The organism is Kitasatospora sp. NPDC048194 (assembly GCF_043202455.1).
Lineage (GTDB): Bacteria > Actinomycetota > Actinomycetes > Streptomycetales > Streptomycetaceae > Kitasatospora.
The window spans coordinates 1-56,327 of sequence record NZ_JBIDAK010000015.1; the positions used below are offsets into that span (position 1 = coordinate 1).

At 73.4% G+C, this 56,327-nt stretch carries 51 protein-coding genes and 2 tRNA genes (1 of these 53 running past the window's edge); 23 read left to right on the forward strand and 30 right to left on the reverse strand.

Annotated features, from left to right (window positions below; translation table 11 throughout):
• Positions 1–159: 159 nt before the first annotated feature.
• The 7 genes from ACGF07_RS19415 to snpA all read right to left on the reverse strand — a co-directional run bounded on the left by ACGF07_RS19415 (position 160) and on the right by snpA (position 6,638).
• Entirely contained in the window at positions 160–639 is a 480-nt protein-coding gene (locus ACGF07_RS19415) for a hypothetical protein (protein ID WP_392900340.1), read from the reverse strand.
• 60 nt (positions 640–699) lie between these two features.
• Entirely contained in the window at positions 700–1,362 is a 663-nt protein-coding gene (locus ACGF07_RS19420; RefSeq protein ID WP_392900343.1) for a hypothetical protein, read from the reverse strand.
• A gap of 11 nt (positions 1,363–1,373) precedes the next feature.
• Entirely contained in the window at positions 1,374–1,694 is a 321-nt protein-coding gene (locus ACGF07_RS19425) for a hypothetical protein (RefSeq protein ID WP_392900346.1), read from the reverse strand.
• 360 nt (positions 1,695–2,054) lie between these two features.
• A complete protein-coding gene (locus ACGF07_RS19430) occupies positions 2,055–2,450 on the reverse strand; it encodes a hypothetical protein (protein WP_392900349.1) in 396 nt (131 codons plus the stop codon).
• 391 nt (positions 2,451–2,841) lie between these two features.
• Positions 2,842–4,920, reverse strand: a complete 2,079-nt coding sequence (locus ACGF07_RS19435) for a phosphocholine-specific phospholipase C (RefSeq protein WP_392900352.1) — start codon at positions 4,918–4,920, stop codon at positions 2,842–2,844.
• A gap of 286 nt (positions 4,921–5,206) precedes the next feature.
• Positions 5,207–5,866, reverse strand: a complete 660-nt coding sequence (locus ACGF07_RS19440; protein WP_392900355.1) for a pentapeptide repeat-containing protein — start codon at positions 5,864–5,866, stop codon at positions 5,207–5,209.
• A gap of 148 nt (positions 5,867–6,014) precedes the next feature.
• Complete coding sequence (gene snpA / locus ACGF07_RS19445) at positions 6,015–6,638, reverse strand: snapalysin (protein ID WP_392900358.1); 624 nt, start codon at positions 6,636–6,638, stop codon at positions 6,015–6,017.
• A 414-nt stretch (positions 6,639–7,052) separates the two neighbouring features.
• Between snpA and ACGF07_RS19450 the strand changes: the two genes are divergently transcribed.
• Positions 7,053–8,069, forward strand: a complete 1,017-nt coding sequence (locus ACGF07_RS19450) for a LysR family transcriptional regulator (RefSeq protein WP_392900359.1) — start codon at positions 7,053–7,055, stop codon at positions 8,067–8,069.
• Positions 8,070–8,075: 6 nt separating this feature from the next.
• Here ACGF07_RS19450 and ACGF07_RS19455 read toward each other — a convergent pair whose 3' ends face one another.
• Positions 8,076–9,275, reverse strand: a complete 1,200-nt coding sequence (locus ACGF07_RS19455) for a low temperature requirement protein A (protein WP_392900361.1) — start codon at positions 9,273–9,275, stop codon at positions 8,076–8,078.
• Positions 9,276–9,943: 668 nt separating this feature from the next.
• Positions 9,944–11,647, reverse strand: coding sequence for an ABC transporter family substrate-binding protein (locus tag ACGF07_RS19460; protein WP_392900363.1), 1,704 nt, complete (start codon positions 11,645–11,647; stop codon positions 9,944–9,946).
• 334 nt (positions 11,648–11,981) lie between these two features.
• On the opposite strand from ACGF07_RS19460, the gene ACGF07_RS19465 reads away from it, so the two are divergent.
• From ACGF07_RS19465 to ACGF07_RS19485, 5 genes are all read left to right on the forward strand, one after another.
• Positions 11,982–12,962, forward strand: coding sequence for an ABC transporter permease (locus ACGF07_RS19465; RefSeq protein WP_392900365.1), 981 nt, complete (start codon positions 11,982–11,984; stop codon positions 12,960–12,962).
• 16 nt (positions 12,963–12,978) lie between these two features.
• Positions 12,979–13,989, forward strand: a complete 1,011-nt coding sequence (locus tag ACGF07_RS19470) for an ABC transporter permease (RefSeq protein WP_392900367.1) — start codon at positions 12,979–12,981, stop codon at positions 13,987–13,989.
• Positions 13,986–16,121, forward strand: coding sequence for a dipeptide ABC transporter ATP-binding protein (locus tag ACGF07_RS19475; protein ID WP_392900369.1), 2,136 nt, complete (start codon positions 13,986–13,988; stop codon positions 16,119–16,121). The genes ACGF07_RS19470 and ACGF07_RS19475 overlap by 4 nt, the downstream gene beginning before the upstream one ends.
• A gap of 73 nt (positions 16,122–16,194) precedes the next feature.
• A tRNA-Lys gene (locus tag ACGF07_RS19480) sits at positions 16,195–16,268 on the forward strand.
• Between the two features lie 72 nt (positions 16,269–16,340).
• Positions 16,341–16,991 carry a GPP34 family phosphoprotein gene (locus ACGF07_RS19485; protein WP_392900371.1) on the forward strand — a complete coding sequence of 217 codons (651 nt, stop codon included), beginning with the start codon at positions 16,341–16,343 and terminating at the stop codon, positions 16,989–16,991.
• Between the two features lie 82 nt (positions 16,992–17,073).
• Here the strand turns inward: ACGF07_RS19485 and ACGF07_RS19490 are convergent, their stop codons facing one another.
• The gene (locus ACGF07_RS19490; protein ID WP_392900372.1) at positions 17,074–17,991 is read right to left on the reverse strand and encodes an alpha/beta fold hydrolase; all 918 of its coding nucleotides are present in this window, start codon (positions 17,989–17,991) and stop codon (positions 17,074–17,076) included.
• Positions 17,992–18,125: 134 nt separating this feature from the next.
• On the opposite strand from ACGF07_RS19490, the gene ACGF07_RS19495 reads away from it, so the two are divergent.
• The 3 genes from ACGF07_RS19495 to ACGF07_RS19505 all read left to right on the forward strand — a co-directional run bounded on the left by ACGF07_RS19495 (position 18,126) and on the right by ACGF07_RS19505 (position 22,042).
• Positions 18,126–18,199: transfer RNA gene (locus ACGF07_RS19495), tRNA-Lys, on the forward strand.
• 222 nt (positions 18,200–18,421) lie between these two features.
• Complete coding sequence (locus ACGF07_RS19500; RefSeq protein WP_392900374.1) at positions 18,422–20,821, forward strand: transglycosylase domain-containing protein; 2,400 nt, start codon at positions 18,422–18,424, stop codon at positions 20,819–20,821.
• Positions 20,822–20,929: 108 nt separating this feature from the next.
• Positions 20,930–22,042, forward strand: a complete 1,113-nt coding sequence (locus tag ACGF07_RS19505; RefSeq protein ID WP_392900376.1) for a DMT family transporter — start codon at positions 20,930–20,932, stop codon at positions 22,040–22,042.
• On the opposite strand, the gene lepB is transcribed toward ACGF07_RS19505, so the two are convergent.
• A complete protein-coding gene (lepB, locus tag ACGF07_RS19510) occupies positions 22,005–22,853 on the reverse strand; it encodes a signal peptidase I (RefSeq protein ID WP_392900378.1) in 849 nt (282 codons plus the stop codon). The two genes, ACGF07_RS19505 and lepB, sit on opposite strands and share 38 nt — an antisense overlap.
• Before the next feature lie 197 nt (positions 22,854–23,050).
• Positions 23,051–23,386 (reverse strand): chorismate mutase, encoded by a 336-nt coding sequence (locus ACGF07_RS19515; RefSeq protein WP_350744242.1) that lies wholly within the window; start codon positions 23,384–23,386, stop codon positions 23,051–23,053.
• Between the two features lie 360 nt (positions 23,387–23,746).
• On the opposite strand from ACGF07_RS19515, the gene ACGF07_RS19520 reads away from it, so the two are divergent.
• Positions 23,747–24,172, forward strand: coding sequence for an OsmC family protein (locus tag ACGF07_RS19520; protein ID WP_392900380.1), 426 nt, complete (start codon positions 23,747–23,749; stop codon positions 24,170–24,172).
• A 493-nt stretch (positions 24,173–24,665) separates the two neighbouring features.
• Positions 24,666–26,744: a putative bifunctional diguanylate cyclase/phosphodiesterase gene (locus tag ACGF07_RS19525; protein ID WP_392900636.1), complete on the forward strand. Its 2,079-nt coding sequence runs from the start codon at positions 24,666–24,668 to the stop codon at positions 26,742–26,744.
• A gap of 103 nt (positions 26,745–26,847) precedes the next feature.
• Here ACGF07_RS19525 and ACGF07_RS19530 read toward each other — a convergent pair whose 3' ends face one another.
• Positions 26,848–27,939, reverse strand: coding sequence for an LLM class flavin-dependent oxidoreductase (locus ACGF07_RS19530; protein ID WP_392900382.1), 1,092 nt, complete (start codon positions 27,937–27,939; stop codon positions 26,848–26,850).
• A 621-nt stretch (positions 27,940–28,560) separates the two neighbouring features.
• Between ACGF07_RS19530 and ACGF07_RS19535 the strand changes: the two genes are divergently transcribed.
• Positions 28,561–29,157, forward strand: coding sequence for a DedA family protein (locus tag ACGF07_RS19535; RefSeq protein ID WP_392900384.1), 597 nt, complete (start codon positions 28,561–28,563; stop codon positions 29,155–29,157).
• Between the two features lie 455 nt (positions 29,158–29,612).
• On the forward strand, positions 29,613–30,890 hold the full coding sequence (locus ACGF07_RS19540; protein WP_392900386.1) for a hypothetical protein: 1,278 nt from the start codon (positions 29,613–29,615) through the stop codon (positions 30,888–30,890).
• A gap of 105 nt (positions 30,891–30,995) precedes the next feature.
• On the opposite strand, the gene ACGF07_RS19545 is transcribed toward ACGF07_RS19540, so the two are convergent.
• On the reverse strand, positions 30,996–31,901 hold the full coding sequence (locus ACGF07_RS19545) for an alpha/beta fold hydrolase (RefSeq protein ID WP_392900388.1): 906 nt from the start codon (positions 31,899–31,901) through the stop codon (positions 30,996–30,998).
• 368 nt (positions 31,902–32,269) lie between these two features.
• On the opposite strand from ACGF07_RS19545, the gene ACGF07_RS19550 reads away from it, so the two are divergent.
• From ACGF07_RS19550 to ACGF07_RS19565, 4 genes are all read left to right on the forward strand, one after another.
• The gene (locus ACGF07_RS19550; RefSeq protein ID WP_392900390.1) at positions 32,270–33,031 is read left to right on the forward strand and encodes a CoA transferase subunit A; all 762 of its coding nucleotides are present in this window, start codon (positions 32,270–32,272) and stop codon (positions 33,029–33,031) included.
• A 4-nt stretch (positions 33,032–33,035) separates the two neighbouring features.
• The gene (locus ACGF07_RS19555; protein ID WP_392900392.1) at positions 33,036–33,698 is read left to right on the forward strand and encodes a 3-oxoacid CoA-transferase subunit B; all 663 of its coding nucleotides are present in this window, start codon (positions 33,036–33,038) and stop codon (positions 33,696–33,698) included.
• 461 nt (positions 33,699–34,159) lie between these two features.
• Positions 34,160–36,379, forward strand: a complete 2,220-nt coding sequence (locus ACGF07_RS19560) for a glycosyltransferase family 2 protein (protein WP_392900394.1) — start codon at positions 34,160–34,162, stop codon at positions 36,377–36,379.
• 101 nt (positions 36,380–36,480) lie between these two features.
• On the forward strand, positions 36,481–38,412 hold the full coding sequence (locus ACGF07_RS19565; RefSeq protein ID WP_392900396.1) for a galactose oxidase-like domain-containing protein: 1,932 nt from the start codon (positions 36,481–36,483) through the stop codon (positions 38,410–38,412).
• A 129-nt stretch (positions 38,413–38,541) separates the two neighbouring features.
• Here ACGF07_RS19565 and ACGF07_RS19570 read toward each other — a convergent pair whose 3' ends face one another.
• From ACGF07_RS19570 to ACGF07_RS19585, 4 genes are all read right to left on the reverse strand, one after another.
• Positions 38,542–39,627 (reverse strand): glycoside hydrolase family 6 protein, encoded by a 1,086-nt coding sequence (locus ACGF07_RS19570; RefSeq protein ID WP_392900399.1) that lies wholly within the window; start codon positions 39,625–39,627, stop codon positions 38,542–38,544.
• A gap of 212 nt (positions 39,628–39,839) precedes the next feature.
• A complete protein-coding gene (locus ACGF07_RS19575; RefSeq protein WP_392900639.1) occupies positions 39,840–40,517 on the reverse strand; it encodes a uracil-DNA glycosylase in 678 nt (225 codons plus the stop codon).
• A 144-nt stretch (positions 40,518–40,661) separates the two neighbouring features.
• Entirely contained in the window at positions 40,662–41,918 is a 1,257-nt protein-coding gene (locus ACGF07_RS19580) for a low temperature requirement protein A (RefSeq protein WP_392900402.1), read from the reverse strand.
• Positions 41,919–42,033: 115 nt separating this feature from the next.
• Complete coding sequence (locus ACGF07_RS19585; protein WP_350746191.1) at positions 42,034–42,813, reverse strand: HAD-IIA family hydrolase; 780 nt, start codon at positions 42,811–42,813, stop codon at positions 42,034–42,036.
• 167 nt (positions 42,814–42,980) lie between these two features.
• On the opposite strand from ACGF07_RS19585, the gene ACGF07_RS19590 reads away from it, so the two are divergent.
• Positions 42,981–44,069: a Gfo/Idh/MocA family oxidoreductase gene (locus ACGF07_RS19590; protein ID WP_350746188.1), complete on the forward strand. Its 1,089-nt coding sequence runs from the start codon at positions 42,981–42,983 to the stop codon at positions 44,067–44,069.
• A 36-nt stretch (positions 44,070–44,105) separates the two neighbouring features.
• Here ACGF07_RS19590 and ACGF07_RS19595 read toward each other — a convergent pair whose 3' ends face one another.
• Positions 44,106–44,528 (reverse strand): type II toxin-antitoxin system VapC family toxin, encoded by a 423-nt coding sequence (locus ACGF07_RS19595; protein WP_350746185.1) that lies wholly within the window; start codon positions 44,526–44,528, stop codon positions 44,106–44,108.
• Entirely contained in the window at positions 44,521–44,805 is a 285-nt protein-coding gene (locus tag ACGF07_RS19600) for a type II toxin-antitoxin system Phd/YefM family antitoxin (RefSeq protein WP_392900407.1), read from the reverse strand. Before ACGF07_RS19600 ends, ACGF07_RS19595 begins: the two co-directional genes overlap by 8 nt.
• 124 nt (positions 44,806–44,929) lie before the next feature.
• Here ACGF07_RS19600 and ACGF07_RS19605 point away from each other — a divergent pair, with 124 nt between their 5' ends.
• Together ACGF07_RS19605 and ACGF07_RS19610 are read left to right on the forward strand one after the other, a co-directional pair.
• Positions 44,930–45,223, forward strand: coding sequence for a DUF6412 domain-containing protein (locus ACGF07_RS19605; RefSeq protein WP_350746179.1), 294 nt, complete (start codon positions 44,930–44,932; stop codon positions 45,221–45,223).
• Positions 45,224–45,365: 142 nt separating this feature from the next.
• Positions 45,366–46,067 carry a YidC/Oxa1 family membrane protein insertase gene (locus ACGF07_RS19610; RefSeq protein WP_392900410.1) on the forward strand — a complete coding sequence of 234 codons (702 nt, stop codon included), beginning with the start codon at positions 45,366–45,368 and terminating at the stop codon, positions 46,065–46,067.
• Between the two features lie 82 nt (positions 46,068–46,149).
• Here the strand turns inward: ACGF07_RS19610 and ACGF07_RS19615 are convergent, their stop codons facing one another.
• Positions 46,150–46,839 (reverse strand): HAD family hydrolase, encoded by a 690-nt coding sequence (locus tag ACGF07_RS19615; RefSeq protein WP_392900413.1) that lies wholly within the window; start codon positions 46,837–46,839, stop codon positions 46,150–46,152.
• A 145-nt stretch (positions 46,840–46,984) separates the two neighbouring features.
• A complete protein-coding gene (locus ACGF07_RS19620; RefSeq protein ID WP_392900416.1) occupies positions 46,985–47,551 on the reverse strand; it encodes an NUDIX hydrolase in 567 nt (188 codons plus the stop codon).
• A gap of 373 nt (positions 47,552–47,924) precedes the next feature.
• Here ACGF07_RS19620 and ACGF07_RS19625 point away from each other — a divergent pair, with 373 nt between their 5' ends.
• The gene (locus tag ACGF07_RS19625; RefSeq protein ID WP_392900419.1) at positions 47,925–48,692 is read left to right on the forward strand and encodes a CDP-alcohol phosphatidyltransferase family protein; all 768 of its coding nucleotides are present in this window, start codon (positions 47,925–47,927) and stop codon (positions 48,690–48,692) included.
• A 23-nt stretch (positions 48,693–48,715) separates the two neighbouring features.
• Here the strand turns inward: ACGF07_RS19625 and ACGF07_RS19630 are convergent, their stop codons facing one another.
• Entirely contained in the window at positions 48,716–49,066 is a 351-nt protein-coding gene (locus ACGF07_RS19630; RefSeq protein ID WP_350746165.1) for a helix-turn-helix domain-containing protein, read from the reverse strand.
• Positions 49,067–49,175: 109 nt separating this feature from the next.
• Here ACGF07_RS19630 and ACGF07_RS19635 point away from each other — a divergent pair, with 109 nt between their 5' ends.
• Both ACGF07_RS19635 and ACGF07_RS19640 read left to right on the forward strand, forming a co-directional pair.
• Positions 49,176–50,165, forward strand: a complete 990-nt coding sequence (locus ACGF07_RS19635) for a zinc-binding alcohol dehydrogenase family protein (protein WP_392900422.1) — start codon at positions 49,176–49,178, stop codon at positions 50,163–50,165.
• Between the two features lie 220 nt (positions 50,166–50,385).
• Entirely contained in the window at positions 50,386–51,222 is an 837-nt protein-coding gene (locus ACGF07_RS19640; RefSeq protein WP_392900425.1) for an NmrA family NAD(P)-binding protein, read from the forward strand.
• A gap of 73 nt (positions 51,223–51,295) precedes the next feature.
• Here the strand turns inward: ACGF07_RS19640 and ACGF07_RS19645 are convergent, their stop codons facing one another.
• The 7 genes from ACGF07_RS19645 to ACGF07_RS19675 form a co-directional block, all read right to left on the reverse strand.
• On the reverse strand, positions 51,296–51,850 hold the full coding sequence (locus ACGF07_RS19645; RefSeq protein ID WP_350746156.1) for a GNAT family N-acetyltransferase: 555 nt from the start codon (positions 51,848–51,850) through the stop codon (positions 51,296–51,298).
• A 362-nt stretch (positions 51,851–52,212) separates the two neighbouring features.
• Entirely contained in the window at positions 52,213–52,722 is a 510-nt protein-coding gene (locus ACGF07_RS19650; protein ID WP_350746153.1) for an N-acetyltransferase, read from the reverse strand.
• A 195-nt stretch (positions 52,723–52,917) separates the two neighbouring features.
• Positions 52,918–53,685, reverse strand: a complete 768-nt coding sequence (locus ACGF07_RS19655) for an ABC transporter permease (protein WP_392900428.1) — start codon at positions 53,683–53,685, stop codon at positions 52,918–52,920.
• The gene (locus ACGF07_RS19660) at positions 53,682–54,608 is read right to left on the reverse strand and encodes an ATP-binding cassette domain-containing protein (protein WP_392900431.1); all 927 of its coding nucleotides are present in this window, start codon (positions 54,606–54,608) and stop codon (positions 53,682–53,684) included. Before ACGF07_RS19660 ends, ACGF07_RS19655 begins: the two co-directional genes overlap by 4 nt.
• Positions 54,608–55,447, reverse strand: a complete 840-nt coding sequence (locus ACGF07_RS19665; RefSeq protein ID WP_392900434.1) for a DUF4097 domain-containing protein — start codon at positions 55,445–55,447, stop codon at positions 54,608–54,610. The genes ACGF07_RS19660 and ACGF07_RS19665 overlap by 1 nt, the downstream gene beginning before the upstream one ends.
• Before the next feature lie 108 nt (positions 55,448–55,555).
• Complete coding sequence (locus ACGF07_RS19670; protein WP_392900437.1) at positions 55,556–56,158, reverse strand: toxin-antitoxin system HicB family antitoxin; 603 nt, start codon at positions 56,156–56,158, stop codon at positions 55,556–55,558.
• 159 nt (positions 56,159–56,317) lie between these two features.
• Positions 56,318–56,327 carry the final stretch of an adenosine deaminase gene (locus tag ACGF07_RS19675; protein WP_392900440.1) on the reverse strand. Its footprint extends 1,067 nt past the window's final position, so only the last 10 of its 1,077 coding nucleotides appear in the window; its start codon lies off the right edge, out of view — the gene reads right to left on this strand; it ends in the stop codon at positions 56,318–56,320.

Below are 56,327 nucleotides of genomic sequence, written 5' to 3' on the forward strand. Positions count from 1 at the left end.
TCGGGGCGGGCGGGGGCCCGGGGGGGGGGGGCCCCCCCCGCGGGGGGCCCCCCCCCCCCCGGGGGGGGCCGCCGCGCCCGGGGGCCCCCCCCCCCCGCGGGGGGGGGGGGGGGGCCTCCGGTCCGCACGGCGGACGCGGTGGTCAGCCGCTGACGCCGTTCAGCGCGACCAGAACGGATCCTCGTAGCGGGGGATGATGTCGAGGCCACCGTTGGGCAGGGTCGGCTCCGGCACGTAGGTGCCGAAGGGGTCGCGATCGCGGATCACGGGGATCGGACCGACGGTGGCCTGGTAGGTGATGTTGCCGGCAGCTCCGAAGAGCATGCACACGCCGTATCCGGTGGGCGTGGTGGCGAACATGGCGGGCTGGCGGGGGTTGACGGAAGTGATCCGGTACCCGTGGGTCAGCCAGCCTCGTTCGGTGACACCCAGCAGCGCGCCGTATTTCGCGGGAGCGACCTTGGTCATGATGTACCGATCGCGGGTGGCAACGGCGTAACCCAAGGAGTGGTCGTCCGGTCCCGCGGTCTGCTCCGTGGAGCGGGGCCAGCCGTTCCAGTACTGCAGCGGCGGGCGCACCGCGGACATCGCCTCGTCGAGGAGTGCGTCGAGCGCCTGAACGGCCTGTTCGGGGGTCATGCGGAGGCTTTCGGAACGGGGAGCGGGGCGGTGGGCCCGGCTCCGAGGACGGCACGGTGATCAAACGGACCAGTACGGGTCCTCGTACCCGGGCGAGCCGTCGGGATTGGCGTCGGGCATGACGGGGTCGGGGGTCGGCGTGCCGAACAGGTCCCGCCCGTCGGGCACCGGAACCGGGCCGACCGTGGCCTCGATGTCGATGGCCCCAGCGGTGCCGATGCTGATTCGAACGCTGAAGCCCTCCTGCGTGGTGGCGTGCACGGCCTGACCGGCGGGACCCGACTCGACGCGGTAGCCCTTGGCTTTCCAGGTGTTGCGCACCGCGTCCAGCAGAGGGGCGGACTTGGCGGGAACAACCTTGGTCATCACGTGACGTGCGCGGGAGGCCTTCGCGTAGCCGAGGGAATGCTCGTTCAGGCCCGAGGAGTACTGCACCTTGGCCTCGGGCCACGCGTCCTGGTACCGCAGTGCCGGCTGTACGCCCGAAATCGCCTCGTCCAGCAAGGCGTTGAGCTTCTGCAGGGCCTGCTCGGGCGGCATGAGCGGTGCCGTCGCCGTCGCGTCCGGTCGGGCGGCGTCGTTGACCTCCGCGGTGACGGCGCTGCACGCCGTCGAAGTCAGCACGAAGGCCAGGGGAATGACAGCGGCCGCGAGTCGTCGCGTCAGCAGTTTGCGGCGCCTCGGAGCGTTCGACGGCACGGCACCCGGGAGTGACGGGCGCATGGGTGGAATGCTCATCGCTGCCCCTGCCGTGTCACGTGGTCGTACTTGCCGGCCACGATCTGACCGATGTTGTTGGCCGAGACCGCAGCGTCGTCCGGTGCCGGGTCCGTCTTCGGCTCGTCCATGTAGTGAGAGTGCGAGTCGAAGGACAGCGGCGCGCCGTCCGGGACGGCGAAACGGTTGGCGCCGAATTCCTTACTGGCCGGGTCCTGCCCGAACCAGAGCTGGCTCTCGGGGGCGTACATCTTGTACAGCTCGTCGCCGAGCGGGCCCATGGCAGGGAAGAGAGCCACGTCGTTGCCGACGCGCAACGCGGGCGGCAGATGACTCACGCGCCGGCCAGGTCACTGTCCCGTCATCGGAGACGGTCAGTCCCAGGTTCCCCGCCTCCCGCAGTGCCTCTTTGAGCTTGGACTGGGCCAGCAGGAAGCAGTCCAAGGCCTCCCGCAGCAGCCCTGAGACCGCCGACATCTCGGTGTGCGCCGCGTCCAGACGCCCGCTGGTCTGCTCCAGCGATGCATTGGCCGCACCGGCGGCGTTGCCCGTCCAGCTCTTGCTGTAGATGTGCCGGACGACTTCGTGATGCATCGTCTGCACGTGCTTGTTGAAGTTGGCGGAGAGGGTGTCGTATGCGGTGGCCGCCGTCCCGAGGCCGGACAGGTCGGTGTCGCGCAGCTGGACCAGGGTGACCATCAGCTGCCCGCCTGCGGAGAGAGTCCTGCTCCGGTGGCCTTGAGGCTGACAGCGCCACCGTGATCGGCGTTGCGGTAGTCGGCCGCCGTCTGGGTCAGCTTCAGGCTGACGTTGTCGACCTCAGTGGCGAGGTTCTTCAGGCACTCCTCCCACGCGGCGGTGCAGTTCTTCAACGACTCGCCGACCCGCCAGCCCGAAAGCGCGGCGACCACTTTGTCCGAAGGCTCATGGATGTTCTTCAGCTCTTTCGGCATCGCCTCGCCGGTGTCCTTTGCGGCCTTGGCCGCCACGTCGAGATCGGCCGGATCGACTCCGAAGACCGACCCGCCCGATGGCCCGGCCGGCGGGACGACGTAGGGCCCGCCTGGCCCGTCCGAGCTTGCGTACGCGTTCATGGGATTCCGACCCCCCTGGCCCTCGTCCTGTCCCCCACGCCGCAGCGGCGGCGAGTGCGCGCGGTCAGCACGAGGAGCGCGTGTGACCGGTCATTCGCGCACGGTGAAAATAGCAGAATCGGTTCACCTATACGGCCCGCACACGATGACTGAGGCTCCTGCGCGGGGGCGATCGGTGATCGAGGGAAGCACCCGGTGCGGTTCCGGTGGACATGGCCGTACTCCCAGGCACCGAGCCACCGCGGCGGCGCGGGGCTCCATGGCGGTCCCGGGGAGTCACAGCGGTGCGACGTGCTCGAAGCGCATCACATGCCGGTCTCATACCGACACGGGACCCCGCCACCCGCGAGGCGGGTGGCGGGGCCTCCGGTCCGCGCGGCGGACGCGGTGGTCAGCCGCTGACGCTGGGGGCGCCCGTCTCCAGGTGGCCGGTGAAGCGCTGGGACCAGCTGCTGTCCGCGTCCACCGTGATGGTGAAGTCGTACCAGCCGTTGGTGTAGGCCACGGCGTTGAAGTAGTCGCTGACGCTGCCGCCCGCCGGGACCTGGTACGTCCAGGGGCCGTCGGTGCGGTAGTTGTTGGAGGCGATGGTGAAGGTCATCGGGGTGCTGCCGGTGTTGGCCAGCTTGAAGTACACCGCCAGCTTGCCGGTTCCCGGTTCGACCGCGTACGAGGCCGTGACCGCCGCGTTCTTGCCCGCCTTGGTGGCGTCGCCCTTGAAGCGGCGCAGGAAGCGGTTGGGGCCGACCACGGACAGGTCGTAGGGGCCGCCGCCGAAGCCGGCGCCGCAGTTGAAGAAGTCGCTGGTGTTGCCGCCCGGGTCGACGGTGTACTGCCAGGGGCCGCCGCTGCGGTAGGCGTTGGCGTAGGCGGCGAAGTGCGCGGACTTCACGGCCGCGGCGCCCGCGTTCTCCATCTTCAGCCAGACCTTCATGACCCCGGACGAGCCGAACTCCAGGTGGTCAAGGTTGGCGTTCGGCTGGTACGGGAGGGCGCGGGCCTGGCGGGTGCCGGGCTCCTGGACGGGCAGCTGGTTGTTCACCGGGGCCGGGTTGGGCAGCGGGCTGCAGGCGGACAGGCCGATGGTCTGCGAGGTGTCGGGCAGCGCGGGCAGGCCGTACACCGGGTTGGCGAAGTCGAACACGCTGGTGAGGTCACCGCAGACCCGGCGGCGCCAGTCGCTGATGTTCACGCACTTGGCGGGCGTGCCGAGGGCGGACGTCCAGACCTCCAGGAAGCGCAGCACCGAGGTGTGGTCGAAGGTCTCGGAGTTGACCCAGCCGCCGCGGGTCCAGGGCGAGACGGCGATCATCGGGACGCGGAAGCCGAGGCCGATGTTGGTGCCGTTGTAGAACTCGCCGGGGGTGCCGGCCGGGGCGACCGGCGGCGGGACGTGGTCGAAGAAGCCGTCGTTCTCGTCGTAGTTGACGAACAGGACGGACGAGTTGAAGACGTTCGGGTCAGCGTTCAGCGCGTCGATGACGTTGTGGACGAAGTGCGCGCCGTCGGCCGGGGTGGCGTACGGGTGCTCGGAGGAGGCCTGGTCGGGGACGATCCAGGAGACCTTCGGGAGGGTGCCGGCCAGCACGTCGGCCTTGATCGCGGCGACGATGTCGTCCGGGGTCCGTCCGGTGACCTTGGGCACCGAGCCCATGCCCTTGGTCGCCAGCGCGCTGCCGGCCGGGGCATTGGCGAACTGCGAGAAGTAGGCCAGCGCGTTGTCGCCGTAGTTGTCGGCGGCGTTCTGGTAGACCTTCCAGCTCACGCCGGCGCCCTCCAGCGCCTCGGCGAAGGTCTGCCAGCGCAGGCCCTTCTCGTCGCCGCCGTCGTAGGCCGGGCCGCCCGCGGTGCCGGCGGGGTCGATCTGGCCGGACCAGTGGTAGGTGCGGTTGGGGCCCGTCGCGCTGAGCACCGAGCAGTGGTAGGCGTCGCAGATGGTCCAGTTCTCGGCCAGGGCGTAGTGGAAGGGGATGTCCTGGCGGGTGAGGAAGCCGAGGGTGCGGACGTTGCCCTTCGCGGCGACCCAGTTGTCCATCTTGCCGCCGTTCCACGCGCTGTGCTGGTCGCTCCAGCCGTGGCTGAGGTCGCCGTTGCACTGGGCGAGGCGCTCGGGGTCGGCGCCGCCGGCCGGCTTGGTCTGGCTGAACTGCCACGGGTACTGGCGGGAGAGCAGGCCGTTGGGCTGGTTGAAGACGCTGTAGCCGCCGGCGATCTGGATGGCGCTGCGGTCGGCGAAGCCGCGCACGCCGCGCAGCATGCCGAAGTAGTGGTCGAAGCTGCGGTTCTCCTGCATCAGGATCACCACGTGCTGCACGTCGGCGATGGTGCCCGTGGTGCTGAGCGTGGTGGTGGAGGCAGTCGCCGCCGCGGCGCCCGGGGCGGCTCCCGCGGCGCCGGTGCCGGCCACCGCGAGACCCGCCGCTGCGGCGCCGGACAGCGTGACGAACTTCCTACGACTCAACTCGGCCATCAGCCCGGCCCGTCCCTTCGCTGGCGATGTTGTGTACACAAGTTGGCTCACCGATCGCGCAGCAGTCTCCACCGCTCCCGAAGCGGGCCACCAGAGGCGTGCAGCAGGATTGTCGGACTGTTCCTCCGGGTGTCACCGAGCAACGCCGGGCTGAACGCGGGACGCCGCTGCGGAAGGACGGGACGGCGCCGCGGAGGGACGAAGCTGCGGAGGGACGGGCCGGCGCCGTCGCGGGGGCGGGAGGACGGGCCGGCGCCGTTGCGGGGAGGGACAGGCTGCGCCGGAGTCAGCGGTCCTTGACCTCGATGCCCAGTGCGTGGGCGAACTGCGGCGCGAGCTCCAGCAGTTGAGCGGAGCTGATGGTCGCCCCGCGCAGCCCCTGGTGGCCGTCCGCCAGCCCGAGCCGGACGGCGCCGCGCAGGTCGGTCTTCTTCAGGACGGCCCCGCGGAGCCGGACCTCCTCCAGCGTCGAGCCGGGGAAGGACACCTCGGTCAGCTTCGCCTCGCCGAAGTCCACGTCGCGCAGCAGGCAGTCCTCGAACACGACGTCCCGCAGCACGGCCGACCGCAGGTTGACCGCCTCCAGCTTGCAGCCGCGGAACACCACCCGGCGCAGCGCGGAGCCGTACCCGGCGATCCCGGCCAGCACCCCGCCGACGAAGGCGCTGTCCTGCCACTCGCTCTCGCTCAGGTCGCAGGCCACCCAGCGGCCGGCCTGCACCCAGACCTCGTTGAACCGGGCCTGGCGCAGCTTGACCCCGCTGAGCGCGACACCGGTGAAGGCGCACTCCAGGAAGACCGCACCGGCCCCCGACTCGTCGGTGCGCTCGCCGCCGTCGAAGTGCGCGGTGTCGTACCGGCCGTCGCTGCGCAGCGGACCGGTGTGGGGGCTCAGCAGTTCCACGTAGGGAAGGTCGGCGAGCCGGTCGGGGACGGAACGGGACATGGCGGCGGCACCTTGCGGTCGGGGGCGGATGGTCCTCGCCCGCATGCTCGCACGCGCCACCGACACGGCCCGGATCGGCCGCACGCGCCACCGACACGGCCCGGGCCGGCCGCACGCCGCTGCGGCCGGCCCGGGACGGTGCAGTCGGTCAGCCGCGCGCCCAGAGCGAGTTGACCCGGCTGCGCTCGGTGGCGTTCGGGTACGGGTTGGTGCAGGACGGACCGGGGCCGCCGCCGGACATCAGCTCGCTGCACGGGCCGGAGTAGTGGTCCGGCAGGCCGAGCACGTGCCCGGTCTCGTGGGCCGTCACCCGGACCGAGTTGTACTGCTGGTTCTGCGCGTAGTCGAGGAATATGTAGCCGCGCCCGTGTCCGTCGGTGCTGGCGTACGAGCCGCGGCTGTCGTTGCCCTCGTAGTAGCGGAAGTCGGCGGCCGAGCCCGACCGCAGCTGCACGTTGCTGACCGAACTGTTCCAGATCTGGGCGGCGTTGGCGATCTGGGTGCGGAAGGACGGGGCCGAGCTGGCGTCGTAGGTGACCACGACGGTGGTCAGGCCGGGGTTGGCGGCCTGCTTGGCCTTGGCGGAGGCCATCACGGCCTGGAAGAACGTCTGGTTGTCCGCGGCCTCGGCGGCCGAACCGGCGTACGTCGAGGCGGTGTAGCCGTGTACGGCCGGGGCGGCCGGGGCGGCGTTGGCCGCGGTGGTGGGCAGCACGGCGAGGCCGGCCGCGAGGGCCAGGCCGAGGGTGGCGGACAGCACGGATCGCTTCATGTGGGGGCTCCGATTCCTGGGGTGCCGTAGCCGGTTGGGGGCCGGCCCTGGGGGACACCTGGCGAACGGGTGATGCCCCAGAGCTTCGGGCAGCCCGGCGGGCGGGCGGATGATGTCAACCGGTGATAGCCCGGTCCAATACCCCTCCGCCCAGGGCGGATTCGAGCCGTCTTTTACTCGTCTTGACCCACTCATGCCCCTGGCATTCCGTTCCGCCCTTGGCTAGGCTCCGGGGCGGGGAAGTACCCACTGCGGTGGGCCGCCCGTTTCCGGCCGGGCGGCCCCCGCGCTCCGGTTCACGGCGGCAGCGCGGCGATGCGGCAGCGCGCAGCGCGGCAATGTGGCGATGCGGCAGCGCGGCGGTTCGCCGGGGCCCGCTCCGCGCGGTCGCGGCCACGCCGTCGGCGAACTGACATGTACTTGGCAAGACGCTCCGGCGCCGTCTATGCTCCCGCCGTGGAGCTCGACGTGAGACACCTCCGGGTGCTGTGCGCGATCGCCGACACCGGCAGCCTCCGCAAGGCCGCGCTCCAACTCGGCATGACCCAGCCCTCCCTCACGACACAGCTGCACCGCATCGAACGGGCCATCGGCGGCACCCTGTTCACCCGTGAGCAGACCGGCAGCCGGCCCACCGCGCTCGGCCACTCGGTGCTCTCCCGGGCCCGGCCGGTGATCGGCGAGCTGGCCGCGCTGGTGGCCGCCGCCCGCCAGGAGGCCAGGGACGCCTCCGGGCCCGGGCGCCGACGGCGGCTGCGCATCGGGAGCGTCGGCGGCCGGACGGTCGCGGCCTGGCTGCGCCGGGTGCACGAGCGGCTGCCGGACACCGACACCACCATCCACGTCGACGTCTCCGCGAGCGCGCTGCTCCGGATGGTCGCCTCCGACCAGCTCGAGGTGGCCTTCGTCCACGAGAGCGAGGGCTTCCCGCTGCGGGTGCCGCCGGGCGCCGAGCACCGGGTGCTGATGGCCCGGGAGCCGCAGTTCGTCGCGCTGTCCGCCGGCCACCCGGCCGCCGCCCGCTCGGTCGTCCACCTGGCCGACCTCGCCGAGGACACCTGGATGGTGGACCCGACCGCCGACCACGAGTACGCGGCCTTGCGCCGGGTGTTCCGCGCGGCCGGGCTCGACCCCCGGGTGGTGCAGGTGCGCGACAACGCCACCGCCGCCGAACTGGTCGCCTCCGGCGAGGCCGTCCGCCCCTGCCAGCCGACCGCGCTGCCCGGCCCCGGCACCGTGGTCCGCCCGGTCCACGGGGACCCGCTGGCCGTCCGACTGCTCTTCACCTGGCGTCCGCGCGCGCTCGGCCCGCCCGCCCTGGACGCGCTCCACGCCGAACTGCGCGCCGCCTACCTGGAATCGGCCGAGGTCAACCCGGCCTACCGGGCCTGGCTGGCGCGGCACGAACCGGGGCTGCTGGGCCGGGCCTGACGGGGCTCAGCGGCTCTCCCGGCTGTGGATCAGCACCCCCACCGCGACCATCAGCGCGCACGCCAGGCCCGCCGCCAGCACGCCGGAGGCGCCGAACGCGGTGCAGGCCAGCACCAGCACGGCCCCGGTCGGCGCCACCGCCTGGGCCGCCGGGCCGCGCTTGGTGTGCCGGGAGTGCAGGAACCACACCGTCCCCAGGTAGACCGCCGTCGGCACGGTGACCGTCGCGGTGGAGGCCGTGTCGGAGATCTCCGCCTTGTGCACGGCCGACTCCACCGCCACCTCCAGCCCGGTGCCGATCGCCGCCGCCGAGCCGAACACCAGGTAGTGCCCGTAACCCCAGGCGAACGCCTGCCGGTTGGACCGCAGGTGCTCGTGGACGGGTCGGGCGAAGTACAGCCACCACGCGGCGAAGCAGATCAGCAGACCGCCGATCGCCACCGGCACCAGCCGGCCCAGCCCCTCGTGCTCGTCCACGGCGGACTGCACCGCCACCGTGGCCGCGGCCACCGCCTCGCCGAGCACGATCAGGGTGAACAGCCCGTACCGCTCGGCGATGTGGTGCGGGTGCCAGGTGGTCTGCATCCGCAGTTCGGCGAGCACCGGCACGGCCAGCTCGCACAGCACGCCGAGCGGGACGGCCACCGGCCGGGCGGCGTCCGGCAGGAGCAGCAGCACCACCCAGCCGACCTGGCAGATCGTGATCCCCAGTGCGTACCGCAGCGCCACCCCGCGCGCCGGGCCCTGCTCGCCGGCGGCCGCCCGCAGCCACTGGGTGACCATCGCCAGCCGCATCACCACGTACCCGGTGATCGCCAGCACCAGGTCCTGGGTGGCGAACAGCCGCGGCACCCCGGCGGCGAGGATCAGCACCCCGGCGATCTGGACCAGCGTGGTGAGCCGGTACGGCACGTCGTCGCAGTCGTACGCGGACGCGAACCAGGTGAAGTTCATCCAGGCCCACCAGATCGCGAAGAACGCGAGGGCGTAGCCGCGCAGTCCCTCCCCGTAGTGCCCCGCCGCGAGGGAGTGGGCGAGTTCTCGGCCGGCCTGGCCGACCGCGACCACGAAGCAGAGGTCGAAGAAGAGTTCCAGCGGGGTGGCGACCCGGTGCGGCTCGTGCCGGTCGCGCGGGACCATCCGCCGCACCGGCGGTGGGTCGACGGGGTACGGACGGGGTGCCGCGGCGGCGGGTTCACTGGCCATCGGTGCTGCTCCGGGGGCGGGACGGGGCGTGGACAGGGGCGGGACCGGGCGGGACCGGACGGACCGGACCAGGCCGGAACGGAGCCGGGTCAGGCCGGTTCGAGCCGGTCAGGCTTGATCAGGCCGGGTCCGATCCGGTCCGATCCGGTTCGAACCGGTCAGGCCCGGTCAGGCCCCGGTCAGGCCCGGGTCGGGAACGGGTCGGAAACGGGTCGGGAACGGGAACGGGGCGGGCCGGGAGGCCCGCCCGTCCCGCGCATCCTGGCAGCGGCCCGGCCCCGGCGCACGCACCGGCGCGCTCCGGCCGTCCCGCCGGAACCGGGGCGCGATGCCCGCGTATGCCCTGTTTGTCCTTACCGTCAGCCCAAGTTGACGCTCCGGTGCGCGAAGTGGGTGACACCGCGGCGGATTTCCTGGCGCGCCCCGCGCGCTGCGCCGCGGGCGGCCCCGGCGCCCGGCTAGATTCTTCCCCGGTTGGAGGCAAGCGCGGGCCCTGCGGGGCCCCACGACACGGGCGGCCTGCGGGCAACGCGGAAGGTCAAGGCCGGTGGCAGGACAGCGGGGGCGGCAGCGCCGACCTACCCCGTGTCCGCACCACCGGCCTCGTGATCACCGCGCTGCTCGCCAGCGCCTGCCGTGCGGCTGCTCCGCCGCGCCGGCGGCCCGGGTCACTTCTCCCAGCCGATCTTGGCGTAGTCCGTCCCCGCCAGGCCGAACGCGCCCTCGTTGGCCAGGCCCTTGCGGGTCGCCACGACGGTCGGCCGCTGGTACAGCTCGACGGTGTGGCCGAGCTCCCAGATCTTCGCGTCCGCCTGGTTGTACAGCTTCGCGGCCTCCACCGGGTCGAGCGTGCCGGCCGCCTTCTTCAGCAGGGCGTCGATCTCGGGCGTGCCGAGCTTGGAGAAGTTGCCGAAGACGTTGTCCCCCACCGGCAGGCGGAAGTTGACGAGCGAGGTGGAGAGCGGGAACGAGTCGGTGTTCCGCCAGCTGGCGATCTCGAACTTGCCGGGGTTCACGTACTTGGTGAAGAAGTCGTTGGACGGCACCTTGTCGAGGTCGACCTTCACCCCGGCCGCCAGCCACATCGCCACCGCGGCCGTGGCCAGGTCCAACTGCGCCTGGGGAGTGGCGTCGTTGACCACCCAGTGCAGTTCCAGCTGCCGGCCGTCCTTGGTGCGCGGCTGGCCGGCGCCCGCGTCCTTCCACCCCGCCTCGTCGAGCAGCTTCTTGGCCGCGGCCAGGTCGAACTTCGCCCACTCGCCGGAGTTGTCCTGGTAGCCCGTCTGGTTCGGCATGATGATGTGGTTGCCGAGCGGCTTGAACTCCACGGGCACGCCGTTGTTCGCGATCTTGATCAACGAGGACCGGTCGAGCGCCTTCCCGAGCGCCTGCCGGACCTTCTGGTCGGCCAGCGCTCCGCCCTGGCCGAACGAGATGTGCACCTCGTCCCACGGGCTCGCGGCCCGGATCACGGCGTCCTTGGCACCCTTGAGCTGCCCGTACGCGGCCGCGGTGCCGGCCGTGGCGAGGTCGATCTCGTTGTTGAGGAACGCCTGCGTCGTCGCCGACTGGGACATCACCCGGAAGGTGATCCGGTCGAGCTTGGGCTTCGTCCCCCACCACGCCGGGTCGGGGACCAGGGTCAGGGTCTGCGCGGTCTTGTCCGCCGTCCCGACCTTCAGGGCCCCCGCGGTGATCGGGATCTTCTCCACCCAGCCCTGGTTGAAGTCGTCCGCCGTGCCGATGCCGGCCGCCGGGATCAGCGGGCGGAACAGGTTCTGCCAGTCGGCGTACGGCTCCGAGAAGGTGACCTTGACCTCGGTCGGGTCCGCGCCCTGCTCGACGGAGGAGATGAGCTCGTAGCCGGAGGAGTCGGCGATGTTGTAGCCGTCCTTCTTGCCGTTGCTGGCCTCCCAGTCCGCCTTGAAGTCCAGGTAGCTCAGCGGCTTGCCGTCCGACCACTTCGCCTTGGGGTTCAGCTTGTAGGTGATCACCTGCGGGGAGGTCGAGGTGATCTTGGCCTCCTGCAGGTAGTCGGCGACGGGCTGGAAGTTCCCGGAGGCGTCCGTGGTGAAGAGGTTCGGCTCCAGCGCGCGCATGATGTCGACGGCGTCGCCGTACCGGCCGTCCACCTGGAAGGGGTTCCACTGGGTGATCCACTGGTACAGCGGCAGGCGCACCTCGCCGCCGTCCTTGACCTGGTCCAACGGCTTGGCGTTGATGTCCTGGGAGTCCTGTCTCGGCGGTTCGCTCTTGGCCACGTCACCGGTCGAGCCGCCGCCGCCCGAGGTGCACGCGGTGACCGCGAGCGCGACGGCGACGGCGAGGGCGGTCGCCCGGCCGAGGCGGCGGGCCGTGGTGGAAGCGTCCATGAGGTCCCCCTGGTGAGGTCTGCGGAGCGGGAGTCCGCGCGCGACAGGCATGACCGGGCTTGAGCATGGGCACTCAATCCGGCATCGAGCCAGAGGAACGTAACAGCGGATCAGATCCGCCACCAGGGGGAGGAGCGCACACCTGATCCAAAAGTCACCGGAGGCAACACGGCCGCAACACCCCTGCCGTGCCCGGCTGTTTGACTCTGACCTGCGCTTTCCCGACCCGCTCTCCCCTCCGACCACCTGACGCCCCGACCGGGCTCCGACCGAAGGCCAGCCACCCGATGCCCACCAGACGCGTCGGCCCCGCCCCCACCCCGGGCAGCCGCTGATGCTCCGCTACCTGACCAAGCGGCTCGGCTACTACGCGATCCTGCTGACAGCCGCCGTCTTCCTGGCGTACGCGATCTCCGCGACCGCCCTCCAGCCCCGCACCTACTTCGACGCCAAGGTCCCCCGCCCGTCCGCCGAATCGGTCGAGCACCAGCTCACCGCGCTCAACCTGAACGACCGCACCCCGGTGGTCGAGCGCTTCGGCCACTGGGCGGGCGGTCTGCTCCACGGCGACCTCGGCCGGACCATCCACGACACCCCGGTCTCCGACGACTTCGGCCGCCGGGTGTGGGTCTCGCTGCGGCTGATGCTGCTCGGCAGCCTGCTCGGCATGCTCCTCGGCGTCGCCGCCGGGGCGTGGAGCGCCGTGCGCCAGTACCGGATCTCCGACCGGCTGCTCACCGTGCTGTCCTTCGTGCTGCTCTCGACCCCGGTCTTCCTGGTCGCGCTGTTCCTGAAGAACGGCGCGATCGCCGCGAAGGACGCGGCCGGCCACGAGGTGATCCCGTTCACCGGCTACGAGACGCCCGGCCTGGCCGGCGGTCTCGGCACCCACCTCGCCGACTGGGCGCTGCACCTGCTGCTGCCCACCCTCTCGCTGGCCCTCGGCGGTCTCGCCACCTACAGCCGCTACCAGCGCGGCACCATGCTCGACGTGCTCGGCTCCGACTACCTGCGCACCGCCGAGGCCAAGGGCCTGACGCGTGGACGGGCCCTGCTGAAGCACGGGCTGCGGACGGCCGTGATCCCGATGTCGACCATGTTCGCCTACAGCTTCCTCGGCATCTTCACCGGTGCGATCTTCACCGAGACGATCTTCGGCTGGCACGGCATGGGCGAGTGGCTGATCCAGTCGATCAACGAACAGGACGTCAACTCGGTCGTCGCGATCAACCTGTTCACCGCCGTCGTCGTGCTCGCCTCCGGCTTCCTGGCCGACACCCTGCACGCCGCCCTCGACCCGCGCGTGCGGTCCTGACCGGAGGTGACGTGAGATGACCACCCTCTCCCTGAAGCCGGCCGAGCCCACCGAGCCCACCGGCCCGCCCGGATCCGCCGGACCCGCCGGGCTGCCCGCACCCGCCACCCGCCGGGGGACCGGCCGCGGCCGGCTCGTCCTCGCCCGGCTGCTCGCCGCACGGGGCGCCGTCGTCGGGGCCGTCGTCGTCCTGCTGCTGTTCGCGCTCGCCTTCGGCGGCCCGTACCTGACGCCCTGGGACTACGCCACCCCCGACTTCACCGCGCTGCACCAACCCCCCTCCGCCACTCACTGGTTCGGCACCAACGGGGTCGGCCAGGACGTGTTCGCGCAGACCGTCCGCGGGCTGCAGAAGTCACTGGTCATCGGGCTGCTGGTGGCGCTGTTCTCCACGGTGCTGGCCTCCGTGGTGGGAGCCTGCGCCGGCTACTTCGGCGGCTGGGCCGACCGGGCGCTGATGTTCCTGGTGGACCTGCTGCTGGTCTTCCCCGCGTTCCTGATCATCACCATCGTCTCGTCGCGGCTGAAGAGCGCCGGCTGGATCGCCTTCGTGCTGCTGCTCGCGCTGTTCAACTGGATGATCACCGCCCGGGTGGTCCGCTCGATGACCCTCTCCCTGCGCGAGCGCGAATTCGTGCGCGCCGCACGGTTCATGGGCGTGCGGCCGCTGCGGATCATCAGCCGGCACATCCTGCCGAACGTCGCCTCCTTCCTCATCATCGACGCCACCATCGCGGTCGGCGGAGCCGTGATGAGCGAGACCGCGCTCTCCTACTTCGGCTTCGGGGTCAAGGCGCCGGACGTGTCGCTCGGCACCCTGCTCGCCGCCGGAACGAGCGAGGCCCCGGTGTTCCCGTGGATGTTCTACTTCGCGGCCGGACTGCTGGTGCTGTTCGTCCTCGCGGTCAACCTGATCGGGGACGGGCTGCGCGACGCGCTCGACCCCACCGCCGGGGCGGCCGGTGGCCGCTCCCGTCGCTCCCGTCCCGTCCTCGACAGCCGTCGTTCCCGTAGGAAGCGCCCGTGACCACCACCGTCGAAACCCCGCTGCTCGCCGTCCGCGACCTGCGGGTGGACTTCACCGGGCCGCACGGCCCGGTGCCGGCCGTGCGCGGCGTGGACCTCACCCTGCGGCGCGGCGAGACGCTCGGCATCGTCGGCGAGTCCGGCTCCGGGAAGTCCGTCACCGCACTGTCCGTGCTGGGCCTGCTGCCGGGGACGGCCCGGGTCAGCGGCTCGGTGCGCCTGGACGGCCGCGAGCTGGTCGGACTGCCCGGGCGGGAGCTCGCCGCGATCCGCGGCCGGCGGGTCGCCATGGTGTTCCAGGACCCGCTGTCCGCGTTCACCCCGGTCTACCGGATCGGCGACCAGATCGCCGAGGCCGTCCGCATCCACCAGGACGTCGACAAGGCCGCCGCCCGCCGACGGGCCGTCGAACTCCTCGACCTGGTCGGCATTCCGGCGCCCGACCGCGCCCTGGACAGCTACCCGCACGAGTTCTCCGGCGGCATGCGCCAGCGCGCGATGATCGCCATGGCCGTCGCCAACGAGCCCGACATCCTGCTCGCGGACGAGCCCACCACCGCCCTGGACGTGACCATCCAGGCCCAGGTGCTGGACGTGCTGCGCACCGCGCAGCGGGAGACCGGCGCAGCGCTGGTCCTGGTCAGCCACGACCTCGGGGTGATCGCCGGGACGGCCGACCGGGTCGCGGTGATGTACGCGGGCCGGGTGGTCGAGACGGCGGAGGTGGACGAGCTGTTCGCGGCCCCGCGCCACCCGTACACCCTCGGCCTGATCGGCGCACTGCCCCGGCTGGACGGGTCCGGCGGCGCGCTGGTGCCGATTCCGGGCGCGCCCGCACCGATGGCCGAACTGCCGCCGGGCTGCCCGTTCGCCGCGCGCTGCCCGCTGGCCGAGGAGCGCTGCACGGCGGCCGAGCCCGCGCTGGAGGGTGCCCCGGAGCCGGCCCGGGAGGGTGCGGCCTCCGCGGGTCTGGCCTCCGAGCGTGCGGCCTCCGCGGGTCCGGGGGAGCACCTGGCCGCCTGCGTCCGGTCGGCGGAGCTGGCCGAGCGGCGGCCCGCGCCGGGTGAGGTGTACCCGGTGCCGGAGCTGCCGACCCCGGTCGCGGGCGGGGACCGCGCCTCGCGGGCGCCGGTGCTGTCGGTGAGCGGACTCGGTAAAACGTTTCCGCTCCTCAAGGGCACGGTGTTCAAGCGCAAGGTCGGCGAGGTCTACGCGGTGGACGGCGTCGACCTGGACCTGCGCGAGGGGGAGACGCTCGGCCTGGTCGGGGAGTCCGGCTCCGGCAAGTCCACCACCCTGTTCGAACTGCTGAAGCTCGGCGCCCCGGAGACCGGCCGGATCGAGCTGCTCGGCCGCGACACCGCCCGGCTCACCCGGGCCGAGGCCCACCGGCTCCGGGCCGGACTGCAGATCGTCTTCCAGGACCCGATGGCCAGCCTCGACCCCCGGATGCCGATCGGCGACATCATCGCCGAGCCGCTGCGCGCCCAGCACGCCCCGCACGAGGAGATCGCCCGCCGGGTCCCCGAACTGCTCCGGCAGGTCGGCCTCGACCCTGAGCACACCGAGCGCTACCCGCACCAGTTCTCCGGCGGGCAGCGCCAGCGCGTCTCGATCGCCCGGGCGCTCGCCGTCCGGCCCAAGCTCCTGGTCCTGGACGAACCGGTCTCCGCCCTCGACGTCTCCATCCAGGCCGGCGTCCTCAACCTGCTGCAGTCGCTCAAGGCCGAGCTCGGACTCTCCTACCTGTTCGTGTCGCACGACCTGTCGGTGATCCGGCACCTCGCCGACCGGGTCAGCGTGATGTATCTGGGGCGGACGGTCGAGCAGGGCGAGGTCTCCGCCGTCTTCGACCGCCCCCGGCACCCCTACACCCGGGCCCTGCTCTCCGCCGTGCCGCTGCCCGACCCCGCCGCCGAACGCGCGCGCGACCGCATCCTGCTCGCCGGGGACCCGCCCTCCCCCACCGAGCGCCGCACCGGCTGCGCGTTCCGCACCCGCTGTCCGCTGTACGCCCGGCTCCCGGAGACCGCCCGGGTGCGCTGCGAACGGGAGCGGCCCGCGCTCGACGCCGACCGGGCGGGAGCGGACCACCAGGCGGCCTGCCACCACCCGGAGGCCGCCGCCAGCTGACCACCCAGCGTCACCACTCGGATACGATTCGGCGGATCGGCCCGGCGGCGTGTACTGTCTTCCACGTCAGCAGGCGCCGCTAGCTCAGTTGGTTAGAGCAGCTGACTCTTAATCAGCGGGTCCGGGGTTCGAGTCCCTGGCGGCGCACATGGCAAGCCCTCAGGCCGCCCACTCCGGTGGGCGGCCTGAGGCGTTCCGGGGGTGGGTAGAGGTGGCTCCGTGATCCCTTCCGACGTCCGCCCCCTCCCCGAGGAACTCCTGCTGCTCTGCGCCGACCCGGCGCGCGGCCGGTTCCGCAGCCCTTCCGCCCACCTCCGCCACGTGGTCGCGGGCGCCGTCCTCGCCGAACTGCTGGTGACCGGCGCGATCACGGTCGAGAAGCAGCAGATCACCGGCTACCGACCCGTCGGCGCGCCGGACGAGGTCGCCGCCGGTGTGCTGGCCCGCCTGGAGGCGAAGGGCAAGAGCCGGTTCCGTCCGCGGCTCACCCAGGCGATCCGCTCGGTGCCCGACCGGCCCGGTTACCGCTTCCACCTCGACCGGCTGGTGGCGCAGGGCTACTACGCCGTCGACGAGAAGCGCTTCCTGGGACTGCCGCGCCGGCGCTACCCCACGACCCGCCCCGACGCCGCCCGGGACATCGCCGCACGCGTCGCGGCGACCCTGTCGGCACCCGACGGCGGAGCCGGCCGGCCGAGCGCGGAGCGGGACCGGCAGCTCGCCGGCCTGATCGACGCGGCCGGGCTGGCACGCCGCCTCTACCCCGGCCGGGAGGGCGCTCCGATCCGGCGCGCCGCCTCGCGGCTGGCCCGGGAGCTGCCCGTTCCCCGGGCCGTGCGGACGGTCATCCGGGAGAAGTCCGGCGAGTGAGCACCGTCCGGGCGCGGGCGCCTCGGCCCCGGGGAGCCGGCCAGTGCGGGGCCGTCGCCGGCACCGTGCGGGCGCGGGCGCCTCAGCAGGTGTCCAGGACGGCGGAGGCCACCGCGTCCGGACGGTCGAACATCACCAGGTGCCCGGCCGGAGCGGCGGTGCGGAACTCGGCGCCGAGCAGGGCGGCGAGTTCCCGCTGCTCGGCCAGCCGGTACCCGGTGCGGGGGTTGCGGCAGCCGTCGTCGGCCGCCAGTACGGTGACCGGCAGGCCCTCGGGCAGCGGCCGGGTGCGCCGCAGTCCGTCCAGCTCGGCGGCCATGTCGAGGTAGCGCCCGTTCTCCCGCAGCAGCGCGCGCAGGGCCCGTCCGGTGCGGTAGCAGTGCCGGACCAGCTGCGGCGGGGCGAGGTCCTCCCGGCGGACGGTGGCCAGCCGGGCGGTGACCCGGCGGGCGGTCGGGCCGAACAGGTACGGGACCGCGAGCGCCCGGGCGGCGCCGGCCAGGGCCCGGGCCGCCAGGTCGCGGGCGGCGGGCGCCGGGTACGGGCGGACCGCCGTCTCGACGCTGCCGTCGACCAGCACCAGCCCGGTGGTCCGCTCGGGGTGCAGCCGGGCGAAGGCCTCCACGTGGAACCCCGCGAGCGAGTGCCCGACCACGGTGCACGGGCCGTCCAGCCCGAGGCCGTCCAGCACCGCCAGGATCCGCCCGGCCTCGCCCGCCACCGTCGGGGCGGGCCGCCCGGTGGCGGGCTCGGCGGCGCTCAGCCCGTAACCGGGCCGGTCGAAGCGGACCACGGTGCGGTAGGGGGTGAGGAACGGGACGACCAGGTCCCAGTCGAACCAGCTGCTGCCGAGGCCGCCGGTGAGCAGGCAGAGCGGGCCGGTGCCCTCGGTGCGGACGTGCAGCGGCGTCCCGTCGACGCGCAGGAACCGCCCCAGCGGGTCGGGCGTGCCCGGGTGGACGGGGCCCAGGTGGGGGTGTCCGGGCTGATGGCGGGGCACCGTTCCACGGTAGTCGCCGGCGAACTCCACCCCAACCGGTAACAAACGGGCATATCGACCGCCCCGGGGAGGGCGGCGGAGGGGGCCGGTTCGAGGCACCCCTCGGGACCGTGTATTGTTTTCCAGGTCAGCAGGCGCCGCTAGCTCAGTTGGTTAGAGCAGCTGACTCTTAATCAGCGGGTCCGGGGTTCGAGTCCCTGGCGGCGCACAGACAGTTGGGGAGTCTCTCGCAACAGCGAGGGGCTCCCCGATTTTTTGGCCCTCGACGTCCGTTTTGCGTGTGATGTCGGTCTCGATTGCCGCTCCGGCGGAGCCATTCGGCCCGCCCGGCTCGTCCTGGGCAGTAAACCGGAATCCGGACGAAGGCCCCCACCGCCGACGTCCCCGTCTGTGCAGGCTGGCCCGGTCCGCCCGCAGGAAAGGCCGCGCTTTGTCCCAGAACACCCAGGGCGGCGGCCGCACGCCGTCGATCGGTCTCCGGCCGGTCAAGCGGTTCAAGCGCTCCACCGGTACGACCGGCGGCGGGAAGCCGCGCCGCCCGAAGCGCACCGGCTGGCGCCGGCTCATACCCACCTGGCGGATGACCCTGCTCGGCCTCGCCTCGGCCCTGCTGCTCGGCGTCGGTCTGTTCGCGCTCGGCATCGCCCTGGTGAAGGTCCCCGACGCCCACGCCGCCGCGACCGCCCAGAGCAACACCTGGCTCTACGCGGACGGCTCGGTGATCACCCGCACCGGCCAGACCAACCGGCAGAACGTCGGCCTGGACAAGGTCTCCCCCGCCGCCCAGCACGCCGCGCTCGCCGCCGAGGACCGCAACTTCTACCACGAGGGCGCGGTCAACGTTCAGGGCCTGGCGCGCGCCGCGCTCAACACCGCCACCGGCGCGGGCACCCAGGGCGGCTCCACGATCACCCAGCAGTACGTGAAGAACACCTACCTGAGCCAGAAGCAGTCGATCACCCGCAAGGTGAAGGAACTCTTCATAGCGATCAAGGTGGACGCCACCGAGAGCAAGGACGACGTCCTCTCCGGCTACCTGAACACCTCCTACTACGGCCGCGGCGCCTACGGCATCCAGGCCGCCGCCCAGGCGTACTTCGGCATCGACGCCTCCGCGCTCGACCCCGCCCAGGGCGCCTACCTGGCCACCCTGCTGAACGCCCCGAGCGCCTACGACGTGGCCACCGCGACCCAGGAGGGCAAGCAGAACGCCGTCAACCGGTGGAACTACGTGCTGGACGGCATGGTCAAGGAGGGCTGGCTCTCCGCCGACGAGCGGGCCAAGGCCGCCTTCCCGGACGTCAAGGACCCGCAGCCCAACCCCGGCCTCTCCGGCCAGTCCGGCTACCTGGTGAACGCGGCCACCCAGTACCTCACCTCGAACGGGGTCATCAGCGAGAGCGAACTGGCCAAGGGCGGCTACACGATCAAGCTGAGCATCGACCCGAACCGCCAGCAGGCGCTCCAGGACGCCGTCCAGGCGCAGCTGCACGACACCCTGAACCCGGACAAGCGGAAGAAGGACGCGGCCGCCCAGGCCGGCGCCGTCTCGGTGGACCCGAAGACCGGCGCGGTCGTCGCCCTGTACGGCGGCGTCGACTACGTCAAGCACTACGTGGACAACGCCACCCGGCGCGACTACCAGGCGGGCTCGACCTTCAAGGCGATCGCCCTGGCCGCCGCCTTCGAGAACGACGCCAAGACCCAGGACGGCCGGACCATCACCCCGCGCACCGTCTACGACGGCACCAGCGGCCGCAAGGTCCGCGGCGGCAAGGGCACCCCGTACGCGCCGCCGAACGAGGGTGACAAGAGCTACGGCCAGATCAGCCTGCAGCAGGCCACCGACTGGTCGGTCAACTCGGCCTTCGCCCAGCTCGCGCAGGACACCGGGCTGCAGAAGGTCAAGGACACCGGCATCGCACTGGGCCTGCCCGGCAACACCCCGGGCCTGGACCCGGTGCCGTCCATCCCCCTGGGTGCGGCCACCCCGAGCGTGATGGACATGGCCGGCGTGTACGCCACGCTGGACAACGGCGGCAAGCAGATCACCCCGTGGCTGGTGCAGTCGGTGGACCGCGGCGGCGAGGCCGTGGCGCTGCCCGCGCACAAGACCACCCAGGCGATCAGCACGGACACCGCGGACAAGGTCACCTCGATGCTCCAGGGCGTGGTGAGCGACCCGGGCGGCACCGGCTGGCGCGCGAAGGCGCTGGGCCGGCCGGCGGCGGGCAAGACCGGCACCACCGACGACCAGAAGTCCGTCTGGTTCGTCGGCTACACCCCCGAGCTGGTCACCTCGGTCGCGCTGTTCGGCCAGGACCCGGGCACCGGCGCCCAGGTCAGCCTGAGCGGCGTCGGCGGGATCGACGGCGCGGCGGGCGGCCAGTACCCGGCGCAGATCTGGACCAGCTACATGAAGGCCGCGCTCAAGGGCCTGCCGGTGAGCGACTTCGCGACCCCGGCGGACGGCGACGACTCCGCCGGCGCGACCGACCTGCCGACCGCTCCGAGCACGCCGACCACCACCCCGTCGACCGGCGCCGCCAGCCCCGGCGCCGGTGCCGGCACGGGCCCCACCCCGGGCGACAACTCCGGCGCAGGCACCTCGGGCGGCAACGGCTCGGGTTCCGGCGGGGCGACGACCGGACCGACCGCCCCGGCGACGGGGCAGCCGACCACCCAGCCCACCTCGCGGCCCACCGGTCGGCCGACCACCCGGCCGACGCCGACCACCGGGCCGACCCAGGCCCCGACCACCCCGCCGACCACCCAGCCCACCGGCGGGGCGGGCGCGCTCACGGGGGCGGGAGCCGCGACCGGGGGCTGACGGCCGGGGCCGGGGTGGGTGAGTGCGCCATTGCGCACAGTGGGCACCAGGACCGAATGACGAAATGGCGCCTTACCGAAGTGCCGGTACGACTGTCACAATGCGTCGGTGCACAGCTCAACGGCCTCGCCCACCCGCCCTCCGGGCAGAACCCTCGGTCTCAGCCTCGCGCTGGTATCCGCATTCGCCTTCGGCGGCTCGGGCACCGCGGCCAAGCCCCTGATCGAGGCCGGGCTCTCACCGCTGCACGTGGTGTGGCTCCGGGTCACCGGCGCCGCCGTGGCCCTCCTCCCGGTCGCCTACCGGCACCGGGACGCCGTCCTGCGCCGCCCCGGCCTGCTGCTCGGCTTCGGGCTGCTCGCCGTGGCCGGCGTCCAGGCCTGCTACTTCGCGGCGATCTCCCGCATCCCGGTCGGCGTCGCGCTGCTCATCGAGTACCTCGGGCCGCCGCTGCTGATCGGCTACGTCAAGTTCGTGCAACGCAAGCCGATCACCCGGGGTGCGGCCGTCGGCGCCGGCGTCGCGGTGGCCGGACTGGCCTGCGTGGTGGAGGTCTGGAACGGCCTGAGCTTCGACGCGCTGGGCGTGCTGTTCGCCCTCGGCGCGGCCTGCTGCCAGGTCGGCTACTTCGTGCTCGCCGACGCCGGCCGCCGGGGCGAGCGCCCCGTCGACCCGCTGGCCGTCAGCGCGTACGGGCTGCTCATCGGCGCCGTCCTGCTCACCGCGCTCACCCGGCCCTGGCAGGCCGACTGGAGCCCGCTCGGCGGATCCGTGGTGATGAACGGGCACACCCTGCCCGCGTTCCTCCCGGCCGCCTGGATGGTGCTGGTCGCCACCGTCCTCGCCTACCTGACCGGCGTGATCTCCGTCGGCTACCTCTCACCGCCGATCGCCGGGGTGGTGGCCAACCTGGAGGCGGTGGTCGCCACCGTGCTCGCCTGGGTGCTGCTCGGCGAGCACCTCGGGGTGCCGCAGGTCGCGGGCGGTCTGCTGGTGCTGGCCGGCGCCTTCGCGGCGCAGCTCAGCAAGCCGGCGGCGGAGGGACGGGCGGACGGCGAGGACGGGGTGACCGAGGTGGTCGCCCCCGCCCCGGACGCCACCGCGGGCGCCGGTGCCGCGGCCTCCCGTGCCGCCGGAACCGCTCAGGACCGCCGGGAGCGGGTGGCCGCCGCCGAGCGCGGGGTCAGCGGCCGGTCCAGCCGAACCAGTCGAGGTGACTGACCGGCCACACGACGCCGGACACCGGGCCCACCACATCGTCCACCGGCACGGCACCGCCGCCCGGGCCCTGCCGGTGGTACCGGGAGTCCGCCGAGTCGCTGCGGTGGTCGCCCTCGACCCAGACGTAGTTCGCGGGCACCTTCACCGGGCCGAAGTCCAGGCCCGCACAGGAGTCGTCACCGGGGTGCAGGTACGGCTCGTCGACCTTCCGGCCGTCGACCGTCAGGGTGCTCCCCGCGCACTGCACGGTCTGGCCGCCGGTCGCTATCACCCGCTTGACCAGGTAGTTGTCGTCCTTGGGCGGAACCAGCCCGACGAAGCTGAGCACCGAGCTCACGGCGTTGGTGAAGGGGTTCGAGTCGACGGGCTGCGGCGGCAGCCACTCCCCCGGGTCCTTGAACACCACCGGCTGCCCGGGCTCCGGCTTCCAGCCGGTCAGCGGCGCGAACTTGTTCACGCCGACGCGGTCGCCCACCCGCAGGGTGTTCTCCATCGAACCGGACGGGATGGTGAAGACCTGGAACAGGCAGGTCTTGATCAGCAACGCGATCACCAGCCCGACCCCCACCATCGCCGGCAGCTCGATCCACCACGGCCGGGGACGGCGCGCCGAGCGGCGGCCCCGGCGGCCGCGGGAACCGCCGGCCCGGCGGCGGGCCTCGGCGCGGCCGCCGGCTGCTCCGGGGGCGCCCGGCACCTGGTGGGCGCCGGGTGCGTCGGAGGCGCCGTCGGTGCGTCCGGTGTCCTCGACGCGCCGCACGGAGGGATCGCCGGGGGCTCCGCCGTGCGTTCCGGGCAGGTTGACCGCCATCGTCGCTGCTCCACCTCTCCGGCTGGGGAAACCTGCACGCTACGCCAACCGGGTGGCCGTACGAAATCCGGCATTTAGCCGCCGCCGACATCGCCGGCCGGGAGGCACCTGCGAGGAGTGGCTCCGGGCCGCGCGGCCGGGACGGGCCCGGGGCGGTCCTGGGCGGCCCTGCCGGTGGTCCGCCGTCCCGGGCCCGCTCAGGTGCGGGCGATGGCCTCGTGGTGGCGGATGACCTCCGCGATGATGAAGGTCAGGAACTTCTCGGCGAAGACCGGGTCGAGCTTGGCCCCGGCGGCGAGTTCCCGCAGGCGCTTGATCTGGTCCCGCTCCCTGGCCGGGTCGGCCGGCGGCAGCTTGTGCTCGGCCTTGAGGCGGCCGACCCGCTGGGTCGCCTTGAAACGCTCGGCCAGCATGTGGACCACTGCGGCGTCGATGTTGTCGATGCTCTCGCGCAGGCTGGTCAGCTCCGCCCGCACCGCGTCGTCGACGCCCTCGGGCAGGCCGGCGTCGGAGGTCGTGGGCTGGTCCGTCATCGGGGCGGCTCCCGGTGTCTGGGGTGGGCGCCCGGCCGTACGGCGGCCGGGCTCGGGCCCGGGCAAATCTAACAGGGCACCCGCACCGGACCCGCACCGTCAGGCGGAACCGTCCCGGCATCCGGACAGCCCGGTGGAATCCGCCGTTCGAGGGGCCCCGGGCCGGTCCCGGGCCGCCCCCGTTGCGCCGGGAGCGGGCAGGCCCGCGCGCGGGGAGACGGCGGCCCCGTGCGCGGGTAGACGGCGGCCCGCCGACGCCACTTCCGGGCATCCGGCCCCGCGGCCGGGTGACCCGTAGTCTGGTGCGTGCATGACCGGAAGTGACGACGCAGCAGTACGTCAACAGTGGAGGAACCGATCGTGGCAACCACCCGCACCGCCCGTACCGCCTGGGAGGGCAACCTCGTCGACGGCAACGGCCTGGTGACCTTCGCCTCCTCCGGGATCGGCGAGTTCCCCGTCTCCTGGCCCGCCCGCGCCGAGGCGCCCAACGGCAAGACCAGCCCCGAGGAGCTCATCGCGGGCGCCCACTCCGCCTGCTTCTCGATGGCGCTGTCGCACGGCCTGACCAACGGCGGCAACCCGCCGGCCCGCCTCGACACCCAGGCCGACGTCACCTTCCAGCCCGGCACCGGCATCACCGGCATCCACCTCACCGTCACGGGCGACGTGCCCGGCATGGACGAGGCCGACTTCGTCAAGGCCGCCCAGGACGCCAAGGCCAACTGCCCGGTGAGCCAGGCCCTGACCGGCACCACCATCACCCTCACCGCCAAGCTGGCCTGACCCGACCCGGCCCCCGGCTCGACCGGGCGCCCGGTCCCGCCCCCGGCGCGCAACCGGCGCCCGGGGGCGCGGCCTCGGCGCACACGCTCCCGGCGCACCTCATGTGATGTGCACGAAGGGCAGCTGCACGTTCCGCCATCCATGGCCCCAAAGAGGGCGAATCACCCTGGCGGCGGTCACCGCGCGTTGCCGCCGCGGCCTATGATCGGCCGAAGCGCCCTGTTCTTCACGCGGGTCCCCGCGCGACAGCGCCCCACGGCGGTCGCCCCCCAGTGGACCGACTCCGAGGACCGTGACAGAGCGCGGAGCCGGCCGCCGGACTCCCGGCCGGCCAGGCGGACCATCGTCAAGCGTCAGCAGCGGACGGGAGCATGCCGTGCCGGGCCAGAACGAGGGGGCCGACGCACACCACCGAGGCGTGCGACACGAGGAACCGCCACACCACCGCCACCTCAGCGCGCCGGTCCTCGATCCGGCCGACTCCGTCACCTCGATGGGCGCGGGCGCCCCGGGGGCCTCGGCCGCTTCTCCCACTCCCTCCGCTCCGGGTGTCACCCCCTCCACTCCGGGTGTCCCGGCCGCTTCCCCCGTACCCGGTGTCCCGGCCGTTCCGGCCGTTCCGGCCGCGGCGTGCGGCACCCTCGAGGACCCCGGGCCGCTGCTCTGCCCCACGTGCTCGGCCCCGTTGACCGACGGCACCCACCTCGGCGCCTCCGACGCCTCCGACCGGCAGGACGGCGGCGACCGGCTGCTGGCTGCCCTGCGGGCCAGCGAGTCCCGCTTCCGGGCGGCGTTCTGCGACGCCGTCATCGGCATGGCACTGATCGACCCCGAGGACCGGATCATCGAGGTCAACCCGGCCTTCGCCGCGCTGATCGGACGGAGCGTCGGCGAACTGGTCCGCACCCACCTGCACGAGATCATCGACCCGGAGGGCATGCCGCACCGGCTCTTCACCGAACTCGTCCACGGTGAGCGGGAACGGTTCCGCGTGGAGAAGCAGCTCAAGCACCGCGCGGGCCACACGGTCTGGAGCAAGGTGACCATCTCGCTGATCCGGGACGGCGCCGGCCGGCCGCTCTACACCCTCGCGCTGGTGGAGGACATCACCGAGCAGCGCCGGCTCGGCGACCGCCTGGAGTACCAAGCCCTCCACGACCCGCTGACCCGGCTGCCCAACCGGACCTACTTCTTCGAACGGCTCGACGCGGCCTGCCTCCCGAGCGTCGCCGAGCCCGTGGGCGGTCGGAGCCCCGGAACGACCGGGACCCACGACCATCCCGAGGCCGCGGCCGGACGCGAACGCCGGGTCGGCGTCTGCTACCTGGACCTCGACGGCTTCGCGGCGATCAACGAGACCCTCGGCCACCACATCGGCGACCAGCTGCTGATCGCCGTCGCCGCCCGCCTGCGGCGCGGGCTCTCCGGGCACGGCGCCCGCCTGGTGGCCCGGATGGGCGGGGACGAGTTCGCCGTCCTGGTCCCCGACAGCCGGGGCAGCGAGCAGCTGACCGCGCTCGCCGGCCGGATCCTGGACGTGCTGGAGCGCCCCTTCGACATCGCCGGACACCGGCTGGCCATCACCGCCAGCGTCGGCGTCGTCGAACGGTCGGTGCACGAGACCACCCCCGCCGACCTGGTGAAGGACGCCGACGCCACGCTCTACTGGTCCAAGGCAGACGGCCGCGCCCGCTGGACCCTCTACGACCCGGCCCGCGGCGCCCACCAACTCACCCGCCAGCTGCTCGCCACGGCACTGCGACCGGCCCTGGAGCGCGGCGAGTTCACCGTCGAGTACCAACCGCTGGTCGGACTGGCCGACGGCGCGGTGCACGGCGCCGAGGCCCTGGTCCGCTGGCGCCACCCGCGCTACGGCACGATCTCCCCGGACCGCTTCATCCCGCTCGCCGAGGAGTCCGGCGCGATCGTGCCGCTCGGCACCTGGGTGCTGGAGGAGTCGTGCCGTCAGGCCAAGCAGTGGCTCACCGAGTTCCCCGACACCGAGACCTTCGTGAGCGTGAACCTGGCGGCGCGCCAGATCTGGGACTCCGACGTGGTGGCCGACGTCGCCCGGGTCCTCGAGCGCACCGGCCTGCCGGCCCGGCTGCTCCAGCTGGAGATCACCGAGAGCGCCCTGCTCGGCCCCGGCGGACGCCCGTTGCAGGCCTTGCAGGCGCTGGCCGACATGGGGGTGCGGATCGCCATCGACGACTTCGGCACCGGCTACTCCAACCTGGCCTACCTCTCCCGGCTGCCGGTGCACGTCCTGAAGCTCGACGGCACCTTCATCGAGGGGTTCCGCGACCCGGCCCCGGCCGACCGGCAGCCCGTGCCCGAGCTCCACTCCCGGCGCAGTGACGCCGACGAGCAGATCGTCGGCGCGATGGTGCAGCTGGCCCACACCCTCGGCCTGACCGTCACCGCCGAGGGCATCGAGAGCGCCGCCCAGGCCGAGCGGCTCCGGATGACCGGCTGCGACACCGCCCAGGGCTGGTACTTCGCCCGGCCGGGCGAGGCCGAGCGGGTCGCGGCGATACTCCGGGAGGGTCGCCCCGCCCCGCACGGCCGGTAGGCACGGGCGGGGCGGGGCGGGGCCTTCGCCGCCGGGGCTGCCGCCGCCGGCCCGTCCGGGTCAACCCGTCGCGGTCAGCCTGTCGCGGGTCAACGCGTCGCGGTCAGGCCGTCGCGGTCAGCCCGTACGCCTCGGCGATCAGGCCGTAGGAGCGGAGCCGGGCCTCGTGGCCGTGGATGTGCGAGGTGACCATCAGCTCGTCCACCCCGGTCCGCTTGCGCAGGGCCTCCAGGCCGTCCGCGACCCGGCCCGGCTCGCCCAGGACCACGTTGTCGAGCCAGCTGTCGATGAAGTCCTCCTCGGCCGGGCTGTACGGGTACGCCTCGGCCTCCTCCGGAGTCGGGATCGGGCCGGGGTTGCCGCGGCGGAGCCGGAGCATGCCGAGCGCCGCGGAGCGGGCGAGACGGCGGGCGGCGGGCTCGTCGTCGGCGGCGACGGCGCTGACGCCGATCAGCGCGTACGGCTCGGAGAGCACTGCGGAGGGGCGGAAGGACGTCCGGTACAGGTCCAGGGCCGGGACGGTGTTGGCGCTGCTGAAGTGGTGGGCGAAGGCGAACGGCAGGCCGAGTCGGCCCGCCAACTGGGCGCTGAAGCCGGAGGAGCCGAGCAGCCAGACGGGCGGGCGGCCCTCGCCCCTGGGGACGGCGGTCAGCCGGGCGTAGGGGTGGCCGGAGGGGAAGTCGCCGTCCAGGAAGTGGGTCAGCTCGGCGAGCTGCTGCGGGAAGTCGTCCGCGCCCTCGCCGAGGCCGCGGCGCAGCGCCCGGGCGGTGGCCGGGTCGGTGCCGGGGGCGCGGCCGAGACCGAGGTCGATCCGGCCGGGGTGCAGCGCCTCCAGCAGGCCGAACTGCTCGGCGATGGCGAGCGGGGCGTGGTTGGGGAGCATGACCCCGCCCGAGCCGAGCCGCAGCGTGGTGGTGTTCGCACCGAGGTGGGCGAGCAGGACGGCCGGGGTCGAGCTGGCGACCCCGGGCATGCCGTGGTGCTCGGCGACCCAGAAGCGGTGGTACCCCCACTGCTCGGCCCGGCGGGCCAGCTCGGTGGTGGCGGCGAGGGCCTCGGCGGGCGTGTGGCCGGCGCCGACGGTCGCCAGGTCGAGGATGGAGAGCGGAGCGGGTGCGGTGCCGCGGGCGGCGCCCCGGATCGCCGCACCGACCGGCGGCTCGGTCCCGTGCTCCTGCTGGTCCTCGGTGGTCATGCCGTCCGCCCTCCTGGCTTGCCTTGATCCGGCTGTTCTGCGAGCCGGCCGTCCTGGGCGCCGCACGGGGCGCGGCGGGCCCGGCGGCCGTCTCCTGCCAGCCGTGGTCAACCACGGCGACGGGCCCCCTGTTCCCGGCGGCCGGGCGCGCTCCGGGTGCCGACCGGCGGTTGCAGGCGGTCGGCCGACCGACCGTTCGGATGACGGAGAGCCAGCGGCCGGTGACGGTTGGCGACTTCACGCCAGGATCGGAAGTCGCCAGCCGCGGGGCTCGCGATCCGCGACCGGCGTCCGGCAGGCTGGTGATCAGGAGCGGCTCCCCTACGGGACCCGCCTTCCGCCGGCAAGATCGTCGGGCTGGACCAGCGCCGACCGATCCCCGCGAGCCCTCGGCGGCGGCACACCGCCCCGGGGGCTCGTGCCGTCTCCGGGCCCCCACCCCTCCCTTCCGGCGGGCCCCGCCCCGCCCCTCCGGCGGGCCCCGTCCCGCCCGCCCGCACGGCGTGACCAGCGGCCGTGATCCGCGGCACACCGGGGTGCTTCATGGCATGAAAAGTCGAGGCGCTAGCGTTGGCCAAGCAGCCACCTGCTCCCCCGGGCGGCGTGGAGGGAGTTGGGGCCTTGGACTTCGTGGCGGCGATCGGATCCTCGTGGATCTGCGCCCTGGCGCTGTTCGCCGTACTCGGCGACGCCCTGCTCCCCTTCATCCCCAGCGGGACGCTGGTCATCCTGGCGGTGCTCAAGACCGAGCAGGTCAGCGGCGCCCCGGTGCTGCTCGGCCTGGGCGTGGCGGTGGCCTCCTTCCTCGGCGACCTCCTGCTGCTCCAGCTCGCCCGGCGCGGCGCACCCGTCCTGCAACGCCGGCTCGCCCGACGACCGAAGCTGGCCGCCAGTGTCGCCAGGGTCCAGCAGTCCCTGATCGGCCGCCGACGCGGAGGGGCCGCCGCGATGGTGGTGATCGCCCGGTTCGTCCCGGCCGGGCGCACCGTCCTGGACCTGGCCATCGGCCACTCCCCCAGCCATCCGCACCGCTTCCTGCACTGGTCGGCGCTGGCCGCGCTGGTCTGGGCCGCCTACATCGTGACGCTGGGCTGGTTGAACAGCCACTGGTTCAACACGGCTTGGCTGAGCCTGGCCGTCTCCTGCGCCGCGGCCACCGCGATCAGCACCGCGATCGCGCGCATGGTGCGCCGCCACCGGCGGCTGGCAGCACTCTGACCGGTCCGGCCCGGCCGGCGGCCGTCCCCGACCGGTGGCCGCCCCCGACCGGTGGCCGTCCCCGACCGGCGGTCGTTTCGGTCGGACAGCGGGCCCGGTCAGTAGCAGAATTCTCCCCAACGGGCGATGGGCCCCACCGGCCGCCGACGAACTCAGGCCGGGCCGGCTGGGGCTGGGTTGGGCCGAGTACGGCGGGGCGGGGGTACCGTACTCCGCCGGCAGAGCTCGACGTCCGGCAGCGCTCGGCGCAAAGCGTCACAGGACCGCAACAGACGACCGAAGTGCGCAGCCCAGCCGGGCGCTTCCGGCGTGTTGACTGTTGTCCGGAGCCCGACGTCCTTGGTGGCCGTCGCGGCGACATGACATGCTAACGGCGGAATGTTCATCAATTGCCCGATTTGACCGGTGCGGCCCACGGCCGCCCTCACCACCGGCATCGGCACCCAGGGGAGACCATGACCAGCATCTCGCGCAGGACGGTGCTCAGTGCTACCGCGGCGACCGCAGCCCTCGGCGCGGTCGCGGCCTGTTCCAGCGGCGGATCCGGTTCGGGACAGAGTCCCACCTCTCCAGCCCCCGGCGGCACCGGTGACGCCACGTCCGGCACCTCCGGCACGCCCCAGGCGGTCGTCCCGAAGGGCACTCCGATCGGCGACGGCTCCAACGCGGACACCGGCCCGCAGCCGAACCAGCCCAAGCCCGAGAAGCTCAAGCCGGGCGAGCGGCCGCCGCAGTTCGTGGTGTTCTCCTGGGACGGCGCGGGCGGCACCGACGACGGCCAGTTCCCCCGCTTCCTCAAGCTGGCGGAGCAGTACAAGGCCACGATGACCTTCTTCCTCTCCGGGATATACGCCCTGCCCAAGGGCAAGTCCGACCTCTACCACCCGCCGAAGCACTCCGTCGGCGCCTCCGACATCCCGTACCTGTCGGACGGCGCGGTGAAGAACACCCTCAAGCTCGTCAGCCAGGCCTGGCTCGCCGGGCACGAGATAGGCACCCACTTCAACGGGCACTTCTGCTCCAGCCGCCCGGACAAGAACGGGGTCAACATGTGGACCCCGGAGGACTGGCAGAGCGAGATAGACCAGGCGATATCCTTCGTCACCCAGTGGCGCACCAACACCGGCTTCACCGACGTCGATCCGCTCCCCTTCGACTACAGGAAGGAGCTCATCGGCGGCCGCACCCCCTGCCTCGAGGGCCAGAAGGCACTGCTGCCGACCATCGCCAAGCTGGGCTGGAAGTACGACGCCAGCTCCCCGGGCGGTCTGCAGATATGGCCGCAGAAGGTGCAGGACGGCAAGATCTGGGACTTCCCGCTGCAGTCGATCCCCTTCCCCGGACACACCTTCCAGGTCCTCTCGATGGACTACAACATCCTGGCCAACCAGTCCGGCGGCAGCACCAGGGGCGACGCGTCCAAGTACGACGAATGGCGCACCCAGGCCACCAACTCCTACGTGGCCGGCTTCGAACGCGCCTACAACGGCAACCGTGCTCCGTTCTTCATCGGCAACCACTTCGAGCAGTGGAACGGCGGCATCTACATGGACGCCGTCGAGGGTGCGCTGAAGGCCATCGCGGGCAAGCCGGAGGTGCGGCTGGTCTCCTTCAAGCAGCTGGTCGAGTGGCTGGAGGTGCAGGACCAGTCCACCCTGCGCAAGCTGCGCACCCTCAACGTGGGCCAGGCGCCGGCCGGTGGCTGGGAGAGCTTCCTGGGGTCGGCCGGCTGACGGCCGCCGTGCCGTCCCGGCCCGACGCCTGACGCGCGGCGCCGGGACGGCCAGCCGGTGGCGGAGCGATCATCCGGCGGCGGACCGACTACCGGCGGCGGGCGGCTACCCGGCGGCGGAGCCGTCCGCGAGCAGGCCGCGGACGATGCGGTCGGCCCCCGCCGGGCTCCAGAGGATCGAGTAGTGGTTGGTGCCCGGGACGAGCGCGGCCGGGACCCTCGCCGTGTCCAACCCCGACGACTCGATCCGCTCGTGGTCGTACAGGCCCTGCGGTTCGTCGAGCAGGCCGCGCTCGGCCCAGAGCAGTTCGGCCGGGCACGGCAGCCGGTGCACGGCGCCGGCCGCCTCCTCGTCCAGCAGCACCTGGGCGCCGTCGGTCCGCACCGCTTCCAGCCGGCAGGAGGAGCGCAGTTCGGGCTCGGCGCCGACCAGGTCGCGCTGGGTGTAGGCGTCGATCCCCTCCGACCAGTCACCGCCGAAGGCCGGGTGGCGGCGCCAGAACTCCCGGTACGCGTCGCGGTCAGGGAAGGTCATCGAGAGCCGGGCCAGCGCGGGCCCGAGCACGGCGGCCAGGGCGTCCTCCGCAGGAACGCCGGCCGGCAGCGGGAAGCTGACGGCGCCGTCCACCAGTAGCACCCGGCGGACGAGTTCGGGGTGCCGCACCGCGGTGAGGGCGGCGACCCAGGCGCCCATCGAATGGCCGACGACCACGGCGGGCCCGGTGCCGAGGGCGGCCGTCACGGCGGCCACGTCGTCGGCGTGCCGGGCCAGCCCGTACGGCTCGGCGACCGCCCGGCTGGCGCTGCGGCCCCGCAGGTCCGGGGCGAGCAGGGTGACCCGTCCGGCGAGCCGGCGAGCGACCTCGTACCAGGCGAGGCCGTTGGCGGTGATGCCGTGCACCGCCACGACCGTCGGCGCCTCCGGACGGTTGGCGGGCCAGCGCAGCACGGCCAGGTCCCCGCCCGGCACGGGGACGGTCGACTCCTCGGGCAGCAGGGGCGGGCGGCTCACGCGGCAGTACCTCCGGCGGGACGGGCGGTCCGGGCGCCCGACGGGGTGCGGACCCAAGGAGAGCGGGACGGGCGGCGGCTGCCGGAACCCTAAGCGCTCGGGAATGGCCGACGACATGTGGCCGTGCGACGCACCGGCCTGCCGCGCTGTGGCTCCGGCCACCATGGGCGCGGCCCGGCCCCGCCGCCGCGGCACCCGGATGTGGCCGGTCGCCACGGTTCGGCGGCCTCCCGTGGCGCCCGCCGCCATGGCTGCGACGGCCTGCGAGCGGTGACGGTGGAGCAGCGGCACCGGCCGGGATCCCGAGCCCTCCCGCCCGCCGCCCACGCACCCTGCCGGCTTCCTCCCCACTCCCACGAGGTGATCCCTTGGACAGGGTCCTGAACTCCCCCGCCGACGCGGTCGGGGACATCCCCGACGGCTCGGTGCTGGCCGTCGGCGGTTTCGGCCTCTGCGGCATCCCGAGCACCCTGATCGGCGCACTGCTGGACGCAGGTACGACCGGGCTGCGGGTGGTGTCGAACAACTGCGGGGTGGACGACTGGGGGCTGGGCCTGCTGCTGCGGGCGGGCCGGATCGCCCGGATGACCTCCTCGTACGTCGGCGAGAACAAGGAGTTCGCCCGGCAGTACCTCTCCGGGGAACTGGAGGTCGAGCTGACCCCGCAGGGCACCTTGGCCGAAAGGCTGCGGGCCGGCGGCGCCGGGATCCCGGCGTTCTTCACCCCGGCCGGGGTGGGCACCCAGGTCGAGGAGGGCGGGCTGCCGTGGCGCTACGCGGCGGACGGCTCGGTCGCCCTGGCCTCGCCGCCGAAGGAGGTGCGGGAGTTCCACGGCCGCCGGTACCTGCTGGAGGAGGCCATCACGGCGGACTTCGCGCTGGTCCGGGCCGAGGCGGCCGACCGGCACGGCAACTGCGTGTTCCACGCGGCCGCCCGCAACTTCAACCCGCTCTGCGCGGCGGCCGGCCGGATCACCCTGGTGGAGGCCGACCGGATCGTCGAACCGGGCGAGCTGGCTCCGGACGCGGTACACCTGCCCGGGGTGTACGTCGACCGCGTGGTCGCCGCCGATCCCGCGGACCGCCGCATCGAACGCCGGACCGTCCGGCCCGCCCTCCAGGAGGCCTGAACCGATGCCCCCCCCGCTCGCCCCACGCGACGCCCTGGCCGCCCGCGCCGCCCGCGAGTTGCGCGACGGGCAGTACGTGAACCTGGGCATCGGACTGCCCACCCTGATCCCCGGCCACCTCCCGCCCGGGGTCCGGGTGGTGCTGCATTCGGAGAACGGCATCCTCGGCGTGGGCCCGTACCCGGTGGCGGGCACCGAGGACGCCGACGTGATCAACGCCGGCAAGGAGACGGTGACGGTCTCACCCGGGGCCTCGTACATCGATTCCGCCGCCTCCTTCGGCATGGTCCGGGCCGGCCGCATCGACGTCTCGGTGCTCGGCGCCATGCAGGTGTCGGCCGCCGGGGACCTCGCGAACTGGATGGTCCCCGGCAAGGTGGTCAAGGGCATGGGCGGTGCGATGGACCTGGTGCACGGCGCCCGCCGGGTGGTCGTCGTGATGGAGCACACCGCTCGGGACGGCTCACCGAAGATCGTCCAGGAGCTCTCGCTCCCCGCCACCGGCCGGGGAGTCGTGGACCGGATCGTCACCGACCTGGCGGTCGTCGACGTGACCCCGCAGGGGCTGCGCGTGGTGGAGACGGCCCCGGGCGTGACCTTCGCCGAGGTGCAGGCCGCCACCGGCGCGGTCCTCCTGCCGCCGCTCTCGGACCAGGAACTCCTTTAGCACCGACGCCGGCCGCCGCGGCCGGGAACGGGGGTCCGTTCACGCTTGCGTGGTGGTGATTCCCCCGATCGGTTGCGATCTCCCTGACGCTCCGGGAGAGTTGAGCATGCCAAGGATCCCGCACCGCCGGAGGGGAAGCCGGAAGGTGCACCGGGATCGCGCGTGCGAGACCCGGCGCGCGGACCCACGACTCGACCGGTCGCACCCGCTCCTGGTGTCGGACCGCACGTGCCGGACGGCCCGGAAAACCGTCGGATGACCGGCGGTTGGCCGGGCCGTGCTCCGTCCGGGCGCAGGCATTCGTCCGTACGGCGTACGGGCGGCGTTCCGTCCGGACGGCATTCGTCCGAGCGGCGTTCCGTCCGGACGGCATTCGTCCGAGCGGCGTTCCGTCCGGGCGGCTTCGGGGCGAGGCGGGCAGGCCGAGCGAAGCAAGGCGCGACACTCCGGGGGGAGCACCCATGACCACGCCGTCCTCACGACGAAGGGGCGCCGGAACGGCCCGCCACGGGCGCGGCCGGAAGGAACGCGACCGGCACGAACACGGCCGGGGCACCGGCCGGTCCGGCCACGGCGGATCCGACGGTCCCGGCACCCCCGGGGAGGCGGGTGACCTCGACGAGGCGGCCCTGCTCGCCGTTCCGGTGCCCGAAGCCCCGTACGACTACGGCCACTTCAGCCGCCTCGCCGGCCCGGCGGTCGATCCGGGCGAGGACCGGGAGCTCGGCGGCGGTGTCTACCGGCCGGAGCCGGGCAGCGCGCCGGAACCCGCCGCGGCGTCGGCCGCTCCCTACCGCGTCCAGTACCGCAGCCTGCTGCGCCACGAGCCGCACCGGATCCGGGCCGCCCTGCTGCTGGTCGCGGCCCCGCTGGTGGAGGCGGTCCTGCTGGTCTGGCTGCTGTTACCGGAGCACTGGCCGGTGCGAGCGGACGAGACCGACACCCTGGTGCTGCTCGGCGACAAGGTGATGATCGCGATCATCGCCGTGGTCGAGGTCTTCCGGCTGGTCAACGTCGTCTCCAACACCCACGCCACGCTGGCCGCCCGCGATCCGATACCGGTGACGCCGGAGTCCGGCACCCGGGTCGCCTTCCTGACCACCTGCGTGCCGGGCAAGGAACCGCCGGAGATGGTCCGGGCCACACTGGTCGCGGCCCGCGCCGTGCGGCACGACGGCCCGTACGACGTCTGGCTGCTGGACGAGGGAAACGATCCTGCCATGCGCGCCCTCTGCACCGAGCTGGGCGTGCGCCACTTCACCCGCTCCGGCCGACCGCACTGGAACCGTCCCAAGGGCCGGTTCCGCGCCAGGAGCAAGCACGGCAACTACAACGCCTGGCTCCAGGCGCACGGCGAGGACTACGACTTCTGGGTGTCCGTCGACACCGACCACGTCCCGCTGCCCGACTTCTGCGAGCGCATGCTCGGCTACTTCCGCGACCCGGACGTCGCGTTCGTGGTCGGCCCCCAGGTGTACGGGAACTACCGCAGTTCGGGTTCGGCCGTCACGAAGTTCAGCGAGAGCCAGCAGTACCTCTTCCACGCCCTCGTCCAACGCGCCGGAAACCGTTACGGGGCACCGATGTTCGTCGGCACCAACAACGCCGTGAGGATCCGCGCCCTCCAGTCGATCGGCGGGTTGTACGACTCGGTCACCGAGGACATGGCGACCGGGCTGGAGTTCCACCGGAGCCGGAATCCGGAGAGCGGCGCACGCTGGAAGTCCGTGTACACCCCGGACGTGCTCGCGGTGGGCGAGGGCCCGTCCTCCTGGACGGACTTCTTCTCCCAGCAACTGCGGTGGAGCCGGGGCAGCTACGAGACCCTGCTCACCCAGTTCTGGCGGGTGATGTGGCGGCTGCCGCCCGGTCGGCTGCTCAACTACTCGCTGATGGTGGGCTTCTACCCGATGGCGGCCCTCACCTGGCTGCTCGGCGGGGTGTCCAGCGTGCTCTACCTCGGCTTCGGAGCCTCCGGCGTCCACGTCTCCTCGGAGATCTGGATGATGCTCTACAGCGATGCCGCCGCGCTCCAACTCCTGCTCTACACCTGGAACCGCAAGCACAACGTGAGCCCGCACGAACCGGCCGGCTCCTCCGGGGTCGCGGGCATGCTGATGTCGGCCCTGTGCGGTCCGGTCTACGCGGCCTCGCTGCTCCAGGCGCTGGTGCGCCGCCGCAGCCGCTTCGTGGTGACTCCCAAGGGCCGGGAGGCCAGCACCGACCGGCTCGGCACCTTCCGCTTCCACCTGTTCTGGGCGCTGGTGTTCGGCGGCGCGGTCATCGCCTCCCACTTCACCGGCTACGACCACGTCGCCATGCGGACCTGGGCCTGCATCGCCCTCGTCCTGACCGTGCTCCCCCCGCTGATCCTGGCGGGCGACGCCGTCCGCCGCCGCCGGGCCAGGCCCACCGCCACGCTCACCGTGACCGGCGACCGGGGGACGGCGCCCGAGGTCGTCCTGGAGAAGCGCCGACCGCGCCACGCCCGAGGCGCCGGCACCGCCCCGGCGGCGGCTCCCGCGCGGACGACGGCAGCGCTCGACAGCCCCACCCTCACGCTGCGCCTCGCCGCACCCGACACCCCGACCCTCGCGCTCCGCCTCCCCGACTCCGGCCCCACCGGCCCCACCAGCCCCCGCCAGGCCGGAGCCGACCACGCCGGAGCCGGCTCCCCCTGACCCGACCACACCGGAGCCGGCTCCCTCTGGGCCGACCACGCCGAATCCGGCCCCCGCCCGCTGAGCCCGGCCCCCGCCCGCCTCCCGAGGGGAGAACCACCGTGAAGATCCGCAAGACCGGCCGCACCAAGCGCCTGGCCCTCGGCAGCACCGTCGCGCTGGCCGTCGCCGGGATGAACGCCCCGGCCGTCCTCGGCTTCGTCGGCGACCGGTACCACGACTACGTGATCAACCGGCCCGAGTACAAGGCGCGGTACGGCCACTGGCAGACCCTGACGCTGCCCGCCGAGTTCCGGGTCAACGCCGTCCACGCCACCCTGCTGCGCACCGGCAAGGTGCTGATCGTGGCCGGCTCCGGCAACGACGAGAAGCAGTTCAACGCAGGCACCTTCAAGAGCCTGCTGTGGGATCCGGCCCGGAACAGCTACAAGCTGGTCCCGACCCCGGCCGACATGTTCTGCGGCGGCCACACCTCCCTCCCGGACGGCCGGGTGCTGGTGGCCGGCGGCACCCAGCGGTACGAGAAGCTGGCCGGCGCGGTGAAGCGGGCGGCCGGGGTGATGCGGGTGCGCAACGAGAGCCCGGAGCGCGCCCGCACCTTCCCCAAGGGCACCGTCTTCGTCGCCCCGAACGGCCGGGAGTACGCCAGCACCGCCCCGGTGACCGTCCCCGCCGCGACCAAGACCGGCTCCGGCAAGCAGACCGTGGTCACCGCCGGCGAGCAGCACGTGTTCGTCGAGGCGGTGGGCGAGGGCCCGGACTACCTGGCCGGCTCCCCCGCCCAGTACCGGATCAAGGGCCTGACCGGCAGCGACGCCCACAACCTGTACGGGCAGAGCGACAAGCTGACCCTGGACAAGCAGGAGTACCAGGGCATCCGCTCCGCCTTCGAGTTCAACCCCGACACCGAGCTCTACGAGCCGGTCACCGACATGGCGCACGCCCGGTGGTACCCGACGCTGACCGGACTGGGCGACGGCCGGGTGGTCACCGTCTCCGGCCTGGACGACACCGGGCAGATCCTCAACGGCAACGACAACGAGGTCTTCGACCCGAGGACCAGGACCTGGGCCAAGGCCCCCGACCGCTACTTCCCCACCTACCCGTCGATCTTCCTGACGGCCTCCGGGAAGCTCTTCTACTCCGGCTCCAACGGCGGTTACGGCCCTGCCGAGAAGGGCCGCGAACCCGGAGTGTGGGACCTGTCGGACAACAGCTTCCAGCCCGTCCCCGGCCTGCGGGACCCGGGCCTGACCGAGACCTCCTCCTCGGTGCTCCTGCCGCCCGCGCAGGCGCAGAAGGTCATGGTGCTCGGCGGCGGAGGGGTCGGCGAGTCACCGCTGTCCACGGCCCGCACCGACATCGCCGACCTCTCGGCCGCCCGACCGGTCTTCCGCCCGGGCCCGGACCTCCCGGCGGGCGGCACCCGCTACCTCAACAGCGTGATCCTCCCGGACGACACCGTGTTCACCACCGGCGGCTCCAGCGGCTACCGCGGCCGGGGCGACAGCGACCTGCTCAAGGCGCAGGTGTACCACCCGGACTCCAGCAGCTTCACCACCGCCGCCGAGCCCGCCGTCGGCCGTGACTACCACTCCGAGGCGCTGCTGCTGCCGGACGGCCGGGTCGCCGTGCTGGGCTCCAACCCGCTCTTCGCGGACAAGGCGGAGACCCAGCCGGGCGGCTTCGAGCAGCGGATCGAGATCTACACCCCGCCGTACCTGTACCGCGGCGACCGCCCCCAGGTGACGGCCGTACCGGAAGCCGCGAAGCTCGGCGGCACCGTCAGGGTCGGCACGTCCCGACCGGAGGCGGTGGCCACCGCGAAGCTGATCCGGCCGAGTTCGGTGACCCACGTGACCGACGTCGAGCAGCGCTCGGTGGCCCTGGACATCACCGGGCGCACCGGCGACGGGGTCTCGCTCACCCTCCCGGGCAATCCGAACCTGCTGCCGCCCGGCTGGTACATGCTGTTCCTGACGGACGCCGCCGGCACTCCGTCGGTCGCGCGGTGGGTCCAGGTCACCGGGTGAGCACACCGGGGCGCCGAGTAGGCGGACCGGGCTGCCAGATGAGCGGACCGGGGCGCCGAGTAGGCAGACCGGCGCGCCAGGTGAGCGGACCGGCCCCCGGAGCGCGTCGGGCCGATCCGGCCGGGTGGCTCAGCGCGCCGCCCGGGCCAGCCCCAGCGCGTACGGGAGCCAGAACTCGCCCGCCCGGGGCTCGCCGCGGCCGCAGTCGCCGTCGGACTCGCCCGGGTTCTTGATCCACAGATAGGCGTCGACGTTCGGGCGCCCGGTCTCGGTGGTCGGCGGCTCGCCGAGCGCCCGGCCGGGCGGGTTGCACCAGGAGTCGGAGCCGCCCAGCGAGCCGTTGCCGCTGCGGCTGGTGTCGATGACGAAGTGCTTTCCGCCGAGCACGGCGGAGAGCCGGTCGCCGTACTCCGCGCTCCGGTCGGTGGGGTGGAAGTTGGCGACGTTCACGGCGAAGCCGTCCGCGGCGGCGATGCCCGACCTGCGGAGCGCGGCGGCCAGTTCGTCCGGGTCCTGGCCCCAGCCGGGGTTGCCCGCGTCCAGGTAGACCCGGACGTTCGGTTGCTTCTTCAACTCCTGGACGGCGAAGGCCAGCAGGCCGTACCGCTCGGCCGCGAGGTCGCCCTTGATCCCGCAGTCGTCCAGGGTGTGCGCGACGGCGTCCGGCTCCAGCACCACCCAGGCCCTGCGGTCGCCGAGGGCCTCGGCCACACCGGTGATCCAGTCCCGGTACGCGGCCGCGTCGGGGGCGCCGCCGGCCGAGTACTGGCCGCAGTCGCGGTGCGGGATGTCGTAGGCGACGAAGACGGGCGTCCGGCCCGCCTCGGCGGCCCGGCGGCTGACCTGTTCGGCGGTCTGCCGGGCGCCCTGTTCGCCCAGCCACTGCGAGGACGGCTGGCGGGCGATCCGCAGCAGGGTGTCGGCCTCCGCCGTGCGGCCCTGGCTGCGCAGGGCGGCGAGCTGCCGGGCGGCGTTGGTCCGGTCGGAGACGTAGAAGGCCTGGCCGGGGAGCTGCTCGAGCCCACCGGCCCCGTCCGGCGCGGCGGTTGCGGTGCCGGACGCCGTCGCGGCCCCGGTCGTCGTCGCGGTGGTGGCCGTACCGGGTGCACCCTGCGCACGGCCCGTGCCGCGGCCCGCGTCACCCGCCGAACCGCCGCAGCCGGAGAGCGCGAGCGTCAGACCCGCCGCCAGCGCGGCCCACCGAACCGCTCCCACCCGTCCCCCGCGCACGTACGGCCCTCCGAGCAGGCTCCGTCCCGGACCGGTCCGGCGACCGGTCGGCACCAGCTAAGCACACCGCGCCCCGGCCGGCGCCCGACTGCCGCGAACGGCAAGTGGCCGCGGACGGACGGCAGTTCGCCCGCCCACCCGCGGCCACCGCGACGTCGGCCGGGCCCCGGGGCGCGCCCCGGCGCCCGGGTCCGGCGTCAGCCCTGGTTCAGGTCCGGCACCCGCCAGTCGATCGGCTCACCGCCGAAGCCTTCCAGTGCCGCGTTGATCTGCGAGAACGGCCGGCTGCCGAAGAACAGCTTGGCGGACAGCGGCGACGGGTGCGCGCCCTGCACCACCACGTGCCTGGAGGTGTCGATCAGCGGCAGCTTCTTCTTGGCATAGTTGCCCCACAGCACGAAGACCACCGGCTCCTCACGCGCGCTCACCGCCTTGATCACCGCGTCGGTGAACTTCTCCCAGCCCTTCGCCTTGTGCGAGTTGGCCTCGTGGGCGCGGACCGTGAGCACCGCGTTGAGCAGCAGCACGCCCTGCTCCGCCCAGTGCATCAGGTAGCCGTTGTCCGGCGTCGGGACGCCGAGGTCGGCGTTCAGCTCCTTGAAGATGTTGCGCAGCGAGGGGGGCGTCCTCGTCCCGGGCAGCACCGAGAAGCTCATCCCGTGCGCCTGGCCGTCGTCGTGGTACGGGTCCTGGCCGAGGACGAGCACCCGGACCTTCTCGTACGGGGTGGCCTCCAGCGCGGCGAACTCCTGGCCGCTCGGCGGGAACACCTGGTGCTGCGCGCGCTCGGCCGCCACGAAGGCCTCCAGCGCCGCGAAGTACGGCTTCTCCGTCTCGGCGCCGAGCACCCCGCGCCATGACTCGGGCAGCTCCAGCCCGCCGCCAGCGCCGGCCTCGACCACGCCCGCCCCGACCGTGTCCGCCTCGACCGTGTCCGTCACGACTTCTACCTCCCACACCGCGGCTGCCGCGCCGCCTGCCCTCTTACACACCGAACGCTACACAGCCCCACTGACAGCTCACTCCACGGAAGCAGCCCGGCCGTCCGGAGCACCCGCCGCAGCGGCGTCCGAGCCCGCGGCCGCCGCGCCGGCCGGACCCTCGGCCGGAACGGCGTCCGGAGCGCCGGCCGGGCCCGCAGCGGGAGCGGTGCGCGGAGCAGCGGCCGCGGCCCGCACCACCCGGGCGTGCTCCACCGCGTTGAGGACCACCAGCAGCCCCGCCAGCGTCCCCAGCACCGCCAGCGCCGGCAGCCGCACCACCGCGGGCAGCAGGCCCAGCACCACCACCGCCGCAGTGATCCGGGTGGTCGAGACCTGACGGAACATCATCCACCGGGTGTAGCCGAAGGTCAGCAGGTAGAGCGCGCAGCCCCCGTACAGCAGCGCCACCGACCCGCCACCGAGCGCCTGCCGGGGCCCGGCGACCGTCTCCGCGAAGCCGACCGCGACCGCGATCACCCCGGCGGCCAGCGCCAGGTGCCCGTACTGGAAGATCCGCCGCACGACGTCCCGCCGCGAGTCGGTCACCTCGACGGCGTGCCGCATCGCGTCGGCCGCGAACACGAAGTACTGCCACCACAGGCCCGCCGAGATGGTGAACGCCGCGGCGACGGAGGCGAGTTCTGCCGCGTCCAGCCGGGCGGCGGCGGCCGGGGCGCCGATCCCGACGATCGACTCGCCGAGCGCCAGCAGCAGGAACAGCCCGAACCGCTCCGGCATGTGCGCCGGGTGGTACGCCACCTGCGCGAGCCGCCGCCGGAACACCAGCGGCGCGGCGAGGTCGCAGCACGCGGCCACCGCCCACAGCGCCGGCCGCGGCCCGTCCGGCAGCAGTCCGCCGACCAGCAGCAACGGCCCGCTGACCAGCACGCCCACCCCGTACGGGCCGCACCAGACACCGGGGATGCGGACCAGCAGGAGCAGCAGCACCACCCGGGCCAGCCAGTAGGCGGCGCCCAGCAGCAGTCCCCGCCGGCCGTACGCGCCCGGGATGGCGAGCGCCATGAACAGCCCGGCCAGGCCGACCAGCAGGATGCCCAGGCGGTCACGCGGGTTGTCCACGTCCCGGATGTTGGCCTGCACGGTGGTGCCGACCCAGCACCAGTACACCGGCACGAACACCACCAGCGCCCGGACCAGGCCGGTGGGGTCGTGCTGGTGGTGCAGCAGCCCGGAGACCTGGGTGATCGCGAAGACGAACACCAGGTCGAAGTAGAGCTCCGCCCAGGTGACCCGCTTCTCTCCCGCCCCCTGTGCCTCCCCCGCCGTACCCATCCGCGCCTGCCTCCCACCCCGCGACCACGACCACGAGCTCGACCACGACCCGCGCAACGCAGCGGCCCCGCCCCGGCGCACGGCCGGGACGGGGCTCGCGACAGCACCGCAGAGGCTAGACCAGGTCGACCAGGTCCGCGATCGACTTGACCACCCGGGTCGGCCGGTACGGGAAGCGCTCGATGTCGACGGCGGAGGTCAGCCCGGTGAGCACCAGGATGGTCTCCATGCCGGCCTCCATGCCCGCGACGATGTCGGTGTCCATCCGGTCGCCGATCATCACGGCGGTCTCCGAGTGGGCGCCGGCGGTGTTCAGCGCCTCGCGCATCATCAGCGGGTTCGGCTTGCCGACGAAGTACGGGTCGACGCCGGTCGCCTTGGTGATCAGGGCCGCGACCGAGCCGGTGGCCGGCAGCACGCCCTCCGTGGAGGGGCCGGTCTCGTCCGGGTTGGTGCAGATGAACCGGGCGCCCTGGTTGATCAGGCGGATCGCCTTGGTGAGCGCCTCGAAGGAGTAGGTCCTGGTCTCGCCGAGGACCACGTAGTCGGGGTTGTTGTCGGTGAGGACGTAACCGGCCTGGTACAGCGCGGTGGTGAGCCCGGCCTCGCCGATCACGTAGGCGGTGCCGTTCGGGCGCTGGCCCGCGAGGAACTTCGCGGTGGCCAGGGCGGAGGTCCAGATGCACTCCTCCGGCACCTCCAGGCCCATCCCGGCCAGCCGGGCGCTGAGGTCGCGCGGGGTGTAGATCGAGTTGTTGGTGAGGACCAGGAAGGGCTTGCCGGACTCCCGCAGCCTGCGCAGGAACTCCTCCGCGCCGGGGATCGGCGTGCCCTCGTGGATGAGGACGCCGTCCATGTCGGTCAGCCAGGACTCGATGGGCTTGCGGTCTGCCACGTGCGTGTCTCCCGAAGTGTTGCAACGTCTTGCGTCGTGCGTGGGCCCTGACGCGGCACAGCCTAATCCGCACGTCTGGCCGACGGCAGTACGTCCCACCCGGCGGACGCGGTGGCCGCCCGGCGGAAACCGGGAGCAACCGGGCGCCTCGTGATTGAGTAGGCGGCATGAACCCGCAGACCTCCCGCCTCCTGCCCGACCGGCCGCTGCGCGTCGGCCTGATCGGCTACGGCCTGGCCGGCTCCGCCTTCCACGCCCCGCTCATCGCCACCACGCCGGGGCTGCGGCTGGACGCCGTGGTCACCGCCAACCCGGAGCGCCGCGAGCAGTTGCGGCGCGAACACCCCGACGCCCGCGCCGTCGACACCCCCGAGCAGCTGCTCGCCGACCGGGACGCGCTGGACCTGGTCGTCATCGCCTCCCCCAACCGCACCCACGCCCCGCTCGCCCGCACCGCCCTGGAGGCGGGCCTGGCCACGGTGGTGGACAAGCCGCTGGCCGCCACGGCCGCCGAGGCGCTGGAGCTGTGCCGGCTCGCCGAGGACCGGGGCGTCCTGCTCTCGGTCTTCCAGAACCGGCGCTGGGACGGCGACTTCCTCACCGCGAGCCGACTGGTGCGCGGCGGCGCGCTCGGCCGGGTGCACCGCTTCGAGTCCCGCTTCGAGCGCTTCCGCCCCAAGCCCAAGCCGGGCTGGCGCGAGCTGGCCGACCCGGCCGAGGTCGGCGGCACCCTCTACGACCTGGGCAGCCACCTGGTGGACCAGGCGCTGACGCTGTTCGGGCCGGTCGAGACGGTGTACGCGGAGATCGACGTGCGCCGCGACGGAGCGGTGGTGGACGACGACGCCTTCCTCGCGCTCACCCACGCCTCCGGCACCCGCTCGCACCTGTGGACCAGTGCGATCACCCCGCTGGTCGGCCCCCGGCTCCGGGTGCTCGGCGACACCGCCGGGTACGTCAAGCACGGCATGGACCCCCAGGAAGCCGACCTCCGGGCGGGCCTGCGCCCCGACGGCACCCGGCCGTGGGGCGCCGACCGGCCCGAGCTGTACGGCACCCTGGGCAGCGACGAGGCCCCGGTCCCGCTGCCCACCGACCCGGGCGACTACCCGGCCTTCTACGCCGGCATCGCCGCCGCCCTGGCCACCCCCGGGACCCCGCCCCCGGTGGACCCGCGCGACGCGGTGGCCGCCCTCGCCGTCCTGGAGGCCGCGCGCGCCTCGGCGGCCACGGGCACGACGGTCCGGCTGGACTGACCGGCGGCCCGGACCGGCCGGCCGCGGCGGCCGCCCTCACACCCCGATGACCTCCACCGCCGAGCCCAGGCCCCGGAAGTCCGACACGTTGCGGGTGTACAGCGGCAGCCCGTGGGCGGACGCGACGGCGGCGATCATCAGGTCGATCCGGCGCGGGCGCGGCTGCCGTCCGGCGGCGATGGTCAGGGTGACCAGCGTCCCGTAGCGGGCGGCGGCCGCGGCGTCGAAGGGCAGCGGGTCGAAGTCGGCCATCGCCGCCCCCAGCACCTCCAGCCGGGCCGCGCGGCTGACCGGGTCCCGCGCCATCGAGACGCCCTGCTGCAGTTCGGCGAAGGTGATCGCGGTCAGCTCCGGCACGGCCGGCAGGTCGGCGGGGTTGAGCAGCGCCAGGTCGATGTACACGCAGGTGTCCAGCACCCCGGCCGGCCGCCGCCGGGACGCCCTCCGGCGCTCAGCCACGCGGCCGCTCGAACGGGTCGTCGCCCTCGTCCCCGACCAGTTCCTCGGGCCCGAAGTACTCCTCGGCCTCCTTGCGCAGCTGCTGGTAGTCCACCCGCGGCAGCTTCACGTGCCGCGCCACCAGCTCCTCCGCGCTGAGCCGGCGCCGCCCCGCCACCGGCCGGAGCTCCGCGACCTCGACCCCGTTCCTGGTGATGTGGAAGGTCTCGCCCGCCTCCACCGCGTCCATCACCGCGGCGGAGTTGTTCCGGAACTCCCGCTGGGTAATCGTCTTCATGGATCCACGGTAGCCCCGCGTAGCACCGCTGGCTACAGCACCGGGCGGCGGAACGGGAACCCGCCAGGCCGTAGGATCGTCCTGCTGAACGTCAGGAACCGGGAACACACGAAGGGAGCGGGCCATGGGCGTCGTCGCGATGCTGCTGGGGCTGCTCCGGGTGCTGACCGGGGAGCTGGTGACCGAGGGCGGCGCGCTGGCGTCCGTCGCCGCCGTGGCGGCCGTGGTGCTGGTCGCCGGAGCGGTCGCGGGTGCACTGGCCGGGGCGCGGCTGTCGGGCGCACGGGCGCCCGCGGTGGTGCGCAGCGGAGTGCTGCGCCGTCGGGCCTTCGGTACGGCGTTCCTTCCGCAGCGTGACCCGGACGCCCGGGGCAGGCGACGCCCCAGGGCGCCGGGAGCGGCCCCGGCGGCCGCGTAGATCCGCAGGGCCCGCGCCGTCGAGGCGCGCGGCTCGCACCTGCCCGCAGGTCCCTCGTACGTTTCGTCTTCGCGCGTACGACCTTCGCGGCCGTCCTCCGCCGATCACTCGTTCGCTGAGACCCCGGAGGGCTCGCTTCACCATGTCCGTTCTCGCTGTTCTCGACCCGGCCGTCGCCGTCGCCCACGCCGCGGTCTCCGCCATCGCGCACGTGCTGCCGACCGCGCTGGCGATCGTCCTGTTCGTCCTCGCCGTCCGGCTCTGCCTCCACCCGCTGGCGCGCGCGGCGGCACGCGGGGAGAAGGCCCGCGCGAAGCTCGCGCCGAAGGTCGCCGAACTGAACAGGAAGCACAAGAAGGACCCGGAGAAGGCGCGCGAGGCGCTCGCCGAGCTGTACCGGAAGGAGCAGGTGTCGCCGTTCGCGGGATGCCTGCCGATGCTGGTGCAGATCCCCTTCTTCTCGGTGATGTACCGGCTCTTCACCACGCCGAACGACCTGCTGGACCACACCCTGTTCGGGGTGCCGCTGGGCCTGCACGTCGGGAACGCGCACGGCGCCGGGCAGTTCGCGGTGATCGGGCTGCTGTACGCCGGGCTGGCGGCGGTCGGGTACGTCAACTACCGCCGGGTGCGGCGTGCGGCGGCGGCGCCGGCGGCGCAGACCACCCCGCAGCCGGGTGCGGCGGTGCTGCCGTACCTCTCGTTCGCCTCGGTGCTGTTCGCGGTGCTGGTGCCGGTGGCCGCCGCGCTCTACCTGCTGACCACCAGCGTGTGGTCCGCCGCCGAGCGGGCCTGGCTCTACCGGGGCGGGGTGGCCGCCCCGGCGACGGCCCTCGCGGTCTGACGGGTCGGGCGTCGTTCCGCCCGGGAGCCGGGCGGGTTCCCCGCGGGTCCCGGCGGTCCCGCGGGGTGCACCGGCGGAGCCGTCAGAAGTGGCCCAGCAGCTCCGGGAAGGCCTTGAGCTGCAGCGTGACCTCGTCCGGGCCGATCTCCTCGTGCTCCAGCACCCAGGTGTGCTCGTGCGGGATGAACACCGTGCGCAGCCCGGCCCGCCGGGCGGGGGCGATGTCGGACTTGGGCGAGTTGCCGATCATCCAGGTCCGCCCGGGGTCGAGGCCGAGCTCGGCGGCGAGCCGCCGGTAGGTGTGGACCGTCTTCTCGGCCACGATGTGGATGCCGCGGAAGTGGTGGTCGATCGTGGAGGCCGCCACCTTGGTGCGCTGCTCGACCTGGTCGCCCTTGGTCAGCAGCAGCAGGTGATGGCGTTCGGCGAGCGCGGCCAGGGTGTCGGCGACGCCCGGGATGAGCTCGACCGCGCCGCGGTCGGTCAGCGGGACGAGCAGCTCGTCGATCCGGGCCAGCTCTTCGGTGATGGGGGCGCGGCCGGCGCGCAGCTGCCGGAGGCAGTCCACGAGGCTCTGCCGGAAGACGGTCGCGCCGTAGCCGAGCGCGGCGGCGTTGGCGGCCTCGATCCGGTCGAGCAGGGCCCGGGCCGCCTCGCGTCGGCCCGGGTCGGCGGCCCAGTCCAGGAAGTTGTCGATGACCCGTTCGAAGAGGACGTTGTTCTCCCAGAGCGTGTCATCGGCGTCGAAGATGAGGACCTGGTCGGTGTGCATCGGGGCCTTCCGGCGGACGGGGCGGGAACGGGGAGGGACGGGACGGACGCGGGGGCGCGGCGGAACGGCGCGGGGGCACGGCGGAACGGAGGCACGGCGCGGGGTGGGCGGGAGCGCGGGGTGCGCGGCGGGGCGGGAGGCCGGCTCAGGAGAGCAGGCGGGCGGCCCGGTCGAGGGTGTCGCGGAGGTTCTCCTCGGTGGTCCGCTTCCTGGCCTCCTCGATGCCCAGCCACTCCAGCGGGGAGGCCGGGTTCTCCGGGCGGGCGTCGTCCGGCGTACCGGTGGCCAGCAGGAAACGCAGGTCGGCGTGCTCGTGGGCGGGTTCGACGGGCGAGGCCGGGACGGGCACCACGGCGAGGTGGACGAGCGCGGCGTCGGGCCACGGCGTGAGGTCCGTCAGGCCGGTCTCCTCCAGCCCCTCGCGCAGCGCGATGTCCAGCGGCAGGGTCTCCCCCGGGTCGCCGTGGCCGCCGACCTGCAACCAGGCCTGTTGGCGGACGTGCCAGCGCAACAGGACCCGGCGGGTCGGCGGGTGGACGATCAGGGCGGAGGCGGTGAAGTGCAGCGGGGTGCCCCGGTCCCACGGGTCGGGGGCGCCGACCAGGGCGCGGGCCCGGGCGAGGTCGGCGGTCTCCACCGGGCCCTGCGGCCGGTGGTCGTCCAGGAGGCGGGACAGGTCGGGGCCGTGCGGTGCGGCGCTGGTGGTCGCCATGGCTCTGCGCTCCTCGTTCCGCTCCGGGGGCGGCGTCGGACCTCGTCGGACCGCTCGGACCGCGTCAACCGGCGTGCGGCGACCGGTGTGCGGGACGGGCGATCGGCCCCGGGGCTCGGGTTCCGGTGGGCCCGCGAGGCCTAGCCCGGGGCGCTTCGGGGCACCCACCGATTTTCGACCGCTCACCCCCGGCCCACCGGTCTCCGCACCGCCGCTCCCGCCGTCCCCGTCACCGTCGCCCGGCTGCCTCCGCCACCGGCGCTCCGCCCGCCCGTCCACCACCCCGCTTCGCCCGGGAAGGGGCGGGTCCGAGCGGCGTTTCGGAGGCCGTAGCCTGTGGTGATCGTTTCGGGACAGGTGGAGGGATGTCGTCATGGTGGCTGCTCCGGCACTCGCCGAGCTGCGCGAGGTGTGCCAGCCGCAGGCCAAGCTGCAGAGCCGCAACGGGGAGCACTGGGCCGGCCGGCTGTACATGCGGGCGGTCTCGCTGCGCACCACCCGGCAGTTGGTGCGGACCTCGGTCTCGCCGAACACCCTGACCTGGGTGATGGTGGTGTGCGGGGTCGGCGGCGGCGCGGCCCTGCTGATCCCCGGGCTGACCGGTGCCGTGCTGGCGGCGGTGCTGTTCCAGCTGTTCCTGCTCTTCGACTGCGTGGACGGCGAAGTGGCCCGGTGGAAGCGCCAGTTCAGCATGGCTGGAGTGTACGTGGACCGGCTCGGCGCCTACCTGGCGGACGCCGCGCTGATGATCGGTGCGGGTGTGCGGGCGGCCCGCGGCGGGTCGGAGCTGTGGGTGTCGGCGGGCCTGGCCGCCGCGCTGGGCGTGGTGCTGCTGAAGGCCTCGACGGACCTGGTGGACGTGGCCCGCGCGCGCAGCGGACGGCCGCCGGCGGACGAGGAGTCCACCCAGCCGCGGTCCCAGGGCATCGCGACGGCCCGCCGGCTCGCCTCGATATTCAAGATCCACCGGGTGACGAACGGCATCGAGGCCTCCCTGGTGCTGCTGGCTGCGGCCGCGGCCGACGCCGGGCTGGGCCACCTCGGCGCGACGCGGGCGGCGCTCGCCGGGATCACGGTGATCACCTGGGGGATGGTGGTGGCGCACCTGGCGTCGATCCTCTCCTCCTCGCGGCTGCGCTGATCCCGTCCCCCTCGCGGCCGGGCTCACGCCCCTTGCGCGGCCCCGTCGTTGCGGGCGAGCGCGGCGAGGACCGTGTCGAGCAGCCCCGGGAAGCGCCGTTCCAGGTCGACCACGCGCAGCGCGGAGAACCGGCGGTTGGCCTCCTCGCGCTGGGTGATCACGCCGGACTCGCGCAGCACCTTGAAGTGGTGGCTGAGGGTGGAGGGCGCGACGTCCACCGGGAAGGTGCCGCAGGCCCGTTCCGGTTCGCTGCGCAGGATCCGGACGATGGTCATCCGGGTCGGGTCGGACAGCGCGTGCAGGACGTCGTACAGGTCGATCTCCTCGGGAGCGGGGTGCGAGAGCTCCGGCCGACGGCGGGTACTGCGGGGCATGACCAACCTCCCATCTGCGATGTTCGACATCCGTCGAAAGTGTGTGGTAGCAATGGCACCGACGGCAGTTTCGCCGTTCGTCGAACATCGTAGTCGAGGGGGCACGACCGTGCGCGCACTGGTGATGACCGCACCCGGAGGAGCCGAGAACTCCGAGGTCCAGGAGATCGGGACATCGCACCCCGGACCCGGCCAGGTGTCGATCGACGTCGCCTGGGCCGGGCTGAACTTCGTGGACGTGATGACCCGCCGCGGCGACGCCGCCTACGCCTCCGGGTGGCCGTACCGGCCGGGCAAGGAGGTGGCCGGGACGGTCCGGGAGCTCGGCGAGGGCGTCACCGGCCTCGCGGTCGGCGACCGGGTGGCGGCCGCGCCGGTCGGCGGCGGACTGGCCGAGGTGGTCGTCGCCGAGGCCGTGCTCACGGTTCCGGTCCCGGACGGCCTCGCACTCGGCGCCGCGGCGGCCGCCCCGCTCGGCCTCGCGACCGCCGTCCTGCTGCTGACCGACGCGGGCCGGCTGACCACCGGGGACACCGTCCTGGTGCACTCGGCCGGCGGCGGCATCGGCAGCGCGATCGCCCAGCTGGTCCCGCTGCTCGGTGGCGGCGGCACGCTGATCGGCACGGTCGGACGCCCGGAGAAGGCGGCGAGCGCGGCCGGGCAGGGCTACGACCACGTCTTCGCCCGCGACGCGGAGCTCGCCGACGCCATCCGCACCGCCACCGGCGGTCGGGGCGTCGACCTGGTGCTGGACCCGTTGGGCACCGCCGCGCTGGAGCTCGACCTCGACGTCACCGCACCCGGCGGCCGGATCGTCCTGTTCGGCAACGCGGGCGGCGGCGCCGTCGACGACCTGCCCCCGCTCGGGCGCCTGATGGCCGGAAACCTCTCCGTCACCGGCTTCAGCCACCGCTTCCTCGCCGCCACCGCCCCCGAACGCCTCGCCCGTGCCATCCGCACCGCCCTCGACCTCCAGGCGAACAGCGGCCTGAGCATCCCGCTCACCGAACTGCCGGGCCTGGAGGCCGTACCGGCCGCGCACGACGCGATGCAGGAGGGCCGGGCCACCGGCAAGTACGTGGTGCGCGTGACGGGCTGACGCGGCACGGCTCGGGCGCGCGGACCGGGCGCGCGGACCGAGTGCGCGGACCGGGCGCGCGGACCGGGCTCGGATCGGGCGGCCGGATCGGGCGGCCGGATCGGGCGGCCGGCTCCACCGCCCCGGCCCGGCCGGGCCGTCACGCGGAGGGGCCCGTCGAGCACGTGACCAGCCGTCAGCCACCGGGCATAGGGCGGCCCCGCCAGGTGTTCGGACCGGCATGGACAGGATTCTGGTGATCGGCGCGAACGGCAGTGTGGGCAGGCACGTGGTGGCCGGGCTGGCCGAACGCGGTTGCGGGGTACGGGCCTTGGTACGGGACGGCGCGTCGGCGGCACTGCCTCCGGGGGTGGAGGTGGTACGGGGTGACCTGGCCGCGCCGGAGAGCCTGGTGGCCGCCCTGAGCGGCGGGGTGGCGAGCGTCTACCTGATGTGGCCCGCGATCCCCGTGCAGCCGCGGGTCGTGGAGCTGATCGCGGAACACGCCGAGCACGTCGTCTACCTGTCGACGGACGTGGCCGATCTCGCGGACGACGAGCAGCCCGTGGTCCACCACCAGGAGGTCGAGCGGCTGATCCGCAAGTCCGGCCTGCGCTGGACCTTCGTCCGGGCCATCGACTTCGCGGGCAACACGCTCCACTGGGCCGACCAGGTGCGCCAGGGCGTCGTCCGCTGGCCGTACGGCGCGGCGCGCCGCTCGCTGATCCACGAGCGGGACATCGCGGACGTGGCCGTCGCGGCGCTCACCGAGAAGGGCCACGACGGCGCCAAGTACGTGATCACCGGCCCCGAGTCGATCGCCCAGGCCGACCTCGCGCGGATCATCGGCGAGGAGACCGGCACCGAAGTGCGCTGGGAGGAACTGGAACCGGAGACGGCCCGCGCGCAACTCACCGAGGCCTGGGGGAACCCCGCGTTCGTGGACGCCCGGTTGCGGGCCTGGGAATCGTTCACCCGCGAGCCGGAGCGGGTGACGGACACCGTCCGGGAGGTGCTCGGCCGCCCGGCGCGCAGCTTCCGCTCGTGGGCCCGGGACCACGCGGAGGACTTCCGGTAGCGGCTCGGCCGGGTCCGCGCCCGGCGTCGGCCCCCGAGCCCGACGGGCTCCGCGGGACGACGCCGGACGCCGGTCAGCCGCGGGAGACCGCCAGTTCGAGCTCCCGGCGCGTCTCGTCGCCGGGCACCGGCACCGACGCACCCGAGGGCTCGAAACCGGCGCGCAGGTACATCGCCCGGGCGCGTGCGTTGTCCTCGTGGACGAACAGCCGCACCCGCTCGACGCGGGGCTCGGTGAGCGACCACGACCACTCCTGCGCGGCCCGGACGAGTTCGTGGGCCAGGCCGGTGCCGCGCGCCTCGGGGCGGACGTAGAAGGCCACGAGCTGCGTCTGCGGGACCTCGATGACGTCGCCGCCGACGGCCCCCTGCCCACCCGGCCGCTCGACCAGCACGGTGATGCTGCCGAGCCAGCGGCCGTCCTCCGCCTCCGCGACGAGCTGCCGCACGGAGTCGCTCTCGGCCGCGCCCTCGGTGCGGTCCTGCCAGAACCCGTCCGGCCTGGCGGCGGCCTTCTCGTACGTGTCCAGGAAGGCGATGCCGGCGACCGGATCCCGGAGGGAGTCCAACCTGATCGCCTTGACCCGCTCCCACTCGTCGGTCCGTACCCGTCTGATGCTGGTTCCCATCGCACGATGATCACCGCGTCCGGGCGCCCCGGCAACCGATTTCGGGGCCGCCCGGTGGGGCCGGCCCGACCGCTTCCCCCGCGCAGCACCGACGGCAGCGCGGCACTTCGGGCGGCCCACCGCCCCGGTTCGCCGCAGGGGTGCTGAGCTGCTAATATTCTTCTCGTCGCGAGGGAGATGATTCCTCGTCAGGCGTCAGCGGTGCTACCAGAGCACGTCCTACTTTCAGTAGGAAGAGTCCGTGCAACCCGGGCCTGGCGCTCCACTGTCGGACGGGGTCCGGCGCCTTCACGGGCGCCGGGCCCCTTCGCGTTGCCACGTCCCCGGCCGAATGAAATCCGGCCGGGGTTCGGCAACCGGGCTCAGGCGGCCGGGGCTGAGGCCGCCGGCAGGGCCATCCAGTCCTGCCAGGAGATGTCGCGCCCCAGGTAACGCGGCGTGCGGAAAGGCCAGTCGGTGGCGATCCACTGCGGCACCAGGGCGTCGAGTGCCTCCTCCACCTCACTGCCGACCAGGTCGTCCACCACCCACCAGGAGATCTCGCCGTCGGCCCCGGTCCGCTCCGGCGGATCGATGTAGACGCAGCCGAGGACGGCCGTCTCGGCGCGGTCCAGCAGGACGTAGTTGAAGGACTGGTGGGCGGCTATCTCCCGCTCGTGCCGCGCCAGGTCGATCCGGTCCTCCTCGAAGGTCATGGTCTCCTGCGGCCAGCCCCAGGCCGGGCCGTAGATGCTCCACAGCCGCTCGCGCGAGCCCATCACGGCCGGGTAGTCGAGGGCGGTGTCGGTCTCCCTGATCGGCCTCAAGTGGTACTCGGCGTCGAGCAGTGGAACGTGGACGGGATGGACGAAGTCAGCAGGCAGCCAGGTCATGGCGCCGAGACTAGCCAAGGTCGGGTGCCGGGCTCCCGGTATTTCCCGGCGCCGGCGCCGCACCCGGACGCCGCTACCACGTGCGGCCAGGACGACGGGCATCGACCGCCGCTGACGCGCGGGTGACACCACGACGGCCCGGGCGGCGGGTTGCTCCCGCCGCCCGGGCCCGGTGGGCTACCGGCCGTACCCCCGTCACCGCCGGTAGAAGACCCTCCGCGACCAGAGGTAGCCGACCAGCGTGAGACCGGTGCACCAGGCGAGGGCGCTCCAGGCGCTGGTGCCGATCCCGGTGCCGGTCAGCAGACCGCGCAGGGTCTCGATGATGGGAGTGAAGGGCTGGTACTCGGCGAACCAGCGCAGCACCGTGGGCATCGAGTCGGGCGGGACGATCGCACTGCCGATGAACGGCAGGAAAGTCAGCGGCAGCGGCGTGTTGCTCGCGCTCTCCGGGGTCTTCGACACCAGTCCGATGCCCGCCGACAGCCACGTCAGCGCCAGCGTCACGAAGAGCAGCAGCCCGGCGGCCGCGAGCCACTCCACCGGCCCGGCGCTCGAACGGAAGCCCATCGCGAAGGCCGCGGCGATCACCAGCACCAGGGCGATCACCGTCTGGATGACGCTCCCGACGACGTGCCCGGCCAGGAACGCCGACCGTGATATCGACATCGTCCGGAACCGGTTGACGATCCCCTCCGTCATGTCGACGCACACGCCCACCGCCGTGGCGACCGAGCCCGCCGTCGCCGTCATCAGCACGATGCCCGGCGTCACGTAGTCGATGTAGCTGCCGCCACCGATGCCCGCTCCGAGCGCGCCCCCGAAGGCGTAGTTGAAGAGCAGCAGCATCATCACCGGCATCACCACGACCGAGAAGGTCATCGCCGGATACCGCTGCGCCCGCTTGAGGTTGCGCCGCAGCATGGTCAGCGAGTCGCTGACCACATGGGTCGTCGCGCTCATCGCGCTCCCTCCCCGGTCAGTGTGAGGAACACGTCGTCCAGGTCCGCCGTCTCCACGACCAGCGACTCCGCCTGGAGGGACGCGTTGTCGAGCGCGTCCAGCACGGCCCGTACCGTGAGGACGGAGTTGTCGCCCGGGATGTCCAGCACCAGGGTCTCGGCGTCGGCCGTGGCGTAGTCGAACAGTGCTGCGGCGCCGGCGAGTCGGGCGGCGTCGGCGAACCGGAGCCGGATCCGCCCGCCGGGGACGATGCGCTTCAGTTCTTCGGCCGTGCCCTCGGCGACGATCCGGCCGCCGTCCAGGACGGCTATCCGGTCGGCGAGTTGGTCGGCTTCCTCCAGGTACTGGGTGGTGAGGAAGATCGTCACCCCGCGCTCGGCGACCAGCCGCTGGATGATCTCCCACATGGTGCGCCTGCTGCGCGGGTCGAGCCCGGTGGTCGGCTCGTCCAGGAAGATCACCTCGGGCTCGCCGACCAGTGTCATCGCCAGGTCGAGCTTGCGCCGCATGCCGCCGGAGAAGGTGGCCACGGGCTTGCGCGCGGCCTCGGTGAGTTCGAAGCGGCTCAGCAGGTCCTCGGCCCGCCTCCGCCCCTCCCGACGGCGGAGGTGGTTGAGGTCCGCCATCAGCATGAGGTTCTCCTCGGCGGTGAGGAGGTGGTCGACCGCCGAGAACTGGCCGGTCACCCCGATCGCCTTGCGAACCGCGTCGGCCTGCCGGACCAGGTCGTGGCCGGCCACCCGGACCGAGCCGGCGTCGGCCGGGATCAGGGTGGAGAGGATCTGCACCGCGGTGGTCTTGCCGGCGCCGTTCGGCCCGAGCAGCGCGAAGACGCTGCCGGCCGGGATGGACAGGTCGATGCCCCTGAGCACCGCCTTGTCCCCGTAGGACTTGGTCAGCCCCACTGCGGAGATCGCCGCCATCAGGCCCTCCGGACGGTGATGCTGCCGACCTGGGTCTGGGCGCGGACCTCGACGGTCTCCCGGGCGTCGCCCGGGCCCTGCGCCGTGCCGAGGGCGTTGCGGACGGCACCGAACTTGCTGTGCACGTCGAGCCAGGCCGCCGTGCCCTCGGCGATGCCGACCTCCACGTCCCCGACGGCGGACTGCAGGCTGACCCTGCCCCGGACCACCCGGCCGAGCCGGATGTGGCCGTTCGCCGTCCTGGCGTCCACGTCCGCCTCGGCGAGGCCGATGTGGATCCTGCCGTTGGAGGCGTTGGCGTTGAGCGCGCCGTGCACCTCGTCGATCTCGGTGTCGCCGTTGCTGTTCTTGACGGTCAGTGCGCCGCCCACGGAGGCGACCTCGATCCGGCCGCCGCCGGTGACCTCGGCGTCCCCGGTGACGGTGCCGACCCGGACGTCCCCCATGTCGGTCTTGAGCCGCACGCTGTCGGCCCGGTCGACCTGGATCCGGCCCAGGGAGGTCTTCAGCCGGCACGCGCCGAGCGGGCCCTCGGTGACGAAGTCCGCCATCGGGGAGTCGGCGTGGACCTCGGAGCCGGCCGGCAGCTCGACCAGGACGTCGATCGAGCCCTTCTTGCTGGAGAACACGGTGCGCTGCTTGGGGCCCTTGAGGGTGAGCCGACCGCCGGAGAAGTCCACCTGGGTCAGCTCCGCGGCCTTGACGTCCGCGTCCCTGTCCGCGTTGGCCGGCCGGACTTCGACCACGGCGTCGGTGCGCTTGCTCGCGCGGATCCACACCGAGCCGATCTCGAACTCAAGGGCGGCGGAGATCGGTCCGTCCGTCTCGTACGAAGGCATGGTTGTCCCGTCCTCTTGACTCGTGGAGGTGTTCCCGCTGGTCGGAGCGGGGGTGACGGTGAAGGTTCGAAAACTCGGGTGCTGCGGAACTCGGGTGGTGCGGAGGCGTCAGTGGACCCAGCCGGTGAAGCTCTGACCGCCGACGCTGCGCGGGGGGCGGGTGCCGAGCTCCGCCGCCGGGCGGACGGCGGGCCGACCGCCCTCCAGGGCGCCGGCGACGGCCCGGACCAGCCAGGCGTTGAGGGACAGGCCCTCCTGCCCGGCGGCCTCCTCCGCCCGGGCCTTGAGGTTCGCGGGCAGGCGCAGGTTGATCCGGGCGGTGCCCGTCTCGTCCGGCTCCGAGGCCGTCGACGACGCGGACGGCACCACGGACGGCGCCACGGATGACACCACCGCTGGCGCCATCGGAGCCACCGGCGGCCCCACCGGCCCGGCGGGGGGCACATCACCGTGGAAGGCCTCGGACCCGGGCGGTGCGGTCACCACGAACTCGGGGTCGAGGCCGCGCAGCCGGACGTCCACCGAGCCCGGGGCGAGGTCGCGGGTGACCTCGCCCATGGCGGCCGAGAGGGCGTTGAGCAGGGTGAGCCGCACGGCCGACTCCAACGGAAGAGTCAGCCGGTCGGCCAGCGCGCGGGCTTCCTCCCCGCCGGTGGCCGCGGCGACCGCGAGCTCGTTCCGGAGGTTTTCGACGTACGGCGTGAGGTCCATGGCTCAAGCATGGCACGGGCACGGTGCCATGTCGAGCCATTTGTGGCACCACTTTGGCACCATCGGCGAGAAGGGGCCCCGCACCGCGCGGAGGGACGTCTCCCGGAACGCCGCCGCCCCGCCGACCGGGGGTCGACGGGGCGGTTCACCGGAAGGGCGTCAGCGCTGC

Excerpts from the sequence above, each read along its gene's own strand:
- ACGF07_RS19415 (WP_392900340.1), bottom strand. The coding sequence starts at position 639 with ATGACCCCCGAACAGGCCGTTCAGGCGCTCGACGCACTCCTCGACGAG.
- ACGF07_RS19420 (WP_392900343.1), bottom strand. The coding sequence starts at position 1,362 with ATGCGCCCGTCACTCCCGGGTGCCGTGCCGTCGAACGCTCCGAGGCGC.
- ACGF07_RS19430 (WP_392900349.1), bottom strand. The coding sequence starts at position 2,450 with ATGAACGCGTACGCAAGCTCGGACGGGCCAGGCGGGCCCTACGTCGTC.
- ACGF07_RS19435 (WP_392900352.1), bottom strand. The coding sequence starts at position 4,920 with ATGGCCGAGTTGAGTCGTAGGAAGTTCGTCACGCTGTCCGGCGCCGCA.
- ACGF07_RS19440 (WP_392900355.1), bottom strand. The coding sequence starts at position 5,866 with ATGTCCCGTTCCGTCCCCGACCGGCTCGCCGACCTTCCCTACGTGGAA.
- snpA (WP_392900358.1), bottom strand. The coding sequence starts at position 6,638 with ATGAAGCGATCCGTGCTGTCCGCCACCCTCGGCCTGGCCCTCGCGGCC.
- ACGF07_RS19450 (WP_392900359.1), top strand. The coding sequence starts at position 7,053 with ATGTACTTGGCAAGACGCTCCGGCGCCGTCTATGCTCCCGCCGTGGAG.
- ACGF07_RS19455 (WP_392900361.1), bottom strand. The coding sequence starts at position 9,275 with ATGGCCAGTGAACCCGCCGCCGCGGCACCCCGTCCGTACCCCGTCGAC.
- ACGF07_RS19460 (WP_392900363.1), bottom strand. The coding sequence starts at position 11,647 with ATGGACGCTTCCACCACGGCCCGCCGCCTCGGCCGGGCGACCGCCCTC.
- ACGF07_RS19465 (WP_392900365.1), top strand. The coding sequence starts at position 11,982 with ATGCTCCGCTACCTGACCAAGCGGCTCGGCTACTACGCGATCCTGCTG.
- ACGF07_RS19470 (WP_392900367.1), top strand. The coding sequence starts at position 12,979 with ATGACCACCCTCTCCCTGAAGCCGGCCGAGCCCACCGAGCCCACCGGC.
- lepB (WP_392900378.1), bottom strand. The coding sequence starts at position 22,853 with ATGGCGGTCAACCTGCCCGGAACGCACGGCGGAGCCCCCGGCGATCCC.
- ACGF07_RS19515 (WP_350744242.1), bottom strand. The coding sequence starts at position 23,386 with ATGACGGACCAGCCCACGACCTCCGACGCCGGCCTGCCCGAGGGCGTC.
- ACGF07_RS19525 (WP_392900636.1), top strand. The coding sequence starts at position 24,666 with ATGGGCGCGGGCGCCCCGGGGGCCTCGGCCGCTTCTCCCACTCCCTCC.
- ACGF07_RS19530 (WP_392900382.1), bottom strand. The coding sequence starts at position 27,939 with ATGACCACCGAGGACCAGCAGGAGCACGGGACCGAGCCGCCGGTCGGT.
- ACGF07_RS19540 (WP_392900386.1), top strand. The coding sequence starts at position 29,613 with ATGACCAGCATCTCGCGCAGGACGGTGCTCAGTGCTACCGCGGCGACC.
- ACGF07_RS19555 (WP_392900392.1), top strand. The coding sequence starts at position 33,036 with ATGCCCCCCCCGCTCGCCCCACGCGACGCCCTGGCCGCCCGCGCCGCC.
- ACGF07_RS19560 (WP_392900394.1), top strand. The coding sequence starts at position 34,160 with ATGACCACGCCGTCCTCACGACGAAGGGGCGCCGGAACGGCCCGCCAC.
- ACGF07_RS19580 (WP_392900402.1), bottom strand. The coding sequence starts at position 41,918 with ATGGGTACGGCGGGGGAGGCACAGGGGGCGGGAGAGAAGCGGGTCACC.
- ACGF07_RS19590 (WP_350746188.1), top strand. The coding sequence starts at position 42,981 with ATGAACCCGCAGACCTCCCGCCTCCTGCCCGACCGGCCGCTGCGCGTC.
- ACGF07_RS19600 (WP_392900407.1), bottom strand. The coding sequence starts at position 44,805 with ATGAAGACGATTACCCAGCGGGAGTTCCGGAACAACTCCGCCGCGGTG.
- ACGF07_RS19605 (WP_350746179.1), top strand. The coding sequence starts at position 44,930 with ATGGGCGTCGTCGCGATGCTGCTGGGGCTGCTCCGGGTGCTGACCGGG.
- ACGF07_RS19610 (WP_392900410.1), top strand. The coding sequence starts at position 45,366 with ATGTCCGTTCTCGCTGTTCTCGACCCGGCCGTCGCCGTCGCCCACGCC.
- ACGF07_RS19615 (WP_392900413.1), bottom strand. The coding sequence starts at position 46,839 with ATGCACACCGACCAGGTCCTCATCTTCGACGCCGATGACACGCTCTGG.
- ACGF07_RS19620 (WP_392900416.1), bottom strand. The coding sequence starts at position 47,551 with ATGGCGACCACCAGCGCCGCACCGCACGGCCCCGACCTGTCCCGCCTC.
- ACGF07_RS19625 (WP_392900419.1), top strand. The coding sequence starts at position 47,925 with ATGGTGGCTGCTCCGGCACTCGCCGAGCTGCGCGAGGTGTGCCAGCCG.
- ACGF07_RS19630 (WP_350746165.1), bottom strand. The coding sequence starts at position 49,066 with ATGCCCCGCAGTACCCGCCGTCGGCCGGAGCTCTCGCACCCCGCTCCC.
- ACGF07_RS19640 (WP_392900425.1), top strand. The coding sequence starts at position 50,386 with ATGGACAGGATTCTGGTGATCGGCGCGAACGGCAGTGTGGGCAGGCAC.
- ACGF07_RS19645 (WP_350746156.1), bottom strand. The coding sequence starts at position 51,850 with ATGGGAACCAGCATCAGACGGGTACGGACCGACGAGTGGGAGCGGGTC.
- ACGF07_RS19650 (WP_350746153.1), bottom strand. The coding sequence starts at position 52,722 with ATGACCTGGCTGCCTGCTGACTTCGTCCATCCCGTCCACGTTCCACTG.
- ACGF07_RS19655 (WP_392900428.1), bottom strand. The coding sequence starts at position 53,685 with ATGAGCGCGACGACCCATGTGGTCAGCGACTCGCTGACCATGCTGCGG.
- ACGF07_RS19660 (WP_392900431.1), bottom strand. The coding sequence starts at position 54,608 with ATGGCGGCGATCTCCGCAGTGGGGCTGACCAAGTCCTACGGGGACAAG.
- ACGF07_RS19665 (WP_392900434.1), bottom strand. The coding sequence starts at position 55,447 with ATGCCTTCGTACGAGACGGACGGACCGATCTCCGCCGCCCTTGAGTTC.
- ACGF07_RS19670 (WP_392900437.1), bottom strand. The coding sequence starts at position 56,158 with ATGGACCTCACGCCGTACGTCGAAAACCTCCGGAACGAGCTCGCGGTC.